Source organism: Streptomyces sp. NPDC005263 (assembly GCF_042872365.1).
Taxonomy (GTDB): domain Bacteria; phylum Actinomycetota; class Actinomycetes; order Streptomycetales; family Streptomycetaceae; genus Streptomyces.
Map to the genome: position 1 here is coordinate 460139 of NZ_JBIAKJ010000005.1, position 57671 is coordinate 517809.

The 57671-nt window shown below is 71.1% G+C and carries 35 protein-coding genes and 2 pseudogenes (2 of these 37 running past the window's edge); 23 read left to right on the plus strand and 14 right to left on the minus strand.

Features of this window, described 5'->3' with window-relative positions; all coding sequences use genetic code 11:
* The 13 genes and pseudogenes from ACFYRY_RS24630 to ACFYRY_RS24690 all read left to right on the plus strand — a co-directional run.
* Positions 1-110 (plus strand): annotated as a pseudogene (locus ACFYRY_RS24630) (SAM-dependent methyltransferase); its annotated part reaches 229 nt to the left of the window's first position; the annotation flags it as partial.
* A 356-nt stretch (positions 111-466) separates the two neighbouring features.
* On the plus strand, positions 467-1534 hold the full coding sequence (locus ACFYRY_RS24635; RefSeq protein ID WP_389149475.1) for an ABC transporter substrate-binding protein: 1068 nt from the start codon (positions 467-469) through the stop codon (positions 1532-1534).
* 2 nt (positions 1535-1536) lie between these two features.
* The gene (locus ACFYRY_RS24640) at positions 1537-3183 is read left to right on the plus strand and encodes a sugar ABC transporter ATP-binding protein (RefSeq protein ID WP_389149477.1); all 1647 of its coding nucleotides are present in this window, start codon (positions 1537-1539) and stop codon (positions 3181-3183) included.
* A complete protein-coding gene (locus tag ACFYRY_RS24645) occupies positions 3176-4129 on the plus strand; it encodes an ABC transporter permease (RefSeq protein WP_389149481.1) in 954 nt (317 codons plus the stop codon). Before ACFYRY_RS24640 ends, ACFYRY_RS24645 begins: the two co-directional genes overlap by 8 nt.
* Positions 4126-5091, plus strand: coding sequence for an ABC transporter permease (locus ACFYRY_RS24650; protein ID WP_389149483.1), 966 nt, complete (start codon positions 4126-4128; stop codon positions 5089-5091). The genes ACFYRY_RS24645 and ACFYRY_RS24650 overlap by 4 nt, the downstream gene beginning before the upstream one ends.
* Positions 5088-6413, plus strand: a complete 1326-nt coding sequence (locus tag ACFYRY_RS24655; RefSeq protein WP_389149485.1) for a M20 family metallopeptidase — start codon at positions 5088-5090, stop codon at positions 6411-6413. Before ACFYRY_RS24650 ends, ACFYRY_RS24655 begins: the two co-directional genes overlap by 4 nt.
* On the plus strand, positions 6404-7141 hold the full coding sequence (locus ACFYRY_RS24660; protein WP_389149488.1) for an MBL fold metallo-hydrolase: 738 nt from the start codon (positions 6404-6406) through the stop codon (positions 7139-7141). Before ACFYRY_RS24655 ends, ACFYRY_RS24660 begins: the two co-directional genes overlap by 10 nt.
* The gene (locus tag ACFYRY_RS24665; protein WP_389149491.1) at positions 7138-7956 is read left to right on the plus strand and encodes an IclR family transcriptional regulator; all 819 of its coding nucleotides are present in this window, start codon (positions 7138-7140) and stop codon (positions 7954-7956) included. The genes ACFYRY_RS24660 and ACFYRY_RS24665 overlap by 4 nt, the downstream gene beginning before the upstream one ends.
* Before the next feature lie 91 nt (positions 7957-8047).
* On the plus strand, positions 8048-9388 hold the full coding sequence (locus ACFYRY_RS24670) for a hypothetical protein (RefSeq protein WP_389149495.1): 1341 nt from the start codon (positions 8048-8050) through the stop codon (positions 9386-9388).
* A gap of 134 nt (positions 9389-9522) precedes the next feature.
* A complete protein-coding gene (locus tag ACFYRY_RS24675) occupies positions 9523-10560 on the plus strand; it encodes a LacI family DNA-binding transcriptional regulator (protein ID WP_389149498.1) in 1038 nt (345 codons plus the stop codon).
* A 229-nt stretch (positions 10561-10789) separates the two neighbouring features.
* The gene (locus ACFYRY_RS24680) at positions 10790-13264 is read left to right on the plus strand and encodes a CBM35 domain-containing protein (RefSeq protein ID WP_389150263.1); all 2475 of its coding nucleotides are present in this window, start codon (positions 10790-10792) and stop codon (positions 13262-13264) included.
* A gap of 181 nt (positions 13265-13445) precedes the next feature.
* Complete coding sequence (locus tag ACFYRY_RS24685) at positions 13446-16646, plus strand: glycoside hydrolase (RefSeq protein ID WP_389149501.1); 3201 nt, start codon at positions 13446-13448, stop codon at positions 16644-16646.
* Positions 16647-16921: 275 nt separating this feature from the next.
* Positions 16922-22138 carry a family 43 glycosylhydrolase gene (locus ACFYRY_RS24690; protein ID WP_389149504.1) on the plus strand — a complete coding sequence of 1739 codons (5217 nt, stop codon included), beginning with the start codon at positions 16922-16924 and terminating at the stop codon, positions 22136-22138.
* Positions 22139-22183: 45 nt separating this feature from the next.
* Here the strand turns inward: ACFYRY_RS24690 and ACFYRY_RS24695 are convergent, their stop codons facing one another.
* Positions 22184-22636, minus strand: coding sequence for an ATP-binding protein (locus ACFYRY_RS24695; RefSeq protein WP_389149507.1), 453 nt, complete (start codon positions 22634-22636; stop codon positions 22184-22186).
* Positions 22637-22951: 315 nt separating this feature from the next.
* On the opposite strand from ACFYRY_RS24695, the gene ACFYRY_RS24700 reads away from it, so the two are divergent.
* From ACFYRY_RS24700 to ACFYRY_RS24710, 3 genes are all read left to right on the plus strand, one after another.
* Positions 22952-23824, plus strand: a complete 873-nt coding sequence (locus ACFYRY_RS24700; RefSeq protein WP_389149510.1) for a helix-turn-helix domain-containing protein — start codon at positions 22952-22954, stop codon at positions 23822-23824.
* A complete protein-coding gene (locus tag ACFYRY_RS24705; protein WP_389149513.1) occupies positions 23821-24072 on the plus strand; it encodes a DUF397 domain-containing protein in 252 nt (83 codons plus the stop codon). Before ACFYRY_RS24700 ends, ACFYRY_RS24705 begins: the two co-directional genes overlap by 4 nt.
* Positions 24073-24158: 86 nt before the next feature.
* A complete protein-coding gene (locus ACFYRY_RS24710) occupies positions 24159-24983 on the plus strand; it encodes an SAM-dependent methyltransferase (RefSeq protein ID WP_389149516.1) in 825 nt (274 codons plus the stop codon).
* Between the two features lie 18 nt (positions 24984-25001).
* Here ACFYRY_RS24710 and ACFYRY_RS24715 read toward each other — a convergent pair whose 3' ends face one another.
* From ACFYRY_RS24715 to ACFYRY_RS24725, 3 genes are all read right to left on the minus strand, one after another.
* Positions 25002-28013 carry a glycosyl hydrolase gene (locus ACFYRY_RS24715; RefSeq protein WP_389149519.1) on the minus strand — a complete coding sequence of 1004 codons (3012 nt, stop codon included), beginning with the start codon at positions 28011-28013 and terminating at the stop codon, positions 25002-25004.
* Positions 28014-28139: 126 nt separating this feature from the next.
* Positions 28140-28910 carry a response regulator gene (locus ACFYRY_RS24720; RefSeq protein ID WP_389149522.1) on the minus strand — a complete coding sequence of 257 codons (771 nt, stop codon included), beginning with the start codon at positions 28908-28910 and terminating at the stop codon, positions 28140-28142.
* Positions 28907-30217 carry a sensor histidine kinase gene (locus ACFYRY_RS24725; protein WP_389150266.1) on the minus strand — a complete coding sequence of 437 codons (1311 nt, stop codon included), beginning with the start codon at positions 30215-30217 and terminating at the stop codon, positions 28907-28909. The genes ACFYRY_RS24720 and ACFYRY_RS24725 overlap by 4 nt, the downstream gene beginning before the upstream one ends.
* A gap of 214 nt (positions 30218-30431) precedes the next feature.
* On the opposite strand from ACFYRY_RS24725, the gene ACFYRY_RS24730 reads away from it, so the two are divergent.
* A complete protein-coding gene (locus ACFYRY_RS24730) occupies positions 30432-31139 on the plus strand; it encodes an ABC transporter ATP-binding protein (protein ID WP_389149525.1) in 708 nt (235 codons plus the stop codon).
* Complete coding sequence (locus tag ACFYRY_RS24735; RefSeq protein WP_389149528.1) at positions 31136-33493, plus strand: ABC transporter permease; 2358 nt, start codon at positions 31136-31138, stop codon at positions 33491-33493. The genes ACFYRY_RS24730 and ACFYRY_RS24735 overlap by 4 nt, the downstream gene beginning before the upstream one ends.
* Before the next feature lie 109 nt (positions 33494-33602).
* Here ACFYRY_RS24735 and ACFYRY_RS24740 read toward each other — a convergent pair whose 3' ends face one another.
* The 6 genes from ACFYRY_RS24740 to ACFYRY_RS24765 form a co-directional block, all read right to left on the minus strand.
* Positions 33603-35768, minus strand: a complete 2166-nt coding sequence (locus ACFYRY_RS24740; protein WP_389149531.1) for a glycoside hydrolase family 127 protein — start codon at positions 35766-35768, stop codon at positions 33603-33605.
* 122 nt (positions 35769-35890) lie between these two features.
* Positions 35891-40036 (minus strand): Ig-like domain-containing protein, encoded by a 4146-nt coding sequence (locus ACFYRY_RS24745; protein ID WP_389149534.1) that lies wholly within the window; start codon positions 40034-40036, stop codon positions 35891-35893.
* 2 nt (positions 40037-40038) lie between these two features.
* Positions 40039-42060: a glycoside hydrolase family 127 protein gene (locus ACFYRY_RS24750; RefSeq protein WP_389149537.1), complete on the minus strand. Its 2022-nt coding sequence runs from the start codon at positions 42058-42060 to the stop codon at positions 40039-40041.
* A gap of 104 nt (positions 42061-42164) precedes the next feature.
* On the minus strand, positions 42165-42986 hold the full coding sequence (locus ACFYRY_RS24755; RefSeq protein WP_356776852.1) for a carbohydrate ABC transporter permease: 822 nt from the start codon (positions 42984-42986) through the stop codon (positions 42165-42167).
* A 56-nt stretch (positions 42987-43042) separates the two neighbouring features.
* A complete protein-coding gene (locus ACFYRY_RS24760) occupies positions 43043-44008 on the minus strand; it encodes a carbohydrate ABC transporter permease (protein ID WP_389149541.1) in 966 nt (321 codons plus the stop codon).
* Between the two features lie 120 nt (positions 44009-44128).
* Positions 44129-45439: an ABC transporter substrate-binding protein gene (locus ACFYRY_RS24765; RefSeq protein ID WP_389149544.1), complete on the minus strand. Its 1311-nt coding sequence runs from the start codon at positions 45437-45439 to the stop codon at positions 44129-44131.
* A gap of 279 nt (positions 45440-45718) precedes the next feature.
* Here ACFYRY_RS24765 and ACFYRY_RS24770 point away from each other — a divergent pair, with 279 nt between their 5' ends.
* The 3 genes from ACFYRY_RS24770 (at position 45719) to ACFYRY_RS24780 (ending at position 51703) form a co-directional block, all read left to right on the plus strand.
* On the plus strand, positions 45719-46747 hold the full coding sequence (locus ACFYRY_RS24770; protein ID WP_389149547.1) for a LacI family DNA-binding transcriptional regulator: 1029 nt from the start codon (positions 45719-45721) through the stop codon (positions 46745-46747).
* Between the two features lie 169 nt (positions 46748-46916).
* Positions 46917-50216, plus strand: a complete 3300-nt coding sequence (locus tag ACFYRY_RS24775) for a discoidin domain-containing protein (protein WP_389149550.1) — start codon at positions 46917-46919, stop codon at positions 50214-50216.
* Positions 50213-51703 (plus strand): family 43 glycosylhydrolase, encoded by a 1491-nt coding sequence (locus ACFYRY_RS24780; protein WP_389149553.1) that lies wholly within the window; start codon positions 50213-50215, stop codon positions 51701-51703. Before ACFYRY_RS24775 ends, ACFYRY_RS24780 begins: the two co-directional genes overlap by 4 nt.
* A 55-nt stretch (positions 51704-51758) precedes the next feature.
* Here ACFYRY_RS24780 and ACFYRY_RS24785 read toward each other — a convergent pair whose 3' ends face one another.
* The 4 genes from ACFYRY_RS24785 to ACFYRY_RS24800 form a co-directional block, all read right to left on the minus strand.
* Positions 51759-53114, minus strand: a complete 1356-nt coding sequence (locus ACFYRY_RS24785; RefSeq protein ID WP_389149556.1) for an alpha/beta hydrolase — start codon at positions 53112-53114, stop codon at positions 51759-51761.
* Positions 53111-53890, minus strand: coding sequence for a hypothetical protein (locus ACFYRY_RS24790; protein WP_389149559.1), 780 nt, complete (start codon positions 53888-53890; stop codon positions 53111-53113). Before ACFYRY_RS24790 ends, ACFYRY_RS24785 begins: the two co-directional genes overlap by 4 nt.
* Before the next feature lie 48 nt (positions 53891-53938).
* Positions 53939-55111 (minus strand): PP2C family protein-serine/threonine phosphatase, encoded by a 1173-nt coding sequence (locus ACFYRY_RS24795; protein WP_389149562.1) that lies wholly within the window; start codon positions 55109-55111, stop codon positions 53939-53941.
* A 98-nt stretch (positions 55112-55209) separates the two neighbouring features.
* On the minus strand, positions 55210-55968 hold the full coding sequence (locus tag ACFYRY_RS24800) for an IclR family transcriptional regulator (RefSeq protein WP_389149565.1): 759 nt from the start codon (positions 55966-55968) through the stop codon (positions 55210-55212).
* Positions 55969-56201: 233 nt separating this feature from the next.
* Here ACFYRY_RS24800 and ACFYRY_RS24805 point away from each other — a divergent pair, with 233 nt between their 5' ends.
* Both ACFYRY_RS24805 and ACFYRY_RS24810 read left to right on the plus strand, forming a co-directional pair.
* Entirely contained in the window at positions 56202-57608 is a 1407-nt protein-coding gene (locus tag ACFYRY_RS24805; protein WP_389149568.1) for a cytochrome P450, read from the plus strand.
* A 34-nt stretch (positions 57609-57642) separates the two neighbouring features.
* Positions 57643-57671 (plus strand): annotated as a pseudogene (locus tag ACFYRY_RS24810) (chemical-damaging agent resistance protein C); its annotated part runs 61 nt beyond the window's last position; the annotation flags it as partial.

The following is a 57671-nucleotide window of genomic DNA, read 5'->3' on the forward strand; positions in this document are numbered from 1 at the left end:
CGGACCTGGTCGCCGCGGGGTACACGGTGGACGACGTGCGCGGCGCCCCCGACCGTCCCGGCCGGGAGTTCGTCTTCCTCGCCCGCCGGGCGGCGGCCGGGCCGATGTGACGCCGGGCGCGGGGCAGGCGGGCGGCCCGCTCCGGTCCGGACGTCGGCACCCGGCGCGGCCGACGAGAGCCCGCGTGCGCACCGTCACTGATACCGGATGACCGGCGGCCGTCGCACCCCTCCGAGCGGCCATGTTGTGCAATGCGAAATTTAGTGTTGCAGACGTGGTGTCGCACCGCGCGCACCTCCTACGTTGCCGTCTCAACAGAACGGTCCTCATCGGGCAAAGCGCCCCCCACCGGCCGGAACACCCCTGCTCCGGCGCGCGGGCCTCACGAATGACCGCTCCCCAACTCACCGACCCTCGGGCCCACTCGGTCCGGCCCGGGGTCTCCCGATCGAACTGAGGAGCTTCCATGAACGCAGGTTCTGTACGCGGTGCGGTGGCAGTCGCGGCCTCCCTGTGTGCGCTGGCCGGTATCAGCGCGTGCGACGTCCAGTCCGACAGCTCCACCGCCAAGACCGGCGCGAGTGCCTCCGCGGTGGCCGCCAAGGGCCTCCGGGTCGGCTGGTCGACCATCTACCTGACCCCGTCATGGATGCAGCAGACCCTGAAGATGATGGAAGGCGACGTCAGCGAGCTGAAGTCGGCCGGCAAGGTGAGCGCGTTCAAGACCTTCAACGCCAACGGCGACACCTCGCAGCAGATCGCGCAGATCCGCGCCATGATCCAGCAGAAGTACGACGTGATCATCGTCGACGCCGGCTCCTCCACGGCGCTGAACCCGGCGCTCGAACAGGCGGTCGCGGCCGGCATCACCGTGGTGGGCTTCGACTCCCTGCCGACCAGCACGAAGGTCATCAGAGTGGGCACCGACCAGAAGGCGTGGGGCTCGATGATGGCCACCTGGCTGGCGGACAAGCTCAAGGGCAAGGGCAGCGTCATCGCCATGAACGGCCCGGCCGGCGTGGCCGTCAGCGAGGACCGCTGGGCCGGTGCGGCGGCGGTCTTCAAGAAGTATCCGAACATCAAGATCGTCAGCAATGTGCACAGCGAGTACAACCTCGCCCCGGCCGCCCAGGCCTTCGCCTCCGCCTACTCCGCGCACCCGGACATCGACGGTGTCTTCTCACAGGGCGGCGCACTGTCCGCGGCCGCGCTGCAGACCCTGGTCAAGCAGGACAAGAAGCTCGTTCCCGTCACCGGTGAGAACTACAACGGCTTCCTGAAGATGTGGCGGTCCCACCAGAAGGACGGCTTCTCCTCGCTCGCCACCGCCCAGCCCAACTACCTCGGGGTCATCGCCCTGGAGGCGGCGGTCGCCAAGCGGGAGGGCGTGGCCGTCCCGCAGGACATCACCGTCCCGCTCCCCGAGATCAACGACAAGAACCTGGCCGACTACGTGAAGACCGACCAGCCGGACGACTCGTACCCGATCAACGACCTGCCGCAGTCCGAGATCGACAAGCTCATCGGAAAGTGACCATGGCGCCGTTGCTGAGCGTGGAAGAGCTGTCCAAGTCGTTCGCCGGGAACCAGGTGTTGCGGGAGGTGAGCTTCACCGTCGAGCCCGGAGAGGTACTGGCGCTCGTCGGTGAGAACGGGGCCGGCAAGTCCACCGTGCTCTCCCTCGTCACCGGGCTGCTGACGCCCGACTCCGGCCGGGTCGTCCACGACGGCGCTCCCGTCACCCGGGCGTGGTCTCCCCACCGCGCCCGGGCCGCCGGGATCTGCTCCGTCCACCAGGAGTTGAGCCTCAACCCGCACCAGAGCGTCGCGGAGAACATCTTCCTCGGCGACTGGCCAAGCCGGCGCGGTCTGGTGCGGGCCCGCGACCTCGCGGCGCGGGCCCTGCCCCTGCTGGAGCGGGTCGGCCTGGACGTCGACCCGCGCACCCGGGCCGGTCGCCTGCCGCTCGGCCGTCAGCAACTGGTCGAACTGGCCAAGGCGCTGGCCGGAGAACCGCGCCTGCTGATCCTGGACGAGGCGACCTCGGCACTCGACGAGGAACAGGTCGACGCCGTCTTCCGGGTCGTGCGGGACCTGCGCGGACGCGGTGGGTCGGTGATTTTCGTCAGCCACCGCATGGCCGAACTCTTCGCCGTGAGCGACCGGTTGACCGTACTGAAGGACGGGGCGGTGATGGCGACACGGGAACGGGAGCGGACCGACCACGACGACATCGTGCGGCTGATGGTGGGGCGTGAACTGTCGGATCTCTTCCCGCCGAAGGCGACCGGTCCCACCGGTGAGCCGCTGCTCCGGGCCCGCGGCCTCACCGTCGCCGGCACGTGCTCCGGCGTCGACCTGGACCTGGTGCCCGGACGGATCCTCGGCCTCGGCGGACTGCAGGGCCAGGGCCAGCGCGAGGTGCTGCGCGCCCTGTTCGGCCTGGCCCGCCACACCGGACAGGTCACGCTCGACGGGCGGCCGGTACGGCTGCCGTCCCCCCGTGACGCGATCCGGCACGGCATCGCCTACGTCCCCGAGGACCGCAAGACCGAGGGCGTGCACACCGCGCGCAGCGTCCGCGACAACCTCGCCCTGCCCAGCCTGCGCACCCTCGCCCCCCGGCGTCGCCTCACGACCGTCGACCGGACCGCCGAGACCCGACTGGTCGGAGAACTGATCGAGCGGTTGCGGGTCAAGGCCACCTCCCCGGCGCAGGAGGCCCGTCGCCTGTCGGGCGGCAACCAGCAGAAGGTGGCGCTGGCCAAGTGGCTGCCGACCGGGCCCCGCGTCCTGCTGCTCGCCGAACCGACACGCGGCATCGACATCGGCACCAAACGCGAGATCTACCACCTCCTGCGCCGCCTCGCCCACGACGGCCTGGCCGTGCTGGTCACCTCGGGAGACACCATGGAACTGGTCGGCCTGTGCGACGAGGTCGCGGTGCTGTACGAGGGCACGATCGTGGACCGCCTGACGGGCCCGGCCCTGACGGAGGAACGCCTGGTACGGGCCTCGGTGATGGGCACCGCCACGGACCCGGCGGCGCCCCTGCCGCCGGCCCCGGATCCGGATGGGGAACGGGATCCGGAAGTGGACCCGGGCCCCCTTGTGGACCCGATTGTGGACCCGGCCCCGGTCTCGGACCCGAAGACAGAGCCCGGGAGTGTGGCCCATGCGTGAACGGATCGCCTCGGCCGCCCGGGGAAACACCGACCTCGTGGGACTGCTCGTCCTCCTGCTGGTGGTGCTCGTGGCCTACCAGCACTACGACTCCAGCCTGCTCAGCCCCGCCTCCGTCACCATCCTGTCCGCACAGTTCCTGCCGCTGATCCTGGCCGCCGCGGGACAGACGACCGTGATGCTGCTCGGGGGCATCGACCTCTCGCTGGGGGCCGTACTCGGGCTCGCCATGGCCGTGTTCGCCACCTACGACGCGCACGGCGCGGGCGGGGTCGTGACCGCCGCCGTCGCCGCCCTGTGCGCGGCCGTCGCGGCCGGGGCGGCGAACGGGACCCTCGTGGCGTACGCCGGTCTGCCCCCGATCGTCGTGACGCTCGCCGCGTCATTCCTGTGGAGCGGCGTCACCCTGATCGTCCTGCCGCAGCCCGGGGGGCACGTCCCGGGCGGGCTGGTGAACGCGTACAACAACGGGTGGAACGGCCTCGCGGTACCCGCACTGGCCGTCGCCCTCGTGCTCGCCGCGTGGAAGGTGCTGCGCACCACCCGACACGGGCTCGCCCTCTACGCCGTGGGCGGCAACGAACACGGCGCCTACGCCAGCGGTCTGCACACCCGCGGCACGAAGATCGCCGGATACGGACTGGCGGGCGCGTTCACCGGACTCGCCGGGATCGGGCTGGCCGTGCAGACCGGCTCGGCGGATCCGACCATCGGCACGCCGTACACACTCAACTCGATCGCCGCGTGCGTGCTCGGCGGGATCAGCTTCTTCGGCGGGGTCGGCCGGATGCGCGGCACCGTTCTGGGCGCGCTGGTCATCGGCCTGCTCACCAACCTGCTGCTGTTCACCGGGATATCGCCCTTCTACCAGCTCATCGTGCAAGGAGTGATCCTCGTGGCGGCACTGGCCCTGAAGACGTACCTCACCAGGGAGGCGGCCGTATGAGCGGCGTGACGGGCACGATCCGCACCGAGGCCATCGCCGCGCTGCGCGGCAGTCGCGCGGCCTGGGCGTTCGGCGTCCTCGGGGTCACCTGGCTCGCGGCGATCCTGTTCGCGGACGGCTTCGACAGCGTCTCCAACGTGCGCTACCTGGTGCAGACGGCGTCGTTCCTGGGCATCGTCGCGGTCGGCCAGACCCTCGTCGTGATCATGAGCGGCATCGACCTGTCGGTGTCCGGCGTGGTCGCCCTGTCCGCGGTCGTCTGTGCCAAGGTCGCCTCCGGCACGGGCGGCGGCGTGAGCGGAATCGTGGCGGCCATGGCGCTCAGCGCGCTGGTGGGCGCCGTGAACGCGGGCGGCGTGGTGTGGCTGCGGGTGCCGCCGATGGTGATGACCCTCGCCACCGGCACCATCCTGTCCGGCGCCCTGCTGGTGTACACCGACGGCTCACCCAGTTCCGCCCACCTGTCCCTGCTGGACTCGCTCGCCAACGGCAAGCTGCTGGGGGTGCCCTGGTCGTTCGTCCTGTGGCTGGTCGTCACGGCCGTCGCCGGCTGGCTGCTGCACCTGTCCCGCACCGGCCGGTACGCGTTCGCACTCGGCGCCGGCGAGGACGCGGCCCGCGCCTCCGGGGTGCCGCTCGGCGCGACGGCGTTCACCGCGTACGTGTCCTGCGCGCTGCTCGCCGGAGTGGCCGGACTGGTACTGCTCGGCTTCACCGGGACCAGCTCGCTGACGATGGGCAACCCGTACCAACTCCTGTCCATCGCCTCCGTCGTGCTCGGCGGCACCTCCATCCTCGGCGGCCGGGGCCACCTCCTCGGCACGGTCGGCGGCGCCCTGCTGCTCACTCTGCTGACCGCGCTGCTGATCTCCTGGAACCTGTCGGAGGGCGTACGCCAGGTCGTCCTCGGCGTACTGATCATCGGCCTGCTCCTCGTCTACGCGAGGGAGCGCAGGACATGACGTCCCCGGCGTCCCGGGACGCGAATGGGGCCGTACGGGACCTCGTGCGCGATCTTGTACGCATCCCCAGCGTGAACCCCCGGGGCGCGCCGGGCGACGGGGGCGAGACGGCGGTGGCCCGTTACGTACGGGACTGGCTGGGCCGGCACGGCGTACGGGCCGAGCTGCACGAGGTGCTGCCGGGGCGGTGCAACGTGGTGGCCGTCGTTCCCGGCCGGGATCCTGCGGCGGTGCTTCTCGAATCGCACCTCGACACGGTCGAGACGGACGGCATGACGGTCCCGTCCCACGACGGCGAGGTCCGCGACGGCCGGCTGTACGGGCGGGGTGCCTGCGACGCCAAGGGGCCGCTCGCCGCGTTCATGCTGGCCGCCGCCGAACTCGCCCGTGGCGGGCCGCCGCCGCTCACGGTCGTGCTGGCCGGGGTCTGCGACGAGGAACACGCCTACCGGGGCGTCCTGCACCTGCTCGGAACGCTGGCCGGCCGCCGTGTCGTCGGCGCGCTGGTCGGCGAGCCCACGGGGCTGGTGCCGGCCACCGCCCACAAGGGCGTGGTGCGCTACACCGTGCGCACCACGGGCCGGGCGGGGCACAGTTCACGGCCCGAGGAGGCGGTCAACGCGATCTCGCTGATGGCCCCCGTCATCGCCCACCTCGCCGCCACCCGCCCCGCCGTGGCGCCGCATCCGCTCCTGGGGCCCGCCACCCGTTCGGTCACCCGGGTCCGCGGCGGCACGGGCCCCAACACCATCCCCGGCAGCTGTGAGGTGGACGTCGACCGCCGTACGCTCCCCGGCGAGGCCCCGGAGGCCGTCTGGCAGCAGGACCACGACGAACTGACCGCCCTGGGCACCGAGGTGGACCCTCCGTTCACGGTCGACCCGGCCCTGGACACCCCGTCCGACGCCCCGGTCGTCACCGCGCTGTGCGACGCCCTCGCCGCCCACGGCCTCCCCCGCGACATCCAGGGCATGCCCTTCGGCACGGACGCCAGCAAGCTGGCCCGGGCCGGGATCCCATCGGTGGTGTTCGGCCCCGGCTCCGTGACGGACGCCCACGCGGCGGCCGAATCGGTGGACCTGGCGGAGGTGGAGCTGGCCGCGCGGATCGTGGTGGCCACGATCCGCGCCACGGGCAGGCGGCTCGACGAGAGGTCACTCCCCGGCGTGGGCATCCCGCCGCAGGAGCGAGCCCGTAGGGACTCCCCCGCGGACGACGCCCCGCCGCGCCCGGCCGGAGCCGCCGAGAACTCGCCGCAGGAACGAGCTCGCCAGGTCCGCACCGCGGACATTCCGCAGCAGGGGCGGCGGCCATGCAGCTGACCGACCACGTCAGTCTCCTCGCCAGCGGCGCGGCCGGTTTCGATCTCAGCGACCCGCTGGACTGTCATGTCTATCTCGTGCGGGGCAGCCGCCGGAGCGTACTCGTCGACGCCGGCGCCGGCCGCTCCGCGCACAGCATCCTGCGGAAGGCGCGCTGCACGGGCCCCGACCCGGACCACCTCCTGCTCACCCATGGCCACGCCGATCACGCGGGCGGGGCAGCCGCCCTCGCCGAGAAACTCCCGGGGCTGCGCGTGCTGGCCGGGGCCGCGGCGGTGCGCTGGATCGCCGAGGGGGACGAGCGGGGTCTCAGCGTGGACAAGGGCAGGGCCGCCGGGGTCTACCCGGACGACTACGCCTTCCGGCCCTGCCCCTGCGTCGAACCCGTCACCGACGGCACCGAGATTGATCTGGGCGCGGGAGTCGTCGTCCGGGCCGTGGCCACCCCCGGCCACGCCGACGGCCACACCTGCTACCACCTGCGGACCCCGGCCTACCAGGCACTCTTCTCCGGAGACTGCGTCTTCACCCAGGGACGCATCTCGTTGCAGAATCTGCATGACTGCCGCGTGCCCGCGTACGCGGACAGTCTGCTGCGGCTGGCCGCGCTCGACGTCGACGCGCTCTTCCCCGGCCACCACGAGGTCTCACTCGCCCGGGCCGGAAGGCACCTGGCCACCGCCCGCGACGCCGTCGCCCGCGGCCTGCTGCCGAGGAGTACGACATGACCGCACCGGTCCGCCGCAACCAGGCCACCTCGCTGCGCCGCGCCCTCACCGTCCTCGAGTACATCCGCGACCACGCCGGCACCGGCCGGGGCATGTCCCTGACCCGGATCGCGGAGGATCTCGGCATCAACAAGAGCACGGTGCTGCGTCTCACCTCACCTCTGGTGGAGTCCGACCTGCTGGTCCGCGACCGCGAGACCGGGTGGTTCCGGCTCGGCCACGGCACCCTGCGGCTCGGCCAGGCCTACCTCTCCTCACTCGACCTGCGGACCGTCGCCGCGGAACCGCTGCGGCTGCTGCAGCACCTGGTGGGCGAGACCTGCCACCTCGTGGTCTGCGAATGGCCGGACGTCGTCTACATCGACAAGGTGGAGAACGAGACCAACGTCCGCATGGGCTCCCGCATCGGCAGCCGCGTCCCCGCCTACCGGACCGCCGTCGGCAAGGCCATCCTCGCCTGGCAGGGCGAGGAGTCGTTCCGTGTCGTGGTGGACGCCGGAATGCCTCCGGTCACCGCGTACACGGTCACCGACGCGGAACGGCTGCGCCTCGAACTGGACCGGGTCCGGCGCCGGGGCTACGCGATCGACGACCGGGAGAACGAACCGGAGGTACGGTGCGTCGCCGCCCCGATCTTCGACCACACCGACGCGCCGGTCGGAGCGCTGAGCGTCTCCGGCCTGACCACCCGGATGACCCCCGCCCGGGTCCGTGAGGTGGGCCCCATGGTCGTCCGCACCGGCATGGAGATCTCCCACGTCCTCGGCTCCTCCCGCGTACGGGACGGCGGCCAGCACAAGGCCGCCGAGCACTGAGCGCCACCAGGACTCCCGCCCCCCGCCCTCTGCCCCCCTGCCCTCTGCCCTCTGTCCTCTGCCCTCTGCCCAGGAAAGCGACAGGATCCCGATGCACCCCAGCCCACCGACGTCCTCGGCGCGCCCGACACCCGCGGCCGCTCCGTCCACGTCCTCCGTCTACGCCTTCGTCGAAGACCTCCACGCGGAGGGCACGGACGTCGTCCTCGACCGGGTCCTCGGCACGTACGGCTGCGACACCCTCACTGTCGCCGCTGCCTACCACCGCGCCCGTGACGTCACCCCGCACGGCCCCGCCCGGGTCACCCTTCGGCACGACGGCACCCACTTCCCGCCGCCGGCCGACCTGTTCGGCCAGGTGCGCCTGAAGCCGCCGGTGCAGGCCGGCGCCGAACGCGAGCCACTGCGCGAACTGCGCCTGCGTACGGCGGAACGCGGCGCCGCCCTGCACGGCTGGACCGTCTTCCTGCACAACACCACGCTGGGCCTCGCCCACCCCGACGTCACCCAGGAGAACTGCTTCGGCGACCGTGCCGCCCCGGCCGACCTGTGCCCCGCCAACCCGGACGTGCGGGCCTACGCCGTCGCGCTCGGCCGTTCCGTGGCCCGGCAGGGAGTGGACGCGGTGGTGTCCGAGTCGCTCCACTTCGGCTCCTTCGGGCACGGCTACCACCACGAACGCAGCTTCGTACCGCTCGGCCCGGTGGAGGAGTTCCTGCTCGGCCTGTGCTTCTGCCCGTCCTGCGTCGAGCGCGCCGACAGCGCGGGGGTGGACTCCGCCGCGGCCCGCACCGCGGCCACCCGCACCGTCGGCCGGCTGCTCGACGGCGGCGACCCGCTGCCGGTCGCCCTGGTCCCCGGGGAACTGGCCGACGCGGCCGGGGAGTCGGTCGCCGCGTACACGCGTACCCGCTTCGACACGGTCACCTCGCTCGCCGCCGCCGTGGCCGACGCCGTGGCGGGCGAGGGCTCCCAGCTGGTCTTCCTCGATCTGACCGGTGCGGTCAAGGGGTACGCCGACGGCCTGCCGACCGGCGCGCTCGCGGCCGAAGAGGCCTGGCGGATCGGCGTCGACCCCGCGGCGGTCGGAGCCGTCGTTCCCGGCTACGCCGTCCTCGCCTACGCCCGCGACCCGGCCCGCGTCGCGGCCGACACCGCCGCCTACCGGGCGGTTCTCCCGGACACCTGCACCCTGCGGGCCGTTCTGCGCCCGGGGGCACCGGACACCGCGTCCGCCGACGCGCTCGCGGAGAAGACGCTGGCGGCCACCGGTCCCGGACGGGCGGACGCCGTGGACTTCTATCACTACGGCCTGCTCCCCTACCCCGTCCTCGACCGCATCCCCACGGCGCTCAAGGCGTGCGATCGTCGACCGTCGGGCTCTGAGTCCGCCGGTTCCTTTGCCGGCCGCCCGTCGCGTGGTGGCGTCTGAGCCGTCACCCCTCAGACCCCGTCAGTCCGCCCACCCGACGGTCGACTACGGTTGGCCCGACAGTGCGACCCGGGGCCGTGACTCCTTCGTTATGGTCCCTTGACGACCTCTTTGTGATCGGTCACAATCCTTTCATGAATGTGACCGGTCACACGAAGCGCCCGGCGAGTATCAGGGATGTCGCGTCCGCCGCCGGGGTCTCGTACCAGACCGTGTCCCGGGTGATCAACGCACATCCCAGCGTCAAGCCGTCCACCCGGGAGCGGGTGCTCGCGGCGATCGAGGAGCTGGGCTTCCGCCGCAACGCCACCGCGCTGGCCCTGGCCAGCGGTCGCAGCAGAGCGGTGAACGTGCTGACCGCCAACACCACCCACTACGGCAACGCCTCGATCCTCCAGGGCATCGAGGAGGCCGCCCGTGCCGCCTCCTACGCGGTCGGGATCGGCGTCCTCGAATCGGCGGACGAGGCGGCGGTCGCCGCCGAGGTGCAGCGGGCGGCGGACACCGGCGGCGGCCTGATCGTGGTCGCCTACGATCCGGCCGGTGTGCGGGCTCTGGGTGCCGTCCCCGCCGGGCTGCCGGTCGTCGGCGTGGTCGAGACCCCCGCGAGTCCGCCCGGCGGCGACCGCCCCTGGGTGTGGGCCGACGACCGGGAGGCCGCCCGTGAGGCGACCCGTCATCTGCTGTCCCTGGGACACGAGACCGTGCACTACGTCGCCATCCCGTCCAGCACCCGGCGTACCAGTGCCCGCACCACCGGCTGGCGTCAGGCGCTCAGGGAGGCCGGAGCGCCGCAGCCGCGTCCCGCGCAGGGCAGTTGGGGCCCGGCCGGCGGCCACGCGGCAGGCCTGCGGCTGGCGAAGGACCCGGCCGTCACCGCGATCCTGTGCGGCAACGACGACCTCGCGCTCGGGGTGCTGCGCGCCCTGCACGAGTCCGGCCGGTCCGTCCCGGGCGAGGTCAGCGTGGTCGGGTTCGACGACGCCCCGCACTCCGCCTATCTGACCCCATCGCTGACGACCGTACGCCTGGACTTCACCGGCCTCGGACGGGCCGCGTTCGCCCTGCTGCACGGGGCGTTGGAGGCATCCGCGCAGATCGCCCCGCACCCCGTCTCGATGCCGGAGCTGGTGGTCCGGGAGAGCTCGGGGCCGCCACCCAGCGTTCGCTGAACCGCCGTTCGCCCAACACCCCGTACACGCACCGCTGTTCCGAGTCCCCATGGTCGTCGCGTCGTTCCTCGGCCGACGAAAGACCGTGCCCGCATCACCAGTGGAACCGTCAAGTGACCGGAGGTCCAACAGCGTGATCGCCCCCACCCGCACGACCATCCGTACCAGAGCGCGTGCCAGGTCCCGTACGAGAACCGCCCTCCTCACCGCCGTCCTGGGTGCGGCAGCCATGGCGGGCGCCCTTCCCGCCGCCGCACCCGCCGCGGCCGTCGCCGAACCGCAGCGCCTCACCGTCGACCTCGGTGCCTCCGAGGGCCCGGTGATGCGGGGCGCCAACGGGGCGTTGTACGGACTCAGCGACGACGGGGTGCCCAGCGACGCGGCCCTTGCCCCGCTGAAGATCACCAGCGTCTCGCAGAAGCCGGAGGGCGGGGCCCAGCACCCCAACGGTGACGCGCTGTCCGTGTCCTCGTCGTTCTTCCGCAACGGCGGCGGCGAGATCAACGTCATGATGCAGGACATCTACGCCAAGTGGCCCTACGAGGACCTCGGCATCGACGACTACCTGCCCAAGGTCGACAAGATCGCCAAACAGGTGGCGGCCGACCCGAACAGTGATCGTTTCGTCTACATACCGTTCAACGAGCCGGACCAGATCTGGTACCAGCTCGGCGTCTCCGACCAGGCGCGGTACGAGGTCAACCGGGACCGGTTCTTCAAGGACTGGAAGACGGTGTACCAGCGCATCCGGGCGATCGATCCCGACGCGAGGATCGCCGGCCCGAACGAAGCCGGTTACCACACGCGGCTGTTGACGGACTTCCTCGCCTTCGCGAAGCGCGAGAACGTGCTGCCCCAGGTGATGACCTGGCACGAGCTGGGCTCCGGTTCACTGCGGGACTTCCAGAGCCACTACAACAATTACCGTTCGATCGAACGGAATCTGGGCATCGCACCACTCAAGATCAACATCGATGAGTACGCCAACCGCCGCGACCTGTCCGTGCCGGGGCAGCTCGTGCAGTGGGTCTCGATGTTCGAGCGGAACAAGGTGTACGCCAACCAGGCCTACTGGGACGCCGCCGGCAACATGGACGGCAACGTGGTGCGGTCGAACATCCCCAACGGCGGCTGGTGGTTCTTCCGCTGGTACGCGGGCCTCACCGGCGACACCGTCAAGGTGACCCCGCCGCGGGCCGACACCATCGACACCCTCCAGGGCCTCGCCTCCCTCGACACCTCGCGCCGCCAGGCCCAGGTGCTGCTCGGCGGCTCCGCCGGTGATTCGGACGTCGTCGTCGAGAACGTCTCCCGGTCCGTCTTCGGCCACACGGTCACCGCGACCGTCGCCGAGGCCGCCTGGTCCGGTTACGAGGGGCAGCACGCGACGCCGCGCGTCCTGGCGCGGACGAAGGTCGAGGTGGCGGCGGACGGTTCGGTGACCGTCCCGCTGCGCGGCATGCACAAGATGTCCGCGTACCGCATCGTCCTCACCCCCGGCGGCTCCGGGTCCCCGTCCGCCGCCTCCGTCCCCTGGTCCGCCTCGTACGAGGCGGAGGACGCGGCCGTCACCGGCGGGGAGGTCCGCACCCAGGGCACGGTCAGCAACGCCAACGGCTACGCGGCGTCCGGGACGAAGGACGTCGGCTCGTTGAACCAGCCCTCCAGCAAGGTCGACTTCTCCGTCACCGTGCCCAGGGACGGGACCTACGACCTGGCGGTCCTCTACGGCAACCAGTCCGGGGCCCCCGCGACCCAGAAGCTGTCGGTCGACGGCGCGTCCCCGGTCACGGTCACCTACCCCTCCACGGAGAACTGGACCTACCGGGCGAAGAAGGACCTGACGGTCCGCCTCGCGGCAGGCCCCCATGTGCTGTCGCTCGCCAGGGGCGACGCCGAAGTCACCCTCGACCGCGTCGACCTGACCGCGCGCACGGGCGCTCCGTCCGCCGCGTACGAGGCCACCCTGGCGGACATCGACGGGAAACCGTCGTACGACTACTCCTCGTCGGCCGGGGTGGGTACCGGCGCGCTCGTCCTGCGCGACGGGGACACGGCGGTGTTCGACGTGTACGCGCCGCGTGACGGCTACTACACGGTGGTGTCGCGGGCCTCGGCGGCGGTGCGGCTCACCCTGCACGGTGAGCGGGTGACAGCGGCCCCCGGCCGGCCCCTGCGGCTGTATCTGGTCGCGGGCAACAACCGCGTCGCGGCGTCCGCCGGACACGCCTCCGTCCGCTCCCTCGACGTCTCGGGCGACGGCTCGGCCTCCGGCACGCTCTCCTACGAGGGTGCCTCGGCCACCCTGGCGGGCGGCGCGAAGCTCGTGGACTCCCCGTACGCCTCCGCCGGGTCGTACATCGGGCAGCTCGGCAACAGCGCCGACAGCACCGCCGAGTTCACGGTGCGCGCACCTCACTCCGGCCGCTATCTGCTGGTGGTCCACTACGCGCACAACGACCGGCGCGACAACGGTCACGCCTACAACACGGACATCATGTCCCGTACCGCGGACGTCAGGGTGGGAAGCGCCGCGCCCAGGAAGGTCACCTTCAAGAACACCTGGAGCGTGAACGACTACTGGACCCTGGGCGTGCCCGTCGACCTGCGCAAGGGCGCCAACCGCGTGACGTTCGGCAACGCGAGCGGGTGGGCACCGGACATCGACCGGATCGAACTGGGCCGGGTCGTCGGCCGGCCGTAGTCCCTCACGGATCGGCCTTCACCCAGCGGTCGGCGGGCGGGTGCCCGCCGGCCGCTGGTTCGCGTGCGGGCCGTGACCCGCCGTACGACCAAGGACGCCCGCTGTCTTGACGTGTTCATTACTGGGGTCAAGCATGCTGTGAACCCGATTGATTCTGGTCGGTTCTGTGAATTGCCGTGTCATGGAAGGGAGTTCCGTGTTCAACCGACATCGCATCGCCCGGGCGTTGGCGCCCACCATCCCCCTGGTGCTCGGCGCGGGTCTCGTCACCGCCCCCGCCGCCGTCGCGGACACGCCGACGCCGAGCGCGGTCACGGTGCGGATCGACCCGTCCTACCGGCAGCAGGAGTTCGAGGGATGGGGGACGAGCCTCGTCTGGTTCGCCAACGCCACCGGCGGCTATCCGGAGCCCATCCGAAGACAGCTGGTCGACATGCTGTTCGGTGAGGATGGGCTCCGGCTCAACATCGCCCGCTACAACATCGGCGGCGGTAACGCGCCCGATGTGCGCAAGGACTACATGAAGGCCGGCGCGACCATGGAGGGCTTCTGGAAGGCCCCCGAGGGGACCACCCGGCAGGACACGGACTGGTGGGATCCGAACAACCCGGACCACTGGAACTGGGACGCCGACGCGGGCCAGCGCTGGTGGGTCGATCAGATCAAGAAGAAGGTCACCCGCTGGGAGGCGTTCAGCAACTCACCGCCCTGGTTCCAGACGGTCAGCGGATACGTCTCGGGCGGCTTCGACGCCGGCACCGATCAGATCCGCGCGGACCGCGTCGACGACTTCGCCGCCTACCTGGTGCGGGCGAGTGAGCATCTGGAGCAGGCCCACCACATCAGGTTCGACACGATCGACCCGCTGAACGAGCCCAACACCTCCTACTGGGGCACCCAGTTGGGAGCCGACGGTCAGCCCACGGGCGGACGTCAGGAAGGCGCGCACGCCGGACCCGAGCTCCAGCAGAAGGTGGTCCTCGCTCTGGACCGCGCGCTCGCCAGGGCGAAGACCGGCGCGCGGGTCTCCGCGATGGACGAGACCAACCCGGGCATCTTCACCCAGAACTGGAACGCCTACGGCGAGTCGGCGCGAGCCGCCGTCGACCAGCTGAACGTGCACACCTACGGCACGGGGATGCGCACCAGCGCCCGGGACATCGCCAAGGGCGCGGACAAGAAGCTCTGGATGAGCGAGGTGGAGGGCACCTGGGGCACCGGCACCGACTTCACCGGGATGGACCCCGGCCTCGGGATCGCCGGCCGGATGGTGGACGACATGCGCGAACTGGAGCCCTCCGCCTGGGTGTTCTGGCAACCCGTCGAGGACGCCATCCCGCAGGCGGCGGCCGGAAAGAACTGGGGCAGCATCCACGTCCCGTTCAATTGCACGGCCGGGGACACCCTGGAGAGCTGCCCGATCCGGGCCAACTCGAAGTTCCACACCATCCGCAACTTCACCCACTACATCCGTCCCGGCGATCACTTCGTGAAGGTCGACGACCCGTCCAGCGTCGCGGCGGTGCGCAAGTCCGGCCGTGCCGCGAGCGTCGTGCATGTGAACAGCGGTACGTCCGCGCGTTCCGTGACCCTCGACCTCTCGCGCTTCGGCACGATCGCACCCGGGGCCACCGTCACCCCCGTGGTGACCAGCGACGGCGGTGCCCTTGTACGCGGCAGGCCGGTCAGGGTCACCGACCGCTCGGCCACGCTCGTCGTCCCCGCGAGGTCGGTCACCACCTTCCTGGTCGACGGAGTCAGCGGTGTCGCCAAGGACGCCCCGCTCGTCCGGACCGGCCATGTCTACCGGCTGCAGGGGACGCAGAGCGGGAAGTCGTTGGCGCCGTCGGACGACGGCAGCGGGGTCGTCATCCGCACGACCGACCCCGACGACCCCGAACAACTGTGGTCCGTACGGCAGTTGACGCCCGGTACCGACAACCGTGAGCGCTACGCCCTGACCAGCGCCACCAACGGCAAGCGCCTCACGGTGCGCGACAACCAGGCCGTCCTGGAGGACCCGGGCGGCACCCGGGCCGGTGAGGCAGCGCAGTGGATCATGTCGACGACCGGTGACGGCAGCTGGACCTTCGTCAACGTCGCCACGGGCCGCCTTCTCGACGTCACCGGGCAGTCCTCGACGGACGGCGCCAAGGTGTCCACGTACACCCCGACCTCCGCGGCGAACCAGCGCTGGGGCGTGCGGGACGAGACGGTGCTGCGCACCGAACCGGCCGACGCGTTCACCGTGCCCGGCCTGGCGCCGAAGCTCCCGGGGACGGTGACACCGGTGTACCGGGACGGCAGCCGCGGCTCGCTGCCCGTGGTGTGGAACGTGCCGCCGGACCGGAGGTGGCGTGATCCGGGAACGGTACGCGTCACGGGCCGCGCCACCGATCCGCTCGGGCGGTCGGTCCGCGCGACGGCGGTGGTCACGGTGGACACCGTCGGCTCGACCCTCCCCGGCCGCGCCAAGACCTACCCGGGCGGCAGGCCGGAGTTGCCGACCACGGTCGTCGGTGTCGGCCGGCACGGCGGCCGCACCGATCTTCCGGTGACCTGGGATCCCGCGCCGGCCGGGGCGTTCGACACGCCAGGTGTGGTGACGCTGCGCGGCGTGGCACGGGTGGTCGACGGCGGCACCGTCGACGCGACCGTGCGGGTGCAGGTCACACCACCGGCGCAGACCAACATCGCGCCGGACGAGGACGTCTCGGTCGCGGCCACGTTCACCGAGAGCGGCTACTCCGCCGAGGGCCTGCGTGACGGGAACCTGTCCGAGAAGGCCTGGTCCAACTGGAAGCCGGGCACCACCAAGAACCCGTCCGACACCGTCACCTTCACGCTGCCGAAGGACCGCGACCTGACCCGGGTCGTGGCGCGCTTCTTCCGGGACGGGAACACCGCGTCCTTCCCCGCGAGCCTGAAAGTGCAGGTGCGGGGCGCCGCCGACGGGGCGTGGGTCGACGCGAGCGGTGACATCGAGGTGGGTACCGAGGGCTCGCCGGTGGTCGACGTCCCGGTGACCGCGGGACCCGCGAACGGGGTGCGGGTGGTCATGACCGCCCGCCCGGGCGGCTACATCACCATGAGCGAGATCGAGTTGTACGCAAGGACGCCCGGGGTCTCCTCGGACGCCGCCGCCGCGTCCGTCGAGGTGGCGGGGGTTCCGGTCGCGTCGTTCGATCCCGGCACGCACGACTACCGGGTCGTCACCGCCGAGCCCGGCCGGGCCGTGGTCACGGCGGTCGCGCGCGATCCGTACGCGACCGTCTCGGTCGAGACGACCCGGGAGCCCCGTCGGACCCGGGCCGTCGTCACCGTGACCAGTGAGGACGGGTCACGGACCGGGACGTACCGGATCGACGTCGTACGAAGCTGAGGCAGGGCGCGGGACGGGGAGCGAATGCCGGCGCCCCCGTCCCCAACCCGGCGTTGGGCGGCGGTCGTTGGGAGGCGGAATCCCAACCCGTTCGACTGGTCGAACTTCGTTCGAAACTCTTGACGCCGCACCGCACCCCGATTGACACTCTCGCAACACGACGTCACACAGCCGCAACGAACCCGGTGCCCACGACCAGGCTCCCGTCGCCGGCCCGCTCCCCCCTTTTCTCCTGTCCTTTCGCCATCAGCCATGCCTCAGCAGGGAAACCCCACATGACGTACACCGCACGTCCGCGCGGCCGCGCGAGACGCTGGGCGGGCCGGATCGCCGGCCTGACCACCGCGTCGCTGTTCCTGGGCCTCACCGCGCCCGCCGCCCCCGCACAGGCGGCCGTACCGGCGCAGGCGGCGCAGGCCGCGGACCTCACCGACGGGCTGGCGCTCTGGTACAAACTCGACGCGGCCTCCGGCGACACCGTCGCCGACGCCTCCGGCAACGGCCGCGACGGCACGGTGAGCGGCACCGCCGACTGGTCCGGCACCGGCCAGGGGCTCGCCTTCAACGGGTCGGACACCTACGTCAAGGTGCCTGACGATGTCATGAAGGGCATGGACGCGATCACCGTCTCGACGGACGTACTGATCGACTCCGCCCAGAGAACGCCGTACTTCCTCTACGGCTTCGGCAACTCCAGTGGCGGTAACGGGAACGGCTACCTGTTCACCACGGGCAACGGCCTGCGGACCTCCGTGGCGACCGGCAACTGGTCGACGGAACAGACCACCAAGCCCGCCGACGGCCACAATCTGACGCGCGCGGTGTGGAAGCACCTCACATACACCCAGACCGGCGGCACGGGAGTGCTCTACGAGGACGGCGTCGAGGTCGGCCGCAACACGTCGGTCACCATCACCCCCGGCGCCATCGGGTCCGGCACCACCACCGCCAACTACATCGGCAGGTCCGTGTACTCGGGCGACCAGCTCTTCAAGGGCCGGATCCGCGACTTCCGGGTGTACGACCGGGCACTGACCGGATCCGAGGTCGGACAACTCGCCCTCCGTGTCGCCACTCAGGGCGTCGCCGACGACAAGGCCGCGCTGAGCCTCGGCGACACCAGCGCCGTGACGGCCGACCTGGACCTGCCGAAGACCGGCACCGCCGGCGGTTCCACCATCAGCTGGGCGAGCGACAACCCGGACGTCGTCTCCGCCGCCGGCGCGGTCACCCGCCCCGCCGCCGGCGAACCGGACGCTCACGCCACGCTCACGGCGACCCTCAGGAAGGGCACGGTGAGCGACACCAGGACCTTCGACGTCACGGTCCGGCCCGCGTTCGACGACGAGACGGCCACCCGACAGGCCGCCGAGGCACTCGCCGTCCACAACCTCGACGACGCCCGCGGCAACCTGACCCTCCCGGCGACCGGTTCCTACGGCACGAAGGTCACCTGGTCCTCCGCGAAGCCGGACGTCGTCTCCGCCGACGGCGTGGTCCGCCGCCCCGCGCACGGCGAGGGCCCCACCACGGTCCAGCTGACCGCCACCGTCACCAAGGGCGAGGCGAGGGCGACCCGCGTCCTCACCGCCACGGTCCCGCAGCTCCCCGTCAAGGAAGCCCTCAAGGGCTACATGTTCAGCTACTTCACCGGCGAGGGCACCTCGGACGGCGAGCAGCTCTACTCGGCCCTCAGCAAAGGCAACGATCCGCTGAAGTGGCGGGAGTTGAACGACGGCAAGCCGGTCCTGACGTCCACCCTCGGCGAGAAGGGCCTGCGCGACCCGTTCATCATCCGCTCCCCCGAGGGCGACAAGTTCTACCAGATAGCCACCGACCTCAGGATCTACGGCAACGGCGACTGGGACGCCTCCCAGCGCACCGGCAGCAAGTCCCTCATGGTCTGGGAGTCCACCGACCTGGTGCACTGGACCGACCAGCGGCTGGTCAAGGTCTCACCGGACAGCGCGGGCAACACCTGGGCGCCGGAGGCGTTCTACGACGCCGAGCGCGGCGAGTACGTGGTCTTCTGGGCGTCGAAGCTGTACGACAACGCCACGCACTCCGGCGACACGTACAACCGCATGATGTACGCGACCACCCGCGACTTCTACACCTTCAGCGAGCCCAAGGTCTGGATCGACCGGGGCTACTCGGTCATCGACTCGACCATGATCCAGCACGACGGGACGTACTTCCGGCTGTCGAAGGACGAGCGCAACAACACCTCCTCCACCCCGAACAGCAAGTTCATCTTCGAGGAGAAGAGCGACTCGATCCTGAACCCGTCCTGGGACCCGGTCGCCGAGGGCATCGGCAAGGGCGCGATGAACGCGGCCGAGGGCCCGCTGGTGTTCAAGTCCAACACCGAGGAGAAGTGGTACGCCTTCCTCGACGAGTTCGGCGGCCGCGGCTACCTCCCGTTCGAGACGACGGACCTCGCCTCCGGCAAATGGACCCCGTCCACCGGCTACGACCTGCCGGCCAAGCCGCGCCACGGCACCGTCCTCCCGGTCACCCAGGCCGAGTACGACCGGCTGCTGGGCGCCTACCAGCCGGACCAGGTGGTCAAGAGTGTCGAGGACGTCGCGGTGAAGACCCGAGTCGGCGAGGCCCCTGTCCTGCCGGCCACCGTGATCGCCGAGTACGCCGACGGCGTCAAGCGTCCCGTGGCGGTGACCTGGGAGGACATCCCGGCGTCGCGGTACGCGCAGACCGGCACCTTCACGGTGACCGGCAGCCTGCCCGGCGGCACCGCGCTCCCCGTGCGTGCCGAGGTGACCGTCTCCGAGGAAGGCCCGGACATCCCCGCCGGCCTCGTCCTGCACTACGGCTTCGACGAGACCGGCGGCACCATCGCCCGCGACTCCAGCGGCCACGGTTACCACGGCACCTACGTCCGTACGCCCGACTTCGGCACCGGCGTGAACGGCGGCTCGTTCAAGATGTCCGGCGACTCCGCCACGTCCCCCTACGTGAAGATCCCGAACGGGGTGCTGAAGAACGCCGACAGCGTGACCGTGTCGACCTACGCCAAGTGGAAGGGCGGCGACAACTTCCAGTGGCTGTTCGGGCTCGGTCCGGACAGCGACAAGTACCTCTTCGCCACCCCCTCCAACGGAGGCTCCAGCCTGTACTCGGCCATCACGAAGGCGAGTTGGTCGGCCGAGTCGAAACTGACGGCCGGTTCGCGACTGACGCCCGGCGAGTGGCGGCACGTCACGGTGACCCTGGACGGCCCCACACGCACGATGGTCCTCTACGTCGACGGCGTCGAGGCCGCCCGGGCGACCGGTGTCACCACCAAGCCGTCCGAGCTGTACGACGCCACCAAGGACTACAGCGGCTACATCGGCAGGTCCCTGTACGCGGCCGACCCGTACTTCGGCGGCGAGGTCGACGACTTCCGCGTCTACGACCGGGCACTGTCGGCCGCGGACGTCATGGAGCTCAGCGGCAACACCGCCGGCATCGCCAGGGCCACGCACCCGGCGCTGAAGGTCGACGCGATCATCGACAACGCGGACAGCACCATCACGCTGCCGATGAAGGAGGGCACCGATCTCACCACCCTGGCCCCCGAGTTCACCCTCGCGAAGGGCGCGGCGATCAGCCCCGCCTCCGGCAGCGTCCACGACTTCACGAAGCCGGTGACGTACCGGGTGACCGGCTCCGACGGGAAGCAGCGCAGCTGGACGGTGACCGCGCTCGTCATGAAGAGCCCGGTCCTGCCGGGGCTCAACGCCGACCCGAACATCGTCCGCTTCGGCGACACCTTCTACCTGTATCCGACCACCGACGGCTTCGAGGGCTGGAGCGGCACGCAGTTCAAGGCGTACTCCTCCACCGACCTGGTCCACTGGAAGGACCACGGCGTCATCCTCGACCTCGGGCCGGACGTCTCCTGGGCCGACAGCAGGGCCTGGGCGCCGACGATCGCCGAGAAGGACGGGAAGTACTACTTCTACTTCTGCGCCGACGCGAACATCGGTGTCGCGGTCTCCGACTCACCGACGGGCCCGTTCAAGGACGCCCTGGGCAAGCCGCTGCTCAAGGCGGGCCAGTACAGCGGCCAGATGATCGACCCGGCCGTGTTCACCGACGACGACGGACAGTCGTACCTCTACTGGGGCAACGGCCATGCGTACGTGGCTCCGCTCGGCGACGACATGACCTCCCTCGACCTCACGAAGATGAAGGACATCACGCCCAGCGGCTACAACGAGGGCACCTTCGTCATCAAGCGCAAGGGCACCTACTACTTCATGTGGTCGGAGAACGACACCCGGGACGAGAACTACCGCGTCGCCTACGCCACCGGCCCCTCCCCCACCGGCCCCTGGACCAAGCGGGGCGTGATCCTGGAGAAGGACCTCTCCCTCGGCATCAAGGGCCCCGGCCACCACTCGGTCGTCCAGGTGCCGAACACCGACGACTGGTACATCGCCTACCACCGCTTCGCCATCCCCTCAGGCGACGGCACCCACCGCGAAACGACCGTCGACAAGCTGGAGTTCGACGCCGACGGCCTGATCAAGAAGGTCGTCCCCACCCTCACCGGCATCGACCCGGTCACCGTCGTGCACGCCGGACCGGACGCCGACGGCACCGAGGGCGACGCGATCGCGCTGAACGGCACGCTGTCCGGGGCGGGCAGCGCGAAGTGGTCGGTCCAGAAGGGCGCGCCCTGCGCGTTCGCCGACCCGGGGATGGCCAGGACCACGATCAGCTGTACGGACAACGGCACCTACGAGGTCACCCTGACCGGCGGCCGCGGCAGCGACACGGCGACCGTCGAGGTCGCCAACGCGAAGCCCGCCATCACCTCGGCGACGGGTCCGCGGTCCGCGGTGCCGGTCGGCGGGCGGACCGTCGTCACGGCCCAGTTCACCGACGCGGGCGCGGACGACACCCACACCTGTGAGGTCGACTGGAAGGACGGCACCCGGCCGCGGTCCGGCACGGTCACCGCCACCGGCTGCCGGGCCGAGCACACCTACACCGAGGCGGGCATCCGTCGCCCCGTGGTCACCGTCACCGACGACGACGGGGACTCGGCCGGCAGGACCCTGCCCGAGGTGATCGCGTACGACCGCGCCGCCGGGCCCGCGCTCGGGGTCGGCGTCCTCACCTCCCCGGCCGGCGCCTACCCCGCGAAGCCCGCCCTGACCGGCCAGGCCGCCTTCTCCTTCGCAGCGGCGTACACGCCAGGAGCCGTCGCCCCGATCGGAAGGGTGACCTTCGACTTCGGTCCGGCCCGGCTGAAGTTCCGCTCCACCGGCTCCGACTGGCTCGTGGTCACCGGCTCGCGGGCCGTGTACCAGGGCTCCGGAACGGTCGGCGGCACCGCCGGCTACGGCTTCCGGGTCACCGCGACCGACGACCCGGACAGCTTCCGTGTGAAGATCTGGCACAAGGCCGGCGGCGATGTCGTCTACGACAACGTCACCGCTTCCAGGACCGTGGGCGTCATCGCCATCGGCACCCACTGATCCGACCTCGGCACGAGCATGACCGTCCGGTGAGGACGGTCGGTGTCACGTCGAGTCAGGAACGAGCAAGGTCGCCCACACCGCGTTGCCGCCGGTGAGGCGGGATCGGTCGATCCCCCAGGTGTGGGCGATCTCCTCGACCAGGAACAGACCGCGGCCTCCCTCGTCCTCGAGGCCCGGTTCGCAGCGCGGCAGCCTGTCGACCGCGTAGGCGTGGTCGTGGACCTCCAGCCGCAGACACTGGTCCGTGATGAGCCCGATCCCGCACAGGATCCGCACACTGGGCGTGTGGCACACCGCGTTGGTGGCCAGCTCCGACACGAGCAGCACCGCCTCCGCGGTCATCTCGGCGGGCAGGTGCCAGTCGTCCATGCGCGCGTTCGCGGAACGGCGGGCGGCCGAGACGCTGGAGCGGTGCGCGGGCAGTTCGATCCAGTGCGTACGCTCCGGGCTCGCGACGTCCAGGAGCTGGGGGGAGGAAGTCGTGTGGGGGGACACGCTTGTCGCCTTCCGTCAGGGGGCCGCGGTGGGGAGACGGGGCCCGGGACAGGACCTGCCGGGGAGGGGTGTTCCCGCCAAAACAGCCAGGTAGGGCCGGATTGCCGACAAATGCCAACTCCGCGCGGTGACGCGTTATGTTGACAGCGACGCGCTCCCAGTCGACCGGATCGCCACAGAAGTAACTATGCTCTGCGGCAAGTTCACACTGCAACCGTCCCCCTGATAATTTCAGCGCGACGGTATCCGCCTGGTCGTGTCATCAAGTCAGCGTCAGGTTACGTGCAGTGACAACGCATCAGGAGGTGGCGCAGAGTGAGCGACGCTCGTTCCGGCGCGGGCACCAGCGCACCGACCGTTCTCCGCATGATCCTGGGCCGACGGCTCCAGGAGAGACGGCTCGGCGCCGGGGTGTCCCTGGACGACGCGGCCAGAGCCCTGCGCGTGACGTCGTTGACCATCCGCCGTCTGGAAAAGGCGGACGTCGGCCTCAAGCCTCTCTACGTGGAGAAGCTGCTGCAGACCTACGGGGCCGACCAGCAGGAGATCGACGAGTTCGTCGACCTGGCCGAGCGGGCCAACGAGCCCGGCTGGTGGCATGCCTACCGCGACGTGGTGCCGAGCTGGTTCACCGCCTACGTGAGTCTGGAGAGCGGGGCCAGGACCCTGCGTACCTACGAGCCGCAGTACGTGACGGGGCTGCTGCAGACGTACGGGTACGCGCGCGCCGTGCTGCGCGGCGGGTTCCCCAACGAGAGCGACGAGGACCTGGAGCGGCGCGTCGATCTGCGGTTGCGCCGCCAGAGCCTGCTGGAGAAGCCCGACGCGCCCACGCTGTGGGTGGTGATGGAGGAGGCCGTCCTGCACCGGGTTGCGGGCGGCGCCGAGATCATGCGGGCGCAGATCGACCGGCTCCTGGAGGTCTCGGAGCTGGACCATGTCAGCGTCGATGTCGTGCCGTTCACCGCGGGCGCGCATGTCGGGGCGTGCGCGCCCTTCACCTACTTCCGGTTCGAGGAACCCGAACTGCCCGACGTCGTCTACAGCGAGATCCTGTCCGCCTCCGTGTACCTGGACCAGCGTTCCGACGTCTCGGCCCATCTCGAGGCGCACAACCGGATGTCCCTGCTGACCTCCTCAGCGGAGAGCAAGGCCCTGCTGAACCGCATGCGCAAGGAGTACTCATGACCATGGCCGACGGCCGTGTCTACAACGGCATGCCCGCCTCCGACCTCGGCGAGCACGGCTGGGAGTGCCCCTGGAGCGGTCCCAACGGGGGCCAGTGCGTGGAGACCAAGCAACTCGCCGACGGCCGGGTGGCGCTACGCCAGTCGACCGACCCCACCGGCCCCGCGCTGATCTACACCCCGGAGGAGATCGGCGCCTTCGTCCGGGGAATCAAGCGGGGTCTCGCCGACCATCTGACGGCCCGCTGAACCGAACAGCGAGCGGGAACCGACCCCGTCGGCCCCGGCCGCCGACCCACCCCGCATCCACCACGCACACCTTCGAAGGGGACAGGATGAGCAACACCCGATCCGCACGGGGCATAGACACCAGCAGGCCGCACTCGGCCCGCATGTACGACTACTACCTGGGCGGCAAGGACCACTTCGACATCGACAAGCAGGCGGCCGAGACGGTCGCCGCTGTCTACCCCGGCATCTTCGTGTGCGCCCGCGAGAACCGGGCCTTCATGCACCGCGCCACCCGGGTCCTGGCCCAGGAGCACGGCATCCGTCAGTGGCTCGACATCGGCACCGGCATCCCCACCGAGCCGAACCTCCACCAGGTGGCGCAGAGCGTGGTCCCCGACGCGCGTGTGGTGTACGCCGACAACGACCCGCTCGTCCTCAAGTACGCCGAGCGCCTGATGCGCAGCACCCCCCAGGGCCGCACCACGTACATCGAGGCGGACGTGAACGACCCCGACGCGCTGCTCAACGCCCCGGAGTTGTCCGACGTCCTGGACCTGAGCCGGCCGGTCGCCCTGTCGCTGAACGCCCTCATGCACTTCGTCACCGACGCCCAGGAACCGCACCGGATCCTCGGCCGGCTGCTGGACGCCCTCCCGTCGGGCAGCGCGCTGGCCCTCAGCCACTGCACGCCCGACTTCGACCCGGCCACCTGGCAGAAGGTCACCGACATCTACACCTCCGCCGGGACGCCGGTGCAGTTCCGCTCGCGGGACGACGTGGCGAGCTTCTTCGACGGACTCACCCTCCTCGACCCCGGGGTCACCGTCGGCCACCGCTGGCGTCCGGACGCGCCCGACGGGGACGAAGCCCCGCGGACGCTCACGGACGCCGAGGTCAGCCTGTGGACCGCGGTGGGCATCAAGCCCTGACCTGCTCGCGGGCGCCGGTCAGCGCACTGGCCGCTGGATGTACGGCACCAGCCGGACCGGTCCCATGAGCCCGTACGCCTGGCGGGCGACGGCGCCGAAGACAGCCGGCTGGGCCGCCCGGAGGCGGTTGACGAGCGGGGTCGCCACCTCGACCTCGATCACGTTGTCGCCGCGCCGCAGGTGTCCGCCCAGGTCGACGACCGGGTGGAGCCGGTCCGCCGGCGCCAGGCGGGTGCCGTTGACGGTGACCCGGAAGGTGTCGCCGACCTGCCCCAGTTCGAGGAGCGCACCGCACGACGAGGGCCAGTCGGGGCCCAGGACGACGGTGGTCCGGTAGCGGCCGAGGCCCGCGGAGTCGGCCAGTTCGGGGATCTGCGACCAGGGCAGCAGGGCGTCGAGGGTGAGCGTGCGGCGGACGATGGCGGTGCCGGTCGGGTCGGCTCCGGGGAGCCAGTCCTCGACGTCGAGGTGCCAGCGTCCCGGGGTGACGGGCTCGGGGACCGAGGGGACGGTGGTGGTCACCGTACGGCCCGAGGAGAGCCGGGTGGTGTACGTGCCGGCGGCCTCGACGCGCACGGCAAGGCCCCGGTCGGTGAACAGGACCCGGTCGGCGTCGCCGGCCACGGCGTGCGGGTGGCCGCCATGGCGGTCGCCGAACAGGCCGGGGCGGCCGAGCGCGACGACCATCGCCTGGCCCGGGGCGAGGGTGACCCGGACGGTGACGTCGTCGCCGTCCCGCGTGTAGCGGCCCATGCGAGTCACTTCGCCGGTCCACGGGTCGAGGCGGTAGGGCACGGTGCCGCCGCGCCCGGTGCGGCGCAGGGTGACGTCGTGGTCGACAGTCGTGACGGGCGGCTTGACGGTCTCGGCGTGCTTGCCGTTGCAGAGGTAGTAGAAGTCGGTGTCGCCGTCGACGCGGTGGGCGTTGAGGAGCGTGGACGGCGTCGCGTGGCGGACGTGCGAGGTGACGCCGAGGGCGGTGAGGGCGTCGCCGACGGCGGCCTTGTCGGTGACGGCGATGACGTGCGGCAGCGCGAGGAGCCGGGCGAGGACGTCACGCACCTGGTCCGTCTCGTCCGGGCCGGGCACGCCCGGGGTGAGCGCCTGGTCGAAGGCGCCGAGCAGGACCATCGGGAGTCCCGCCCGGGCCAGCTTCAGCAACTTGCGGGCGTCGGTGAGGGCGAGGGTCGGGGTGGAGCCGTAGAAGAAGTCGCCCTCGACGAACAGGGCCTGGTAGGCGGGGCCGTCCGGAGCGAGGCGTCCGCCGGCGACGCGGGCCGCGGGCAGGTCGAGGAGCGGGCGGCTGATGAACTGGTGGGTCCAGCCGAGCGGTACGCCGGTCGCGGTGAACCAGGAGGCGCCGATACCGGTGGCGGTGTAGCCGGTCTGCCTGAAGACGGCGACGTCGACGCGCGGGGTACCGGTCTGCAGAACCTGGTGCACCCGGCCGAGGTAGCCGGCGATGTCCCGGACGTGCCGCCAGGTCGGCTGTCTTGGGCCCCAGGACTCGCCGTACCCGGGCCCGCCGTTGTACGGGCTGAAGGCGGCGAAGCCGGGCCAGCTCACCCCGGGGGCGGTGGCGTACGAGAAGCCGTGCACGACCGTCTGGTTGACTCCGGCCGCGTAGGCGCCGCCCATGGTGCGCAGGAACCTGTCCCAGGTCGTGCTGTACGCGGAGCCGTTGTAGGCGCCCGCTTCGCAGGACAGCACCCTGTGTCCTGCGAGGTCCCGTCCGCCGGCCAGGCAGCGGAAGTCGTCGAGGTTCTTGAAGCCGAGCGACTCGCCCTCGGAGATGTCGAGGATCGCGGCGGAGGCGATGGCGTCGGTCTGCAGGCCGTAGGGCTGGGCGCGCAGTGACATGCCGAGCGAGTGCGCCCAGTCCCGCAGGGCGGTGACGTGGTGGGTGTTGAACAGATGGGAGACGGTCTCCCAGAAGTCGTGGCGGATCTGCCGGGTGAGCTGAGCCTCGAAGGCGAAGACCTGGTTGCTCCTGTCGAGGACGAGGGCGGGCAGGTACGGCAGGAGGGGGCGTCCCGTGCGTCGTTCGAAGGCGTCGGGCAGCGCGGTGGTCCACACCAGGGAGTCGGTCTCCAGCTCGACCGAGTCCTCGAAGAAGGCACCGCCGGCCGCCTTGAGCAGCCGCCGCATGGTGCCGGTCAGCACGGCCCGCTCCCAGAAGTCGGTGACGGCGGCGGTGCCGGCGGGGCTGAAGTGGTCGACGACGTAGGCGGCCGGGGCGGAGTGCGGGCCCGACTCGGGCTGCTGGGCGGTGCCGCGCTGCCAGTAGGAGATCAGCACCCAGTCGCCGTCGGCGGGGGCGGTCCAGGTCAGGGCCCCGTCGCGGACGGTGGCGGTGAGGTCGTGGACGCTGTCGAGGTCGAGGCCGGTCTCCTTGCGGGTGCCGTTGGCGGGCTCGACGCGGGCGGCCTGCACGGCGAGCAGGGTGCGGCGGGTGGCCCCGGAGGCGGCCTCGTGCACGGGCTCGGGAACGGGTCCCCGGTAGCCGGCGCCCGCCGCCACCGGGACGCGTCCGTAGGCGAGTTCCTGGGCGGCGGCGGTGTCGTCGGGGGTGACGCCGGGGACGGCGACGGGCCAGCTGGGGCCGAGAGTGAGGTCGATGGTCAGACCGCGGCGGGCGGCTTGGCGCAGGGCGGCCTGGACGCCGTCGCGCCAGGGGGTACCGGCCCAGCCGTGGTGCGCGGTGTCCAGGACGGCCTTGTCCTTGATGCTGTGGTGGACGGCGGCGATCTCGGCGCCGCCGAAACCGGCGTCCGCGATCTGGTCGATCTCACGGGCGACCTCCGCCGGGTCGACCAGCCCGTCCGGCCACCACCAGCGGAACTTGGGGCGCACGGAGTGCGGGGGCGTGCTGAACCAGGTGCCGGTGAGGTTCTGGCGGCCGGTCAGGGGGAGGGCGGCGGCGGACGGCGAGCCGGTCGCTCCGAGGGCCGTGACGGTGCCCGCGGCCAGCGAGGCGGCCAGGACCGTGCGCCGTGATATCCCGCCACGCCGTGAGATGTGGTTCTGCATGTGTCGCCCCCAGCGGTGGAATTGAATCGTTTCAATCCTTCGTGAACGCGGGAACGCTAAGCCCGGGAACCGGCGAGGGTCAAGATCCGTGCCTCACATCCCTTGCGGGCGCGACCACTTCGGCGACTACCTCTGCTCGGTGGACTGCTGGGCGGCCGCGCGTGCTCCGGCGCTGACCAGCCCGGTCTCGTAGGCGACGATGACGGCCTGGACACGGTCACGGAGTCCGAGCTTGGCGAGGATGCGGGCGACGTGTGTCTTGACGGTCGTCTCGGCCAGGTGGAGGCGGGTGGCGAGTTCCGCGTTGCTCAGTCCCAGAGCGAGCAGACCGAGGACTTCCAGCTCGCGCGGGGTGAGCGGGGCGAGGTCGCGGTGAAGGGGGGCGGTGTGGCCGCCGCGGGGGGTGCTGTGTCGGTGTTCGCCTCCGGCACCGCGCTGATGTTCGCCTCCGGCACCGCGCTGATGTTCGCCTCCGGCAAAACGCTCCACGAGGCGCCGTGTGATGGCGGGCGCGAGGAGGGCGTCGCCGGTACGGACCGTGCGGACGGCCGCAGTCAGATGCTCGGGGGTGACGTCCTTGAGGAGGAAGCCGCTGGCCCCGGCGGACAGTGCCTCGTAGACGTACCGGTCGAGGTCGAACGTGGTCAGGATGATGACGCGGGGTTCGTCGGGGGCGCCGGTGAGGATGCGGCGGGTGGCCTCCAGGCCGTCCGTCTCGGGCATCCGGACGTCCATCAGGATCACGTCGGGACGTGTGCGCCGGGCCGCTTCGACCGCTTCGGTTCCGTTGGTCGCCTCGGCGACGACGTCGATGCCGTCGGCGCCGAGGATCAACCGGAATCCGGTGCGTACCAGGGTCTGGTCGTCGGCGAGGAGCACACGCAGCGGCTCGGTCACGGTGTCTCCAAGGGGATCAGGGCCTCCACCCGGTAGCCACCGGTCAGACGTCGCCCGGTGGTCAACGTTCCGTCATGGACGGCGAGGCGCTCGCGCAGGCCGATCAGGCCCCGGCCGCTTCCGGCTGCCGCACCCGCACCCGCACCCGGGTGTCCACCGGTGTCGACGACTTCCACCCGTAACCGCTGCGGGCCGTAATCGACGGTCACGGCGGCGGTGGCGCGGGGCGCGTGCTTCACGGTGTTGGTCAGGGCTTCCTGGACCACGCGGTACGCCGCGAGTTCGAGGCCGGGCGGGAGGGGGCGAGGCGGGCCGATCACGGTCAGGTCGACGGGCAGTCCGGTGCCGCGGACCCGTCCGACCAGGGTTTCCAGCTGATCCAGGCCGGGCTGCGGGGCCAGCTGCGCCGCCGTGTCGGCGAGGTCTCCACCGTCCGTACCCTCGTCGTCGGCCATGGTGAGCAGTCCCATGACGTGGCGCAGTTCGGTCATGGCCGCCCGGCCGCCCGCCTCTACGGCCAGCAGCGCCTCGCCGGCCTGCTCGGGGGAGGTTTTCATGATCTTGCGGGCGGCGCCCGCCTGGATGACCATCACGCTGACGTTGTGCGTGACGACGTCGTGCAGTTCGCGGGCGATCCTGGCCCGCTCGTGATCCACGGCCCGGCGCAGCGCCTCGGTCTGTTCGCGTTCCAGCGCGGAGAGCCGGGTGCGGCCCTCGTCGGTCCGCAGTTTCCAGGTACGCAGGCCGACGGCGGCCCCCGCCATCGGGACCAGGATCAGCAGGGCGATGTATTCGTTGGGGACGATCGGGGTCACCGAGTTCCCCGAGGTGCCGACCAGAACGACCGACACCGGCAGCGCCGCCAGGGTCGCCACCCGGTAGGGGCTGTACACGGCGGCGCTGTAGACGGCGATGACGAACGCGTAGAAGGTCAGCCGCATCACGCTGTGCGGTGTCGCCAGTGTCGCGGCCGTCACGACGCACAGCACGGCGAGCGGGTAGCGGCGGCGCAGCGCCACCGCACCCGAGGCGACGGCCGCGAGGGTCACCATGAAGGCCAGTCCTCCGGGGCCGGACGGGCGCGGGACGGCCACCTCCACACCGGGTGCGACCTCCCGCAGCACGACGTTGCCGGCGTTGTCGATGCCGTAGTAGACGGTGGCGATCCCGAGGGTCAGCGCCATCAGCGCGTCGAACTGCCAGGCGCGCCGGGTGGGCCGCAGCGGTGGGCCGCTGGGAAGCCGGGCGTCGCGGACCGTCCGGCGGGCGGCCTCCCGCAGCCGCACCGACGTCGTAGGTACGTCCATCACCGGTTCATTGTCCCCGCCGCGCAGACCCACGGCGTCCGTCCCGGTGGTCATTCGCAGCGCACCGGATACATCACCCGCCTACATCGCAGGGATGACGTCCCCGGGGATCGTCCCAGCGCGGTACCGCAAGGGGGTCGAGCGGCGGACGCGGGCGGGCCGGGCCCGCTCATAGCGTTCACGCAGCCAACCGCCCGTAGCCAAGGAGCCTTTCATGACCGTGCCGGTGATCGAACTGCGCGAGGTGAGCCGCCGATACGACGACGGCCCGCCCGCTCTGCACGAGGCGTCGCTGACCGTGCGGCCCGGCGAGGCGGTCGCCGTCCTCGGCCCTTCCGGCAGCGGCAAGTCCACGCTGCTCAACCTGATCGCGGGCCTGGACCGGCCCGACGCGGGGACCGTCACCGTGGACGGGGTGCGGGTGGACCGGCTGGGCGAGTCCGGATCTGCGCTCTACCGGCGGTCGAAGATCGGCATGGTCTTCCAGTTCTTCAACCTGCTCGACGATCTGACCGTCACCGACAATGTCGTCCTGCCCGCGCGCCTCGCGGGGACGGCGCGTGGCGAGACGGACCGCCGGGCCGCGGAACTCCTGGAGCTGCTGGGCATCGGTCGGCATGCCCGCGCCTACCCGGGGCGGCTGTCCGGCGGCGAGCGCCAACGCGTCGCGGTGGCCCGGGCGTTGATGAACCGGCCCGCCCTGCTGCTGGCCGACGAGCCGACCGGGGCCCTGGACACGGCCGCCGGACAGGACGTCAGCGGGCTGCTCAGCGACCTCAACGCCGAGGGCCAGACCATCGTCGTGGTCACCCACGATCTGGCTCTGGCCCACTCCTGCACGAACCGTACGGTCCGGATCGCCGACGGCAGGATCACCGAGGACGTCCGGTCGCAGGCCGTCGCCCCGGGGGCCGTCCGATGAGCGCGCTCGGCACGGTGGTGCGCTCGGGGGTGGGACGACGCCGGGTGCAGACGCTGGTGATCGGGCTCGCCACGATGATGGCGGTGGCCGCCTCCGTCCTCGGCGGAACACTGCTCGTGGTGTCCGGCGCGCCCTTCGACGACGCCTTCGTGGGGCAGCACGGCGCGCATCTGTCCGTGCAGTTCGACGCCGGCAAGGTGAGTGCCGGGCAGCTGTCGAGGTCCGCGGACGCCGAAGAGGTGAGCGCCGCGGCCGGGCCGTTCCGTACGGCGACAGTCACCCCGCGGTCGGACGGGCCGGGCCCCGGGTGGCCGATGACCGTGGTCGGCCGGGGCGATCCGGGGCGGGACGTGGACGAGGTGGCACTGCTCGACGGACGGTGGCCCACGCACCCCGGCGAGATCGTGCTGTCCGCCGACTCCTCGCTCCTCCCGACCATGGGCATGAAGATCACCTTCCCGGACCTGTCCGGCGGTCCGACGCTGACGGTGGTCGGGGTGGCCCGCTCGGTCACGCGGACCGCTGACGCCTGGGTGGTTCCCTCCCAGATGCGGGCGCTCACCGCGCCCGGCAGCGGCGGCTACCAGATGCTCTACCGCTTCACCGACGCGGGCACCGCCGCGCGGATCACCGCGGGCGGCAAGGCCGTGACCCGGTCCCTGCCGCCGGGGACGGCCGTCGGGGAGCAGTCATGGCTCACCGCCAAGCAGACCGCCGAGCGCGACACCGCCCTCTACGTGCCGTTCCTCATGGCGTTCGGCGCGCTGGGCCTGGTCATGTCGGTGCTCATCGTCGGCAACGTCGTCGCGTCGGCCGTGGGCACGGGAACGCGCCGCATCGGCGTCCTCAAGGCCGTCGGTTTCACCCCGGCCCAGGTCGTGCGGGCCTACGTGGGCCAGGCGCTGATCCCGGCCGCCGTCGGTACGGCCCTCGGTGTCCTCGCCGGTCATCTGCTCGCCGTCCCCGTACTGGCGGAGGCCGCAGACGTCTACGGCACCTCGTCCCTGAGCGTCGCCCCCTGGGTCGATCTGGCGGTGGTCGCCGGGGTGCTCGGCCTGGTGGCGGCGACCGCGTGGGCGAGTGCCTGGCGGGCAGGCCGGCTGCGTACGGTCGACGCGCTCGCCGTCGGGCGTACCGCTTCGGCGGGGCGCGGCCGGTGGGCGGCCCGGCTGGCCGGACGGCTGCCGTTGCCACAGCCGGTCGCCCTGGGCCTGGCCCGGCCCTTCGCGCGGCCCGGCCGCGCGCTGGCCATGGGCACGGCGGTCCTGTTCGGTGCCGCCGCCGTCACGTTCACCGTGGGGTTGGGCGCCTCGCTCGGCCAGGTGATGAAGGCCAGGGCCCACGACGCGGCCGATGTCGTCGTGCCCGCCCCCTTGCCGGACTTCGGACCGGGGGGCCCTCAAGATCCTGGCCCCGAGAAGCGGCCCGAGGCAGATCCCGCCGCGGTCGCCGCGGCCGTCGAGGCCGCCGCCGGAACCGGGAGGTACTACAGGGCGGCGACGGTACGGGCGACCGTGTCCGGCGTGACCGGCACCATCGACGTGGTCGCCTTCACCGGCGACGCCTCCTGGGGCGGCTACACGATGGTCTCGGGCCGCTGGATCGGCAAGCCCGGCGAGGCCGTGGTTCCGACTCCCTTCCTGGCCGCCACCGGCACCCGCGTCGGCGACACCGTCACCCTGAACGGCCTTGGCGAGCCGGTCACGGTCCGCATCGTCGGTGAGGTCCTCGACCCCCGCAACGAGGGCATGCAGGTCTTCACCGACGCGTCGGCCCTCACGCCCGCACATCCCGACCTGACGGAGACGAGCCATCACATCGCCGTCACGTCGGGCACCGACGTGCCCGGCTACGTCGACGCGTTGAACAAGGACCTGGCACCCCTGGGGGTCACCGCTCAGGTCGGCGGGCTCGACGGGGGCGGCGACATCGTCGTCACGCTCAACGCGCTGTCCGCGATCCTCACGCTGATGCTCGTCGCCGTCGCCGCGCTCGGCGTGCTGAACGGGGTGCTGCTCGACACCCGTGAGCGCGTCCGGGAGCTCGGTGTCCACAAGGCGCTCGGCATGACCCCCCGGCAGACCGTCGCGATGGTCCTCACCTCGGTCGTGGTGACCGGACTGGTCGCGGGCGCGCTGGGCGTTCCGCTCGGCATGGCCCTGCACGGCTGGGTCCTCCCCGCGATGGGCGACAGCGTGGGACTGCGCCTCCCCGAGTCCGTCATCGCCGTCTACCACGGTCCCGAACTGCTCCCGCTCGCACTCGGCGGCCTGCTCATCGCCACCCTGGGTGCGCTCCTGCCCGCCGGCTGGGCCGCCAGGACCCGAACCGCAACGGCCCTGCGCACCGAATAACACGCCAACGGGCCACCGTCTGACCGTCGATGCACGGTCGGCAGGTGCCCGCGGGGCCCGGCCGCCCCGGTCGCGGCGGCCCCGCGGGTTCCGTCGGGCCCCCGGCCCCTCAGCGCCGCAGGTCCGCGCGGGTCGCCGCCGCGACCACGCGGTCCCGTTCGGCGGGTGTGAACCGCCCTTCGGACAGCCATGTGCCGGCGAGGGCGCGCACCGCCGCGACGAAACGGCCGGAGGTCGCGAAGGGTGCCTGCGCCCAGAGCACGTCGAGGAAGGTCAGGCCGTCGCCGCGGGCCCGGTTCGGTACTCCCGAGTCGGTCGCGCCGAACACGACGACGGGTTCCGAGCGCCGGAAGTAGGCGTGGTAGCGGGTGTCGTCCGCGATGTGGAACGGTGCGAGGGTCAGGCCGTGGGTGGTGAAGTGCAACGGCCGGCCCTCGGGCTCGATCGCGTCGGCGAGATCGCCCCGGAGCGTGAAGTCCCGGTAGAAGGAGAACGAGCGGAACGTCGTCTCCCCGCTCTGCGCGACCAGCAGCACCGGCCCGTAGAAGAGCGACTGGACGGCGGGATCGTCCAACGCCCTCTCGACGCGCAGGCGGTAGGGAGCGGAGATCGTCACCCGGTCACCGCGCCGCCAGTCCCTGCTCAGGGTGAGATGGCTGCCGGGCACCGCCTCGACCGGCTGCCGGACCCCGTTGACGGTGACGGTGAAGCCTCCCGTGGCCCAGGACGGAACCCGCAGTTTCAGGTCGAGCCGTCCGCCGCCCTCACGGAACGTCAGCGTGCGCACGCCCTCGGCCGGGTAGGTGCTCGCCTGCTCGATGACGAGGCCGCGCTCCGGCCACCGCAGGGTCGAGGCGAGGTAGAGGTTGACGTACAGGGCGTCCCCGCCGGCGGAGCGGAAGTAGACCGAGTCCTGGTACTTGGTGTGGTTCTCCATGCCGGTGCCGCCGCAGCAGGTGCCGGTGTTGTCGTACTCGCGCACGACCCCGGGGCCCATCCCCACGAAGTACGTCACCTCCGGGCTGGTCGTGCTGGGGGCGTCCCGCCGGGAGGCGAGGATGTGGTTGGTCAGGCCCCGCTCGTAGTAGTCCATGTAGGCGGGGTCGGGCTCGTGGAAGAACAGTTGCCGGCTCAGCTTGAGCATGTTGTACGTGGCGCAAGTCTCGGCGTTGTTGGCGTCCAGCGTGGCGGCGATGGCACCTCGGGCCCTGAATATCTCGCCCTGGCCCGTGCCGCCCAGGCTGTACATGCGGGGGTCCACGACCATGCCCCAGAAGTTGCGGGCCGCGGCGGCGTACTCCTCCTCCCCCGTGTGGTCGAACAGCCTCAGGTAGCCGGTGAATTGGGGGATGTGCTGGTTGGCGTGGCGCCCGTTGAGGATGTCGGTGTCCTCGGCGCAGGCGTCCAGCAGCGCGGTGTTGTCGAAGCAGCGGGCGGCGGCGAGGTGGTCCTGCTTGCCGGTGAGGGCGTACAGGTCGGCCAGTACCTCGTTCATGCCGCCGTACTCGCCGGCGATGTAGATCGACCACATGCGTTCCAGCTGTGCCTTCGGCAGCCGGCCGAGTCGGCTGTGCACCCAGTCGCCCATCGCCGAGGCGATGGTCAGGGCCTGGGCGTTCCCGGCCAGGGTGTGCGCGTCGAGGAGACCGCGCATGATCTTGTGGCAGGTGTAGTACGGCGCCCAGATGGTGGGGTATGTCGTGTAGCTCTCCAGCAGGATGAACTGGGTCTCGGGGTACGCCGCCAGGAAGCCGGGGTGGCTCGGTTTCGGTGAGCCGTGCTCGGCCAGGGCCCGCTGGCACTCGCCGAGCGCGCCGACCAGGTAGTCGAGCTTCGTCTTGAGGGCGGCCTCTCTGGTGTCGGCGTACGCCTGGGCGATCAAGGTGAGGAAGTGCCCGCCGAAGTGGCCCCGCAGGTTGCCGTCGGAGGTCTCCCAGCCGCCGGGCGGCCGGGCTCCTCGGGTGTCGAGCCCCGCGTTGGCCCGGAAGACGGCGAGGATGCGGTCGGCGGGGTACGACCTGGCGAAGTCGAGCATCAGGTCGCGCTTGCGGCGGAAGACACCGTCGCCGAGGGTGACTTGGCCCAGGGCGAAGGGGCGCACGGCCCAGGTGGACGGTGTGGGTGGCTCGGCCGCGGTGGCCCGTGCGAGTGCCTCGACGGCGTTTGTGCCGGTGGGGGCGGCCTGCGCCGGAGTGGCCGTGTACACCAGCGGGGTGGCGGCGGCGGTCCCTGCGGCGAGCTTCAACACGCGGCGTCGGGAGGGGACTTGGGACATGCTCGGGCTCCGATCGTGGGTCGTCGGCGGGCATGGGCGGTGGAACGGCGCCGGTTCGGTCACGGTGGGGGTCGTGGTCGTGGTCGTGGCGAGGGTCAGGGGGAGGCGGTCATCGGGGTTCGTCATCCGGGTGGGGCGGCGGTCACGGTGACGGTGGCCGTGGCGCGGTAGGTGGTGCCCGACACCGTTCCCTTCACCTCGAAGGTTCCGGGCTCCGCGTACCGGTTCGGATCCACCGGGTCCCAGGTGACCGGGACGCCGCTGTCCTTGGATCCGTCGTTGTAGGTGGCGACGACGGTCGGCGGAAGCGTGGGCGCCCGACCCGTCCGGGTGGTGAGGCGCTCCTCGGCGAGGCTGGTGATCTCGACCGCGTCGCTCTGGCGCACCCACACGGTCGCGGTGACGGGCTGCGCGGCCCGGTCGGCGAGCCCGGTGATCCGTACGCTGGTGCCGCCCTCGGCGACCTGCTCCGCGGTGAGCGTCGGCCAGGCGACGGGCGAGCGTGCCGTCGAACCGTCCGGGTAGACCAGCGTGACCTGGCCCGGCAGTTCCGGGATCCTGCCGCGCGGGGTGGGGACGTGGACCTCGCGCACCGACTCCGGCGTCTGCGCGTACACCTTCCACTCCTGCACGCCGACGGCGAGGTTGGGATGTCCGGTCAGCCTGGCCCGCAGAGCGGTGGTGGTGACGGGGGTGAAGGTGGTCCGGTTGTAGCGGTCCTCCGCCGTGCCGTAGCCGCTGGGTGAGGCGACCTCGCGCCAGGTGTCGCCGTCGCGGTACTCGATGACCCAGGAGGACGGCACGCCGACGCCGTCGTCCGCGCCCGGCTGGGCGTCGCGGAAGAAGTACAGGTCGGAGCCGTCCACGCGGACGGGGTCGTCCCAGGTGTACTGCACCCACTGGGTGCCCTTCTGGGGCCAGCTGCCCCAGCGTGGCGCGTCGGAGGACGAGACGGGTTCCCGGCCGTCGTTGAGGGCGGCCACCGACTCCCAGCCCGAGGTGTAGGACGCGGTGGGCGTGGCGGACGGCGCCACGTTCACCTGCCCGTCCGAGAGCCCCGCCGCCTCGACGACGACCGTCTTCGACGACTCGGACGTGCCGTCGCTCGCGGTGAGCCGGAGCGTGTAGGTGCCCGCCTCGGTGAACCGGGCGACGGTCGTCGAGGCGCCCGGGGTGCCGAAGAGGACGGTGCCGCCGTCCGGGCCGTCGACCGCCTGCCACGAGGCGGTGAGCTTCCGCTGCGGGAGACCGTCGTCCTTGACGACGCCCGTGAGCCTGACCTGACCGGGACGGCTGTAGGTGGTGTCACGCCACGCCTCGACATACGGCGCGTGGTTGCGTGCCGCCGGGGGCCGGGCGCCGGTGGCGAAGGCCTGGATCTCCTTCAGGCCGCTGGTGTGGCCGTCCCGGTGGCGCATCAGCACCCGTAGCTTCTGGGTGGTCACCTTCGGGAAACGTACCTGGTTGAGGTTGGCCCGTGGAAAGACCGGCGACCTGACCGCTCCGGCCACGTCCCGCCACTGCCCGCCACGGTCCTGGTACCGCACGGCGTAGAGCGCGGGCTCGGCGTAACCGTCCGGCCGTTTGTCGCTGTAGAAGTGGAGCCTGACGTCGTCCACGCCGCGCGGTCGCCCGAAGTCCAGCTCGTACCAGTCCTCGGCGTTGCCCGAGCCGCGGGCACCCCAGAAGGGCTCGTTGATGGTGAAGCCGTCGACGGCGCCGGCCACCGGGTGGCCCGCCGCCTCGTAGGAGGCGCGGACGGTCGCACGGGCGGCGAGGTTCTCCTTCGCCACATCGTTCAGGTCCCGCCCGGCCTTGGCGAAGAGGTCGGTGACGCGGTCCTTCGGGCCGTACTCGACGTCCTGCGGCGCGGCGAGGGCCGTACGAAGGCCGGTGGTGCGGGCCTTGGCCCCGCCCCCGTCGGGGAAGGTCACCCTGCGGGTGACGGGGTCGTACACGAGGTGGGTGAGGCGGTCGGCGGTGAGGGCGAGTTTCCCGTCGAGGTAGAGGGAGTAGCCCTCGGGGACCTGGCGGCCGTACGGCCGTCTGCCGTCACCGGGCTTGTCCCACAGCACGGCCACGTCGGTGCCGCGGTAGTTGATGTCGGTGACGGCGAAGTGGGGCCAGTCGACGTCGATCGGCGACAGCTCGATCCTGCGGTCGTCGCGGGGCCGGAAGCCCATCGCGTCCTCGATCACCGTCCAGTTGGTGGTGCCGAGGATGGTGTGGTGGATCCAGGAACGGTAGCCGATCTTCTGCGGGTCGGCGCTGCCGTCCGACCAGAACTCGTTCTGGTCGGGCCACCGGTTGTCGCCGTCGACGTACTGGGCCCAGGCGTTCCAGGACAGCAGCTTCTTGTACCAGGTGCGGTCGATGTATTGGTTCGGGTACTTGCGCAGCACGGAGGAGAGGAAGCGGAAGGTGACGGTGGAGTTGATGACGGAGAAGTTGTTGCTGCCCGGGTGCCCCTGCTCCGCCGCCTGGGCCTTGTCGGCCTGGTTCGCCGTGAAGAACGGGAAGACGGGGTACTGCTTGTCGTCCGCCCACAGCCGCAGGGCCTCCAGGTACTGGGGGTCCTCGTCCGGTGTGGGCATCAGGCCCACGCTGTACGGGTAGTAGTTGTTGATCTCCTTCCAGGGCACCAGGGTGTCGCTGGCCACGTGCCGGTGCTTGACCAGCTTGTCCTCGGGGTCCCAGAGGTACGTGAGGACAGCGTCCTTGACGCGCTGGGCGACCCCGCGCATCTCGTCGGCCTTGCCCTTCTCACCGAGCAGGTCGTAGGCGCGGGCGGCCGCGGTGGCGTTGCTGTACACGTACGCCGACTCGGCGCGGTCCATGGTGCCCGGCTTCCAGTCGAACGACACCGCGTCGGCGTCGTTGCCGGTCATCGCGCCCCAGTCGTACTCGATCAGCCCGTTGCCGTCGTGGTCGTAGCTCTCCAGCTGACCGCGGACGTCCTTCTCGGCGTACCGCGCGAGGTTGCGCACCACGCCGTCCGGGCCGCCGTGCACCTGGTAGGAGCGCCAGGCGGCCTCGGAGATGTACTGGGTGTAGCTGTTGGACCAGTTCTCCGGGTCCCCCGGGTTGTCCGTGTACTTGCCGTTCTTCGACACCTCTCCGGCGGACACCCAGGGTCCGTAGGAGTAGCTCGGATCGCGCAGGTACTTGAGGTCGTCGACGAACATGCCGGTGGTCAGGGCGATGGCGTTGTTGTAGCCCAGGACGCCCTCCATCGAGGTGGGGAACTGGTAGTCGTTGCCCGGGATGTCGGCGTCGAGGAAGTTGTAACGCAGCAGCCACCAGCGGTAGTAGAGCGTCTTCTCGATGTTGTCGTCCGGGACGTCGAGGTAGGGCAGGTTCTCGGCCCACCACCGGTTGTACGTCTGCACCTGTGCGCGGAAGGCGGCGGCCGGGGCCGCCGTACGCATCACGTCGTACGCGGAACGGGAGCGGGCGATCTCCTCGGTGACGAAGCCCAGCTGGACCTTCGTGGTGCGCGCGCGGCCCGCGGGGACGGTGAGGGTCCGGGTCAGGGCTTCGCCGTCGGGTGCCATGCCGTCGCCGCTGAGCCGGGGGAAGACGGTGGTGAGGTTGTTCTTCGCGGCGACCGTGCCGGTGAGTTCGCGCCCTTCGGCGGTCGTGGTGTACGGGGACGAGGCACGCAGGGTCACCTTCCGACTCGTCGCACCCGTGTTGGCGACGGTCAGGTCGGTCACCGCCACGTTCGCGTCGGTGATGAACTTGGTCTGCGTCACCTTCAGGCCGGTGGCGTCGTGGGTGAACTCGCCACGCCAGTAACTGGGGGTCTGGGTGCGGGCGTCGGTGTCCTCGCGGAGGGTCAGGTCCTCGCCGTCCACGGACAGGTTCACGGTGTACGCCGACCGGTTTTCGATGCTCTCCCAGTAGGCGACCTTGCCGGCGAACCCGAGCCGGGCGGGATCGTGTTCCTTCATGAACACCGCCCGTCCGCGCGTGAACAGCCAGTCACCCGCCGGGTCCGCACCCTTGCGGGCCAGCATGCGGTCCATCCAGAAGTCGGTGCCGTCGCCCGTCTTCCGGTCGGCCTCGTACTGGGTACGCAGCGTGCGGTGGGTGGTGAAGCCGGCCGGCAGCTTCGGCACGGGGTGCGCGGACCCGGAGTAGACCGGGTAGCCGATGTCCGCGTTGTCCGCCGACGCGGGTGCGGTGGCGGCCAGCGGCGCCAGCAGCCCGAGGACCAGTGCTCCGGCCAGGGCGCCGCGGCGGTGCCGTCTTCGTTGTCCGTGCACGGTTACCTCCCGGTGGCCTTCGGGTGTGTTCCGGTGGACTTCGGTCGTGGTGCGGCCTGCGGCTGTGCTCCGGTGGAATCCGGCCGACCCTCTGTCGTCGGCAGCCACACGCGCATGGTGGTGGGCCCACGGTTCGCCCAGGAGTGGTAGGGGCCCAGGACGATGGTGCGGGGCTCGGCGGTGGGAGGGGTGGCTCGGTCGAGGGGCCGGTACGGCCATGCGGGGTCGTGCGGTGCACCGGGTTGGGCGAGTTCACCGGGTACGAGGACGGTGGCGCCCCCGCCGTCCGGCCCGTCCTCCGGCTCCGCGGACGGGTCCACCCGGACGGCGTCGACCTCGTGCCCGTCGGGCAGGTCGACGGACTCGGCGCAGTACACCAGGGGGCCGCGCTGCACGGCCACCGCCCCGCGCACCGCGTCCACCCGCGGGTCGGCGCGGATCCAGCGCGGCCGTACGGGCAGTTCGAGGCGTATCTCGTCGCCGGGCCGGAAGACCCGGGTGGTCTCGGCCGTGCCCGGGGCGACCGCGCGGCGCCGCCCGTCCGGGTCGACCAGCCACGCGGTGTCGCCCGCGGTCCAGTCGGGCACCCGCAACGACAGGGTCCACGGGCGGTTGGTGGACCGGCCGATCCGCACGGTCACGGTGCCGCCGGCCGGGTAGTCGGTGCGGATCCGCAGGGCGACGTGGTGCCCGCCGGCGAGCGAGGTGGCGATCTCCGCGTCGGCGTACTGGTGCACCTGCACGCCGTTCTCGTCGGCCGTCGCCAGATACGCGGGCAGTTGGGCCAGGGTCCGCGCCACATTGGTCGGGCAGCAGGACACCGCGAACCAGGGCGCGCGCAGACTCGACTCGGCCCGCGCGCTCGGGGCGTGCGCCGCGGGTACGGCACCGCGGTGGCGCCGGTGCAGGGTGTTGGCGTAGAAGAAGGACCGGCCGTCCGCCGACGGTGAGGTCGCGACCACGTTGAACAGGGTCCGCTCGGCGAGGTCGGCGAAGCGCGGCTCGCCGGTGGCCAGCAGCAGCCGCCAGCTGAGCATGACGGAGGCGACACCGGCGCAGGTCTCCGAGTAGGCACGGTCCGGTGGCAGCACGAAGTCGTCGCCGAAGGACTCGTCCCGATGGTGCGAGCCCATGCCGCCGGTCAGGTACGTCCGCCGGGCGACCGCGGCCTCCCACTGCCGTACCACCGCGGCGAGCAGGTCGTCGTCGCCGGTCTCCACCGCCACGTCGACCGCGCCGCAGGCGAGGTAGAGAGCGCGGACGGCGTGCCCGCGCAGCGCCGTCGCCTCGCGCAGCGGCAGGTCGTCCTGGTAGTAGGCGCGGCCGAACTCGATGTCGGCGAGGGTGCGGTGGCCACGCCGGTCGACGAACAGCGCGGCCTGGTCGAGGTAGCGCTGCTCCCCCGTCGCCCTGGCCAGTTCGACCAGGGCCGGCTCGATCTCCGGGTGTCCGCAGACGCCCTCGATGCCGCCCCGGCCGAAGGTGGCACAGACGTGGTCGGCCGCCCGTCGGGCGATCTTCGCCAGCTCGCCCTCGCCCCGGGCCCGCGTCTGGGCCACGCCCGCCTGGATCAGGTGCCCTTGGCAGTACAGTTCGTGACCCCATTCGAGGTCGCTGTACCGGGGCTGCTGGCCGGGGTGGCCGTAGGCGGTGTTCAAATAGCCGTCCGCCTCCTGGGCGGGTGCGATGACGTCGGAGAGTGCGGCGATGTCGGTGTCGAGGGCGGGGCCGGTGGCGGACTGCCAGGCCATCGCTTCGAGGAGTTTGTAGAGCTCGGAGTCGGCGAACTCCCGTCCCCGCCGGTCCCGGTGGACCCGCCCCTCGGCGGCGGCCCGGAAGTTCCCGGTCCAGCCGACCCGTTCCATCCAGTCGCGGCAGTGGCCGATGGTCGCGATCGCGTTGGTGTGCCGGCGCCCGGCCCAGAAGCCCCCGGTGATCCGGACCTCGTCGAGGCCGAGCGGTCGCAGCCGGCCGCGGGTCGGGGCCACCGGCAGTACGGACGACCGCGCCGTGTTCTCCCTCACCAGTTCATGCCTTCGGTTGTCCCTTCGGTCGGCGGTGCGGGCCGTTCCGTGTGCGCGGTTCGGTCTGTGGTTCGGCGTAGGCGCGTCGGCGCGTTCGTTGGCTGTCAGCCCTTGAGCGCGCCGGACATGAAGCCCCGTATGTAGTGCCGTTGCAGCAGCAGGAAGAGGAGCAGACAGGGCACGGCCAGCACCACCACGCCCGCCTCGGTGGCGCCGTAGTCGACGGCCCCCATGCTCTGCTGCCGCAGATTGGCGACGGCCAGCGGCAGGGGCGCCTTCTCGCTGTCGGAGATGAGGATCAGCGGGGCGATGAAGTCGTTCCAGGCCGCGAGGAAGGCGAACAGTCCCACGGTGATAAGTCCCGGCCGCACCGCCGGGAGGAGGATCCGGCGCAGCGCCCCGGCCGTGCCGCAGCCGTCGACGAGCGCCGACTCCTCCAGTTCACGCGGGACCGCCTCGAAGGAGATCCGCATCATGAAGGTGGCGAACGGCAGTTGGAACATGGCCAGCACCAGGCTCAGCCCGATCAGCGAGTTCTGCAGATGGAGCCTGCCGAGCAGCACGTAGAGCGGGATGAGGAGGGTGGCGTACGGGACCATGAGGATGGCCAGGGTGAGCAGGAACAGCAGGTTCTTGCCGGGGAAGTCGAAGCGGGCGAAGGCGTAGCCGCCCAGCAGTGACACCCCGAGGGTGAGCAGGACGGTCAGCGTCGAGACGACGGTGCTGTTGAGGAGGTAGCGCCACAGTCCGGCGTCGTAGTCGAGCAGTGTCCGGTAGTTGCCGAGGCCGTAGCCGGATTCCTGCGCGGTGCCCGGCTGTCCGCTGACCGAGGACCAGGCGTTCCACAGCAGCGGGAACAGGAAGATGACGGCCAGACCTCCGGCGACGACGTAGTACGGCGTCCGGCCGAGGGCGCGGGTGAGCACCGTGGTGTCCCTTCTCGTGGCGTGGGTTTCCTGACGGGGCCTCACGACCGTGGGGGTCATGACTCGTCGGCGCGGCGCAGACCGCGGAACTGGAGGGCGTTGAGCAGGAGCAGCACGGCCAGCACGATGATCGACAGCGCGGCGGCGGTGCCCAGGTTCAGCCGTTGGAAGGCCTCCCGATAGATCAACTGGACGATGGTGACGGTGCTGTTGTCCGGTCCGCCCTTGGTGAGGATGAAGAACTGGTCGAAGGCGAGCAGGGATCCGGTCACGCACAGCAGCAGGCTCAGCGCGATGGAAGGGCGCAGCAGCGGCAGGGTGATGGAGCGGAAGATCTGGCCGCGGCTCGCGCCGTCCATCCGGGCCGCCTCGTACACCTCGTGGGGGATGCGCTGGATGCCCACGAGCAGGATCAGCATGTAGAAGCCGGCGAACTTCCAGACGATGAGGAAGACCGTCGACAGCAGGGCGGCCGTCGGGGTGCCGAGGAAGGACACCGGGTCGTCGACGAGGCCGAGCTTGTCCAGGGCGCGGCTGAGCGGTCCGGTGGTGGGGCTGTACAGGCCCCAGAACAGCAGTGAGGCGGAGGCGAGTCCGAGGGCGCCGGGCAGGAAGTAGACCGTGCGGAAGAAGCCCGCGCCGGGGCGGGACTCCTGCACGAGCAGGGCGAGCAGAAGTGCCAGGCCGAGCAGGGCGACCGTGACGATCGCCGTGTAGAGGAGCGTGAAGCGGACCGCGGGCCAGAACAAGGTGCTGTCGGTCGCGTCGGTGTAGTTCTCGGGGGCGTTGACGCCCCGGTCACCGGCCAGCAGGGGCCAGTCGCTGAGCGACATCTGCCCGACGAGCAGCAGCGGGAGCAGGAAGAAGACGGTGACGAACACGGCCGTGGGGGCGGCGTACGCGAGACCCTTGGCCTTGCGGGACCGCCACCGGGGCGCGGCCGCGCGGGGCGGACGGACCCGGTGTTCCGGCCGGGTCCGGTGTTCGGTCGCCGCTGTCTCGTCGGCCACCTTCACCTGCATGTCTCTCCTTTGCCGTGTGAGGTGCGGAGGAAGTGCCGGGTGCGCGCGCGCCGGGCGGCCGGACGCCGCCAGGGTGCGTGCCGGGCGCCGTGGATGCTGTGTGGGACGTTCGAAAACCCCCTAGTCCGCCAGTGACGCGGAGACCGCCTCGTTGTCCTTGTCCACGGAGCTCCCGTCGCCGAAGGCGGCGTCGCGCATCAGGGTCAGCCAGGGCCCGTTGGGGTCGTTGAAGGTCTGGCCGAACTTCATCGCGTACGGGGTGCGGCCGTCCGCCACCAGCTGGTTGATGGTCACCAGTCGGGGGTCCGCCTTGGAGTACTTGTTGGACGCGAGGTCGGTGCGGGCCACCACGTCCTTGTGCGCGGCGACCACGTCGACCTGCGCCTTGTCGCCCAGGGACCAGGCGAGGAAGTTCCAGGCCTGGTCGGTGGACTTGCTGGTGGCGGAGATGCCGATGGCGTCACCGCCGACGAAGGTGGACTTGCCGCCGTCGGGCCCGGGGATGGGCGCGACCCCGAAGTCGAGGTCCTTGGGCATCAGCCCCAGGGTGGTCGACGGCATGGGCATGACGCCGACCTTGCCCTTGGGGAAGACGCCGGTCCAGGTCACGCCGGTCTCGTCCTTCGCGCCGGGGGCGACGATGTCGTCCTTCACCCACCCGCGATAGGTGTCGTAGACCTTCTTCGCGGTGGCGGAGGCGAGCTGTGCCTCGGTTCCCTCCTCGTTCAGCACGTCCTCGCCCGCGGCCCAGATGGAGGGCCACCAGGTGAACACGCCGCAGCCGCCGCAGTTCCCGCCGAAGAAGGTGCCGTCGACGCCTCCCAGCGCGTCCACCGCCCGCGCCTGGCTGTCCCACTCCTTCAGGGTGGTGGGCGGCTTCTCCGGGTCGAGTTTCGCCCGCCGGTAGAGCTCTTTGTTGTAGAAGAGCACCGACAGGTCGAGGGTGTGCGGGACGACGTACTTCTTGCCCTCGTACGTGCCGGCCTTGATGTGCGACTGCGCCAGGTCCTTGGCGAAGGGCAGGGCGTCGACGCGTTCGGTGAGGTCGGCGAAGAGCCCGCTGGAGGTGTAGTTCGGGACGAACACCACGTCGGAGGCGAACAGGTCGGGCAGGTCCTTGGATCCGGCGGCGGCACCGACCTTGGCCTGGTAGTCGTCGGTCGGTACGACGGTCAGTTCGACCTTGTTCTTGTGGCTCGCGTTGTACGCCTTGACCAGGGCCTCGCTCTGCGGGCGGGTCGCCGCGCGCGTCCACATCGTGAGTGTGGCGCCGTCGTCGACCCCCTTCGCGTCGGCCCCTCCACCGCCTCCCCCGCCCGCGCCGTCCTCGTCCGACCCGCAGGCCGTGACCAGACTCGCGGCGGCGAGCAGTGCGACAACGCCGGTGACGAAGCGGCGCGGCCGCCCATGTGGTCCGACCGTGCTCCCCATGATCGATCCCCCTTGAATTGCGGCGGGCCACGAACGGGCCGGCCGGCCGGGACGGTGGATGCGGTGGCACTGAACCGAGAGACGGAAAGGACCGAAAAGGCTTTCTGCGACGCTAGAACTCTGCTCAGTACCCGTCAATCCCCTTGCAGGGACCGGATGGTGGACGGATCACCGAAACCCGTGCGGGCATCCTGACCGAAAGTCTTTCGCGTACTGTTTTACGCATGGCGTGCCGCCCTCGACGGCGTCGGCAGCGCCGCGCGAGACAGGAGAGCGACCATGTCACAGGCCACCGGCCCGGCCCGTCCGCAGCCCGCCACGCTCGTCGAGGTCGCCCGGCTGGCGGGCGTGTCCGTCGCCACGGCGTCCAAGGCCCTCAACGGCCGCAGCCAGGTGCGCGCGGAGACCAGACAGCGGGTGATCGAGGCGGCGGAGCGGCTGTCGTTCCGGCCCAACCAGGTGGCCCGCGGTCTGCTGGCCGGGCGCACGGGCACCGTCGGTCTGCTCACCAGCGACCTGGAGGGCCGGTTCAGCATTCCGATCCTCATGGGCGCCGAGGACGCCTTCGGGGCGGGCGAGGTCGCGGTGTTCCTCTGCGACGCGCGCGGCGACGCGATCCGCGAACAGCACCATGTGCGCGCGCTGCTCGGGCGGCGGGTCGACGGCCTGATCGTCGTGGGCAGCCGGACCGATCCCCGGCGCTCACTGGGCCGGGAGCTGCCGGTTCCCGTCGTCTACGCCTACGCCCCGTCACAGGACCCGGAGGACCTGTCCATCGTGCCGGACAACGTCGGTGCGGGCCGGATCGCGGTGGACCACCTGCTCGCCTGCGGCCGGACCCGGATCGCCCACATCACCGGCGATCCCGGGTACTCCGCGGCGCAGGACCGGGCCTCGGGTGCCCGGGCCGCGCTCGCCGACGCCGGCCTGGCCCTGGTCGGCGAACCGCGGTTCGGGGCGTGGTCGGAGGGGTGGGGGCGGGCGGCCACCGCGATGCTGCTCGACGGGCATCCGGACGTGGACGCCGTGCTGTGCGGCAGCGACCAGATCGCCCGCGGTGTCATGGACGTGCTGCGCGAGCGCGGCCAGCGGGTGCCCGAGGACGTCGCGGTCATGGGCTTCGACAACTGGCAGGTCCTGACCTCCTCCTCCCGGCCACCGCTGACCAGCGTCGACATGAACCTCGAACAGGTCGGGCGGGCGGCCGCGCACGCCCTGTTCACCGCGATCGGCGGAGCCCGGCGGCCGGGGATCGAGACCCTGCCCTGCCGGGTGGTGATCCGGGGGTCCACGGCGGCCCTGTCCTGAACGGGCGCCCGCCAAGGCGGTTCAACATCGGTGAACCACACCCCTCTTGACACTCCATCAGCTCGCTCCTACGTTGCGAAAACCTTTCAGGTCCGTTTCCGTGCTCTGCGGACCACGCACGTCGGCATCATCGCGAGCAAGCGCTTGTCAACGGGACAGGGAGCATCCGATGAGAAGACCGCACGCCTTACCGTCACGGCGCCGACGCACGAGGTGTCTCCTCGTCGCCCTGGTGCTCAGCGTCTGTTCCGTCGTCACCGCGACCCCGGCCGCGGCCGCCCAGACCATCGGGTTCCCCACCTTCACCGGCCCGGCGATCCCGGCCCCGCCGGTCGACTACACGCCGGGCGACATGATGCGGACCATCTACGACGCGGAGAGTTCGGGAACCGACTTCTGGATGGACCGTCTGCTGGCCCGCTCCGGCAACGACCCGGCCGGTCCCTGGCTGATGAGCCGCGGTCGGGCCCTCTTCATGAAGGAGCACGACCCCTCCAAGCTCGGGTTCGGCGGCAAGGTCGCCTACTGGGAGAGCGTCAACGACAACAGTGCCTACACCGTCGCGATCAGTCCGGGCACCTTCACCGAGCAGGTCTCCCAGCGCTGGCAGGCGCCCAGCCACTGGAAGAGCGTCCACACCAGCGGCTCGATCACGGTCAACCAGACGAAGTTCGTCACGGACAACAACGTCGCGGTGACCAACCTGGCGATCAAGAACAACGGCACGAGCTCCACCACGCTGCAACTACGGGCGACCTCCCCGTACGCCACCACCGGCTCCGGCAGTGAACTCACCGGGCAGGTGAGCGCCAAGAACAACCTCACCACCCTCCGGCCCCGGCTCACCGGCGACGGTTTCAGTGTCTCCAGCGGCGGCCTCGACCGGTCCGTGACGATCGCGGCCGGAGCCACGGTGACCACCAAGGTGGTGATGGGCTTCGTCACCGACGAGATCCCCGAGTCCCTCACCGAGTACAACGCCTACGCGGGCTACTCCCCCGCGACCGCGTTCGCGACCCACGTCAAGGCCTACAACCTGTGGTGGGCGCAGAACGTGCCCTACATCGACGTGCCCGAGCCCGCGATCAAGAAGAACATCTACTACCGCTGGTGGCTGATGCGCTTCAACAACCTCGACGCCGACATCCCCGGGCAGACCTTCCAGTTCCCGACCTCGACCGAAGGCGTCCTCGGCTACAACAACGCGATCGCGCTCACCCAGCCCATGCACATCGACGACCTGAAGTACCTGCGCAACCCGGCCTACGCGTACGGCGACTGGCTCAGCGTGGGCCAGACGTCGAAGGGCGGGCGTTTCCTCGACAACCCGGGTGACCCGGAGAACTGGTCCAACAGCTACACCCAGTACATCGCCGAGGCGGCCTGGAAGAGCTACCAGATCCACGGGGGCCAGCCGGCCATCGCGGGCAACCTGGCCAAGTACGCCGAGGGTGACGTCAAGGGCCAACTCGCCTACTACGACCACGACAACAACAAGCTGATCGAGTACGACTGGGGCGCCCTGACCGGCAACGACGCCGACGCGGTCTCCTTCCACTGGAAGCCCGGAAACATGGACCGCGCCGAGTCCGCCTACCAGTACAGCGGCGCCCTCGCCGCCGCGCAGGCCTACGAGGCGACCGGCAACACGGCCAAGGCCACCGAGATGCGGACACTGGCGACGCAGATCAAGGACGCCATCGTCAACGTGCTGTGGAACCCGAACCGGCAGCTGTTCGAGCACCGGCTGAAGTCGACCAACGAGTGGGTGCCCTGGAAGGAGATCAACAACTACTACCCGTTCTCCGTCGGGGCCGTCCCCAACACCGCGACGTACAAGCAGGCGCTGCGTCTGTTCGACGACCCGGCCCAGTACCCCGTCTTCCCCTTCTATACCGCCAACCAGGTCGACAAGAAGGCGGCGGCCGACGCGGGGAACCCGGGTTCCAACAACTTCTCCACCATCAACTCCACCGTGCAGTTCCGGCTGTACTCCTCGGTGCTGCGCAACTACCCCAACTCCTGGATGAAGGCGACCGACTACAAGAAGCTGCTCTACTGGAACGCCTGGGCGCAGTACGTCGGCGGCAACACCCAGTGGCCCGACGCCAACGAGTTCTGGGCCGACTGGAACGGCAGCGGCATCGACTACCGGTCGTGGATCCACCACAACATCCTGGGCAGCAGCAACTGGACCGTCATCGAGGACGTGGCGGGGCTGCGGCCGCGCAACGACGCCAAGGTGGAGCTCTCCCCCATCGACATCGGCTGGGACCACTTCACCGTCAACAACCTGCGCTACCGGGGCGCCGACCTGTCCCTCGTCTGGGACGACCCGGCCGACGGTGTGGTGCGCTACCCCGGTGTCCCGGAGGGCTACTCGATCTACGTCAACGGCAACCGGGTCGCCACCGTCAACTCCCTGGTCCCCTTCACGTGGGACCCGGCCACCGGAGACGTCACCACGAGCGGCACGGTCACCCACCACACGGCCGTCCCCGGACTCAGGGCCCCCAACCAGGTGGTGCAGAACAGCCCCCGGATGGTCGACATGTTCGCCAAGGCGGGCGTCGACCTGACCGCCGACCTGACCAACCTCGCCTCCGGAGCGACGGCGTCCGCGTCCTACACCGGCTCCGGCAGCAGCGTGTCCGGCGCGGTCGACGGCTACCCCACCAACGAGCCGTTCTGGGGCGCCGGCGGCTCCCCCAACAGCCAGGACTGGTACGAGCTGAACTTCGGCACCGCCCGCACGCTCGACGAGGTGCGCCTGTACTTCAAGGACAGCCGCCCGGCCAGTACGACCTACCGGGCGCCGTCCGCGTACACCATCCAGTACTACGACGGCGGTTCGTGGGTGAACGCCCCGAGCCAGACCAAGAGCCCGGCGGCGCCGAGGGCCAACTACAACGTGGTGCGCTTCCCCGCGCTCAGCGCCCAACGGATACGGGTCCTGGCCACCAACGCGTCCGGCGCCAAGACCGGCCTCACCGAGGTCAAGGTGTACAACCGGGGCGGCGTCCAGCCACCCCAGCAACCGGCCAACCAGGCGACCTCCGCGACGGCGTCGGCGTCGTACACCTCCTCCTGGGAGAGCGTCAGCGCGGTCAACGACGGCATCGACCCGCCCTCGTCCAACGACACCGTGAACCCGCGCTGGGGCACCTGGCCGGAGAGCGGACAGCAGTGGGCCGAGCTGACCTGGCCGTCGGCGAAGACGATCAACAAGGCCGAGGTGTACTTCTTCGACGACGACGAGGGCATCGACATGCCGTCCTCGTGGAAACTCCAGTACTGGAACGGCAGTGCCTACGTCGACGTGCCCGGCGCGAGCGGCTACCCACTGGCCAGGAACCAGTACAACACCGTCACCTTCACCGCGACGAACACCACCCGACTACGGGTGCAGCTCACCAGCAACGGCACCAACTCCGTCGGCCTCCTCGAAGCAAAGGTGTACGGACCGTGACCCGTTCCAGATGTGTGTCCGCGCTCATAGGCGTCCTCACCGTGGTGGTCGCCTTCCTGGTGGCGCCCTCACCCGCTGCCGCAGCCGTCACGTTCACCTCGACCGGGGTGAACCAGAACGGCGGCAACTGCCTCGACCTGCCGAACAGTTCGTCGACCAACGGAACACAGCTGCGCGCCTTCTCCTGCGGCGGGGGCGCGAACCAGAACCTCGGCTTCACCCCGGTCCCGGGGACCAGTGACACCTACACCGTCACCACCCAGTCCGGTCAGTGCGTCGACGTCTCCGGCGCGTCCACCGCGGACAACGCCACGATCATCCAGTGGCCCTGCCACGGCGAGACGAACCAGCAGTGGCGCCTGGTCCCGGTGACGGTGAGCGGCACCGACAAGACCTTCAACCTGGTGTCCGCCGGCTCCGGCAAGTGCGTCAGCCCGAGCGGTGGCTCCTCGGCCTCCGACACCGGCCTGGTGCAACTGCCGTGCGCCGCCGCGAACGGCAGGGTGTGGCGGCTGCCCGGCTTCACCGGCGGCGGCACGAACCCGCGCACGTTCACCAACCCGATCGCCCAGCGCGGGCCCGACCCCTGGCTCACGTACTACGACGGGTACTACTACCTCGCCACCACGACCTGGAACTCGACGGTCACCATGCGCAAGTCCCGGACCCTGGCGGGGCTCGCCACGGCCGACGCACAGGTGATCTTCAACCTGACCCGGCCCAACGGGGCGGGCACGATGTGGGCCCCGGAGTTCCACCTGCTCGACGGCCCGAACGGGAAGCGGTGGTACTTCTACTACACGGCCGGACGGGAACCGTACGACCTGGGCACCCAGCGGATCCATGTGCTGGAGAGCGCCGGACTGGACCCGATGGGGCCCTACACCTTCAAGGCCGACCTGCTCGACCCGACCCAGGACAACACCTGGGAGCTGGACCCGAGCATCCTCCAACTGGGCGGCAAGCTGTACCTGCTGGGCACCTACTACAACGGCTCGCAGCCCATGTTCATCAGGCCGCTCTCCAACCCGTGGACCGCGAGCGGCACCCGGCGTGTGCTGTCCACGCCCACCTACAGCTGGGAGACGGTGGGCGGCGCGGTCAACGAGGGCGCCGAGGTGCTCCAACGGGGCGGCAGGACCTTCATCGTGTACTCCGCGAGCCACTGCTCCACGCCCGACTACAAGCTGGGGATGCTGACGTACAACGGCGGTGACCCGCTCAACTCCTCCTCCTGGGTCAAGTCCCCGAACCCGGTCTTCCAGCGGTCCAACGGCGTGTACGGGCCCGGCCACAACGGCTTCTTCACGTCGCCCGACGGGACCGAGGACTGGATGGTCTACCACGCCAACAGCTCCGCGAACGGCGGCTGCGACATGAACCGCTCGACCAGGGCGCAGAAGTTCACCTGGAACGCCGACGGCACACCGAACTTCGGTACGCCGGTGGCTGCGGGCGTCCCGCTGACGGCCCCGTCCGGGGAGTAGCCGGTCCATGTCATCAGCGGGGCATCCGTGCGATGCCCCGCTGATGCGTGGTGACCTACCTCAGTTGGGCGAGGAACGGTGCGAGGGTGCGGGCCAGGGTGTTGTGCGCGGGGGCGGCGAACAGCGGGTCCAGGTGGTTCATGCCGTTGTCCGTCTCGTACGTCCCGTACGGGATACGGGAGTCGGCGACGACCTCGCGCGCCGCCGACACGATCGTTCCCTGGGCGTAGCTCGTCTGGAAGGCGTAGAGCGGGATGTCCAGGTCCGTGGTGTGGAGCAGACGCAGACCCAGTGAGCGGGCCAGTTCGGTGTCGGCGTAGGCGTCGACGACGTCGAGGTCCACCGACAGCCGGGCCGGCCAGTACCACTCCCACACGGCGGGCTCGGGGCCGCCCGCGTACACCGTCGCGACGCGGCTGACCGGGGTGATGCCGGTGTCGATCCAGCGGCGTACCTCACCGCTGTCGGCGAGGTGCCCGGAGTGCACGCTGATGTCGTTGGGCCAGCCGAACGTCGTCTCCACCAGGGTGCCAAGCAGTGCGGCGTTGGTGACGGGCACCGGCGGGCGCAGGGCGCCCGGCATCCGGGGTTGCAGGACCGAGCGGCCCTGCGGATCGCGGTGTGCGTACCAGCCGGCGAGCTGGTACCAGATCTGGGTGCTCTCCGCCCGGGAGCCCAGCCCGACGGCGCTGAGGGTCATGTCGAAGACGGCTCCGCCGTCGATGGCGGCCAGCCGCTCCCGTACTTCGTCCGGTGAGTTGTGGACGGGCTCCCCCGTCCCGTCGAACGCTCCGCGCACCCCGCCGTCGACGAGCACCAGGGCCGCGAGGTCCCGGTACCCGGGGTGGCCGTCGAAGTCCCAGGCGGCGTACGTCATCGCGGTGGTGGCACCCCAGGAGTGGCCGCCGAGCACCACCCGGCGCCGACCTCCGTGGGCGGCGGACCGTACGACCGTGCGCAGGTCCTCCAGGGTCCGGGCCAGGCCCCAGCGTGCGACGAAGGCGGAGCCGGCGGGGTCCTGGGAGCGGTAGTGGCCGTCGAGGTAGTACGCGGCCGGGTCGGGGGTGGCGAAGCCGGTACGGTCGGCCAGGTTCTCCTCGCGTCGGTCGTACGCCCACACCTGCACCCCGGGCACGGCCCGCACGAGGTCGCGGGCGAGCAGCCGGAAGTCGTTCGCGGCCCCGAACATGCCGGGGACCAGCACCAGGATCGTGTGCGCCGTGTCGGGGCCGACCTTGAGGACATGCACCTGGTCCGTCCCGGCCGGACCGCCCCCGGCGCCCACGGCCAGCGGAAGGTACGGCTCTCGGTCCCGCCCGGACGCGGTGGCCGGGCCGGGCGCCGCGGACGTCAGGGCGAGGCCGCCGACGATCCCGCCGAGCACTGATCTGCGGGAGACCCGGCCCGTCATGAGGCGCACCCGCCCACGCGCCTGCCGCTCAGCGCCACGTCGTCCATGCGGACGTCGTAGGAGGAGGGAGTGGGATCGGCCTGGTACAGCTGCCATCCCAGCTTGAGCGTGTCGAAGCGGGGGAAGCGGAAGTCGTCAGCCATGCCGCCGTGGTTCTTCGTGGAAACCGTCAGCTCGGACTGCTCCTCGCCGTCCAGGTAGACGGTGACGCGGTTGTCGGTGGCGTCCAGGTGGAACTCGACGCACTGCCATCCACCGGCGACGGCGGGAGCGGAGGTCTTCCAGGCGGTCCAGTCCCCGGTGGGGCCCAGGTCCGAGCCGACGCCCCAGAAGTCGGCCTGCTCGGTGGGTACGTACTGGCCGCCCAACGGGCGTACCAGCGTGGGGGCGTCGGAGCCGGAGGCCTCCGCGATGGTCCAGTGCGCCCAGTCGGGGGCGGTGGGGAACCGGTCGACCCGCAGCCGGAGCCGGGCCCAGAAGCTGTTGCCGGCGGGTGCGAGGTCGGACAGGACCAGGAAGGCGCGACCGTTGCCTTCCGTGCGCAGCCGCAGTTCACGGCCGTGGCCGGTGGTGGAGGGTTCGACGGTCAGCGAACCGTCGGAGGTGTCGGTGGTCCAGCCGCGGCCCTCGGTGACCGGGCCGAGGGGAAGCCGGTCGAAGTTCTCCCGGACGAGCGTTCCGTGCGGGACGGGGGTGGCAGAGGCGGTGGGGGGTATGGCGAGCAGCACGGCTGCCGTGGCCGCCAGCGTCGCGGCGGCCCTCCTCATGCGTGTCATGCGGCCAGTCTGCAACAGGGACACCATGGGCACCACGGCCAACGGGTGTCATACAGCGGTCGGTTGGGGGGCCGCCGGTTCGGCCACGGCCGGCTTGCGGATCAGCAGCAGCGCAGCGTCGTCGTGCAGTCGGCCGCCCACATGGTCCAGCAGTTCGTCGTGGAGCGCGGTGAGGGTGCGTTCCGGCTCGTCGGACAGGTGGCGCGCCAGCCCCTCGCGGAGCGGGTAGAACGCACGACCCCGGTCGCGGGCCTCGGTGACTCCGTCGGTGTACAGCAGCAGCTGGTCCCGATCGGCGAACGGCAGCACCTGGAGGGCGGGGCCCTGACCCGCGAGGGCGCGCAGCCCGAGCGGCGGGGCCGGACGCGGGGGCTCCACGGCCTCGACGTGGCCGGACTCGCGCACCAGCAGCGGAGGCGCGTGGCCGCAGTTCACCAGCTCCAGCTGCCCCGGCCTCGGGTGTCCGGCGACCACGGCGGTGACGAAGTCGTCGCAGCCGAGGTTGCGCGCCAGGCTGCGTTCGATCCTGTCGACGACGGCGAGGAGGTCGGGCTCGTCATGGGCGGCCTCCCGGAAGACACCGAGCACCAGCGCGGCGGTCCCCACAGCGGGCAGTCCCTTGCCGCGCACGTCGCCGACGATCAGCCGGACGCCGTACGGGGTGGGTATCAGCGCGTAGAGATCCCCGCCGATGCGGGCCTCGGCCGCCGCGGCGCTGTAGCGCACGGCCGCCTGGAAGGGGCCGACGGTCGCCGGTACGGGCTTGAGCAGGGCGTGCTGGGCGGTCTCCGCGACCGAGCGGACGGCGGCGAGGACCCGTTCCCGGCGGCCACGCAGCGCACTCGCCAGGCCGCTCGCCAGGGTGACGGCCGCCAGCGCGGACAGGACGGCCACCAGCTCGCGTGCCGGGACACCCTCCCAGGATCCCAGCGTCGCGCCGAGCGTGACGGCGAGGGCGCCGACGCAGAGGACTCCGCGGGGCCCGTTGGTGGTGGCGGCCAGTGCGGGACCGGCCGCGAGCAGGTGCAGCCAGATCATCCCCGCTCCGCCGAGAAGGTCGGCGAGGACGATGACGGAAACGATCAGCACGGGCAGTACCGGAGTCCCGGCGGCCAGCTGAGCGGCGGCCCGCCTGCGGGACGGGGCCCCGGGTCCGGCCACCCGGTCTCTGGTCCACCGCGTCGGCCGCTGGTCGCCACCATGGTCTCGGGCCTGGCTCATGTCTTGTCCGCTGTCCTCACCTGTACACGGGGCAGACTCCTAAATGTCTGCTTTCTCCAGGAAACGGATTCGGCCCGATGGTCACAAGAAGCGGGTTTTCAGATAGTGAGCGAGAGGCTCCTGGTCACGCGGGACGCGGTGGGGAGCAGACGCTCCTGGACCTCCCGCAGCCGGGAGAGCCGGCCGGCCGGCAGCGAGACGCCGAGCGAGCCGAGCACGTCCCCGCTGTACACGGGTACGGCGACGCAGACCGTGCCGAGGGCGTACTCCTCCAGGTCCGTGACGGCCGGGGTCACCGGCGAGGAGTCGAGTCGGCGCAGCAGCTCAGGCAGGCTGGTGATGGTCTGCGGGGTGAGGTCGGCGAGGTGGTGCCGGGAGAGGTAGTCCTTGCGGGCCTCCTCGTCGAGTTCTCGCAGCACGGCCTTGCCCAGCGCGGTGGCGTGCCCCGCGTCCTCGAACCCCACCCAGAGATCGACGCGAGGGGTCCGTGGACCGTCGACGATCTCCGCGACCCGGATCTCGCCGTCCTCGTAGAAGGTGAGGTACGCGGCGGCCGTGATCTCGTCCCGCAGCGCGGCGAGCGTCGGGCGCACCCGGCTGAGCAGCGCCTGTCCCCGGCCCGTGCTGTGCAGGGTCTGGACCTTGTCCCCGAGGACGAACCCGCCGTCGGCGAGCTTGCGCACATAGCCGTCGTGGACCAGCGTCCGCAGCAGGTGATAGGCGGTGGCCAGGGGCAGACCGGTCTCGCGCGCCAGCTGTTTGGCCGGCGCGCCGTTCTCGTGCGCGCCCACGGCCTCCAGCAGCCGGAAGGCCCGCTGGACGGACGTGATCAGCGTAGGGCCCTCGTGCGCACCCATGGATCCAGCGTGCGCCCGCCACGCCGAGCAGGCAAGACGTGCCCTTCGGGAAGCGGGGAACGCGCTGCTCACGGGGTCCCTACAGGGCCTGCGTCCGACGATGGTCGGCGCCGCCTTCGGAGAGGTCCGCCCCCGCTGTAGGCACGCCGGAGTCGATCATCTTTACTCTGTCAGATCGTCATGTCCACACAGCGCTCCGTGACAGGGTCAGCGCTGACAGAGGAAAGGAAGCCATGGGGTCCCAACTGAGCGACGGGTCGGCAGCCCGTCACGAGCCGCTGGAGGCGATGAGCCTGGAGCCGCTCATGACCCGGGACTACGAGACCCGCCCGGCGCTCGTCTACGAGCGGCTGCGTCGGACGCACGGTCCGGTCGCGCCGGTGGACCTGCTGGGAGTGCCCGTCTGGCTGGTGCTGGGCTACAAGGAGTCCCTGGAGGTCCTGCAGAACGACAGCGCCTGGCCGAAGGGGCTGGAGAACTGGCGGGCGCGGCGGGAGGGCCGGCTGCCCGAGGACTGGCCGCTGGCCCCGTCGCTCGACGTCAACCACATACTGATCCAGGGCGGCGCGGACTACCCGAGCCTGCGCGGCGCGTGGGACGCCGCGCTCAGGCCGTTCCAGGACCCCCGGCAGCCCCAGGCCCGGCAGCTCCGGGCGAAGGTCGCCCGCGACGCGGACGAGCTCATCACCCTGTTCTCCCAGGGAGGCCGCAGCGGCTGGGCGGATCTCTCCGCCCAGTTCTCGCGGCCCTTGCCCCTCATGGTCGCCAGTCATCTGCTCGGCTTCCCCGGCTCGCAGCACGACGACGTACTGATGGACATGTGGCGGGTGCTGGACGCCGGTCCGGACGCCGGGCCCGCGCTGGAGCGGCTGCTGGCCGCCCTGGCCGAGCTGGGGGCGTGGAAGATGAAGGAGCCGGGCGAGGACTTCCCCTCCTACCTCCTCGCGGCCCACCCCGGCCTCGGCGTCGAGGAGCTGTCCCGCGAACTGATGATGCTGCTCGGCATGACCTCGGACCACGTCGGCATCCTGATCTCCAACGCGGTCGTCGAGGTGATCAGCGGAAACGGTTCGGCGCGCGACAGCCTGTCGGCGGGAATGATCAGGGAGACCATGAACCGGGTGGTGATGCAGAAGCCCCCGCTGGTCAACTTCGTGCCGCGGTTCCCGCTGACCGACACCCGGCTGGGCGACTACACCATCGCCGCGGGCGATCCGGTGTGGGTGTCCGTGGGCGCCGCGCACGCGGACCCGGCGTTCTCCGAGGGGGTCTGCCCCGCCCGGACGATCAGCACCCGGGCGCACCTGGCCTGGGGCGCCGGGCCCCGTCAGTGCCCGGCGAGGGAACTGGCGACCACCACGGCGTCGATCGGTGTGAGCCGCCTGCTCGAGCGGCTGTCCGGGCTGGAGCTGTCGCTGCCGGTCGACCAACTTCCCTGGCGTTCCTCCCCGTTCATGCGCGGCCTGCGCTCACTCCCGGTCCGCTACACGCTCGCCGACACGCCCGCCCGCCCCGAGACGGAGGCGGCCGGAACGCCCGTCGTCCCTCCCCCGCCCGGTCACCCGCCGACCGTCGACGGCGCCGAACGGCCGCGTTCGTCGCTGTGGCGCTATCTGGCGGGGCTGGTCCGAGGACGGTGACGCGCTCGCGGAACGTCGTCTTACACGACAACCTCGCAACGGTGCCGAGTGGAAGTTCCGCGC

What these genes read in the sequence shown, in the direction of transcription:
- ACFYRY_RS24635 (WP_389149475.1), top strand. Translation starts at nt 467, where the DNA reads ATGAACGCAGGTTCTGTACGCGGTGCGGTGGCAGTCGCGGCCTCCCTG.
- ACFYRY_RS24730 (WP_389149525.1), top strand. Translation starts at nt 30,432, where the DNA reads ATGACCGTGCCGGTGATCGAACTGCGCGAGGTGAGCCGCCGATACGAC.
- ACFYRY_RS24795 (WP_389149562.1), bottom strand. Translation starts at nt 55,111, where the DNA reads ATGAGCCAGGCCCGAGACCATGGTGGCGACCAGCGGCCGACGCGGTGG.
- ACFYRY_RS24715 (WP_389149519.1), bottom strand. Translation starts at nt 28,013, where the DNA reads ATGCAGAACCACATCTCACGGCGTGGCGGGATATCACGGCGCACGGTC.
- ACFYRY_RS24765 (WP_389149544.1), bottom strand. Translation starts at nt 45,439, where the DNA reads ATGGGGAGCACGGTCGGACCACATGGGCGGCCGCGCCGCTTCGTCACC.
- ACFYRY_RS24660 (WP_389149488.1), top strand. Translation starts at nt 6,404, where the DNA reads ATGCAGCTGACCGACCACGTCAGTCTCCTCGCCAGCGGCGCGGCCGGT.
- ACFYRY_RS24710 (WP_389149516.1), top strand. Translation starts at nt 24,159, where the DNA reads ATGAGCAACACCCGATCCGCACGGGGCATAGACACCAGCAGGCCGCAC.
- ACFYRY_RS24670 (WP_389149495.1), top strand. Translation starts at nt 8,048, where the DNA reads ATGCACCCCAGCCCACCGACGTCCTCGGCGCGCCCGACACCCGCGGCC.
- ACFYRY_RS24675 (WP_389149498.1), top strand. Translation starts at nt 9,523, where the DNA reads ATGAATGTGACCGGTCACACGAAGCGCCCGGCGAGTATCAGGGATGTC.
- ACFYRY_RS24665 (WP_389149491.1), top strand. Translation starts at nt 7,138, where the DNA reads ATGACCGCACCGGTCCGCCGCAACCAGGCCACCTCGCTGCGCCGCGCC.
- ACFYRY_RS24640 (WP_389149477.1), top strand. Translation starts at nt 1,537, where the DNA reads ATGGCGCCGTTGCTGAGCGTGGAAGAGCTGTCCAAGTCGTTCGCCGGG.
- ACFYRY_RS24805 (WP_389149568.1), top strand. Translation starts at nt 56,202, where the DNA reads ATGGGGTCCCAACTGAGCGACGGGTCGGCAGCCCGTCACGAGCCGCTG.
- ACFYRY_RS24735 (WP_389149528.1), top strand. Translation starts at nt 31,136, where the DNA reads ATGAGCGCGCTCGGCACGGTGGTGCGCTCGGGGGTGGGACGACGCCGG.
- ACFYRY_RS24650 (WP_389149483.1), top strand. Translation starts at nt 4,126, where the DNA reads ATGAGCGGCGTGACGGGCACGATCCGCACCGAGGCCATCGCCGCGCTG.
- ACFYRY_RS24655 (WP_389149485.1), top strand. Translation starts at nt 5,088, where the DNA reads ATGACGTCCCCGGCGTCCCGGGACGCGAATGGGGCCGTACGGGACCTC.
- ACFYRY_RS24800 (WP_389149565.1), bottom strand. Translation starts at nt 55,968, where the DNA reads ATGGGTGCGCACGAGGGCCCTACGCTGATCACGTCCGTCCAGCGGGCC.
- ACFYRY_RS24705 (WP_389149513.1), top strand. Translation starts at nt 23,821, where the DNA reads ATGACCATGGCCGACGGCCGTGTCTACAACGGCATGCCCGCCTCCGAC.
- ACFYRY_RS24790 (WP_389149559.1), bottom strand. Translation starts at nt 53,890, where the DNA reads ATGACACGCATGAGGAGGGCCGCCGCGACGCTGGCGGCCACGGCAGCC.
- ACFYRY_RS24775 (WP_389149550.1), top strand. Translation starts at nt 46,917, where the DNA reads ATGAGAAGACCGCACGCCTTACCGTCACGGCGCCGACGCACGAGGTGT.
- ACFYRY_RS24680 (WP_389150263.1), top strand. Translation starts at nt 10,790, where the DNA reads ATGGCGGGCGCCCTTCCCGCCGCCGCACCCGCCGCGGCCGTCGCCGAA.
- ACFYRY_RS24760 (WP_389149541.1), bottom strand. Translation starts at nt 44,008, where the DNA reads ATGCAGGTGAAGGTGGCCGACGAGACAGCGGCGACCGAACACCGGACC.
- ACFYRY_RS24645 (WP_389149481.1), top strand. Translation starts at nt 3,176, where the DNA reads ATGCGTGAACGGATCGCCTCGGCCGCCCGGGGAAACACCGACCTCGTG.
- ACFYRY_RS24785 (WP_389149556.1), bottom strand. Translation starts at nt 53,114, where the DNA reads ATGACGGGCCGGGTCTCCCGCAGATCAGTGCTCGGCGGGATCGTCGGC.
- ACFYRY_RS24690 (WP_389149504.1), top strand. Translation starts at nt 16,922, where the DNA reads ATGACGTACACCGCACGTCCGCGCGGCCGCGCGAGACGCTGGGCGGGC.
- ACFYRY_RS24685 (WP_389149501.1), top strand. Translation starts at nt 13,446, where the DNA reads ATGGAAGGGAGTTCCGTGTTCAACCGACATCGCATCGCCCGGGCGTTG.
- ACFYRY_RS24725 (WP_389150266.1), bottom strand. Translation starts at nt 30,217, where the DNA reads ATGGACGTACCTACGACGTCGGTGCGGCTGCGGGAGGCCGCCCGCCGG.
- ACFYRY_RS24740 (WP_389149531.1), bottom strand. Translation starts at nt 35,768, where the DNA reads ATGTCCCAAGTCCCCTCCCGACGCCGCGTGTTGAAGCTCGCCGCAGGG.
- ACFYRY_RS24770 (WP_389149547.1), top strand. Translation starts at nt 45,719, where the DNA reads ATGTCACAGGCCACCGGCCCGGCCCGTCCGCAGCCCGCCACGCTCGTC.